General features: G+C 70.7%; 53 protein-coding genes and 4 pseudogenes (1 of these 57 only partly in view). 33 read left to right on the top strand and 24 right to left on the bottom strand.

The window, feature by feature from the left end:
- Positions 1-245: 245 nt before the first annotated feature.
- A complete protein-coding gene (locus tag AC27LF_RS14685; protein WP_487227800.1) occupies positions 246-893 on the top strand; it encodes a GlxA family transcriptional regulator in 648 nt (215 codons plus the stop codon).
- A 128-nt stretch (positions 894-1021) separates the two neighbouring features.
- Positions 1022-1456 carry a hypothetical protein gene (locus AC27LF_RS14680; protein ID WP_479659656.1) on the top strand — a complete coding sequence of 145 codons (435 nt, stop codon included), beginning with the start codon at positions 1022-1024 and terminating at the stop codon, positions 1454-1456.
- A gap of 328 nt (positions 1457-1784) precedes the next feature.
- Here the strand turns inward: AC27LF_RS14680 and AC27LF_RS14675 are convergent, their stop codons facing one another.
- Both AC27LF_RS14675 and AC27LF_RS14670 read right to left on the bottom strand, forming a co-directional pair.
- Complete coding sequence (locus tag AC27LF_RS14675; RefSeq protein WP_479659584.1) at positions 1785-3215, bottom strand: DHA2 family efflux MFS transporter permease subunit; 1431 nt, start codon at positions 3213-3215, stop codon at positions 1785-1787.
- Positions 3199-3369: a hypothetical protein gene (locus AC27LF_RS14670; protein WP_479659585.1), complete on the bottom strand. Its 171-nt coding sequence runs from the start codon at positions 3367-3369 to the stop codon at positions 3199-3201. The genes AC27LF_RS14675 and AC27LF_RS14670 overlap by 17 nt, the downstream gene beginning before the upstream one ends.
- A 498-nt stretch (positions 3370-3867) precedes the next feature.
- Between AC27LF_RS14670 and AC27LF_RS14665 the strand changes: the two genes are divergently transcribed.
- Together AC27LF_RS14665 and AC27LF_RS14660 are read left to right on the top strand one after the other, a co-directional pair.
- Positions 3868-4290, top strand: a complete 423-nt coding sequence (locus tag AC27LF_RS14665) for a helix-turn-helix transcriptional regulator (RefSeq protein WP_479659586.1) — start codon at positions 3868-3870, stop codon at positions 4288-4290.
- A 163-nt stretch (positions 4291-4453) separates the two neighbouring features.
- Positions 4454-5986 (top strand): ISL3 family transposase, encoded by a 1533-nt coding sequence (locus AC27LF_RS14660; protein ID WP_479659587.1) that lies wholly within the window; start codon positions 4454-4456, stop codon positions 5984-5986.
- Positions 5987-6181: 195 nt separating this feature from the next.
- Here the strand turns inward: AC27LF_RS14660 and AC27LF_RS14655 are convergent, their stop codons facing one another.
- The gene (locus tag AC27LF_RS14655) at positions 6182-7807 is read right to left on the bottom strand and encodes an SDR family NAD(P)-dependent oxidoreductase (RefSeq protein WP_479659588.1); all 1626 of its coding nucleotides are present in this window, start codon (positions 7805-7807) and stop codon (positions 6182-6184) included.
- 99 nt (positions 7808-7906) lie between these two features.
- Between AC27LF_RS14655 and AC27LF_RS14650 the strand changes: the two genes are divergently transcribed.
- The 4 genes from AC27LF_RS14650 to AC27LF_RS14635 all read left to right on the top strand — a co-directional run bounded on the left by AC27LF_RS14650 (position 7907) and on the right by AC27LF_RS14635 (position 10206).
- Positions 7907-8494, top strand: a complete 588-nt coding sequence (locus AC27LF_RS14650; RefSeq protein ID WP_479659589.1) for a TetR/AcrR family transcriptional regulator — start codon at positions 7907-7909, stop codon at positions 8492-8494.
- A gap of 277 nt (positions 8495-8771) precedes the next feature.
- A complete protein-coding gene (locus AC27LF_RS14645; protein ID WP_479659590.1) occupies positions 8772-8891 on the top strand; it encodes a transposase domain-containing protein in 120 nt (39 codons plus the stop codon).
- Between the two features lie 8 nt (positions 8892-8899).
- Positions 8900-9316, top strand: coding sequence for a transposase domain-containing protein (locus AC27LF_RS14640; RefSeq protein ID WP_487227801.1), 417 nt, complete (start codon positions 8900-8902; stop codon positions 9314-9316).
- Positions 9202-10206 carry a transposase gene (locus AC27LF_RS14635; RefSeq protein WP_479659591.1) on the top strand — a complete coding sequence of 335 codons (1005 nt, stop codon included), beginning with the start codon at positions 9202-9204 and terminating at the stop codon, positions 10204-10206. The genes AC27LF_RS14640 and AC27LF_RS14635 overlap by 115 nt, the downstream gene beginning before the upstream one ends.
- Here the strand turns inward: AC27LF_RS14635 and AC27LF_RS14630 are convergent.
- Together AC27LF_RS14630 and AC27LF_RS14625 are read right to left on the bottom strand one after the other, a co-directional pair.
- Positions 10203-10415: an NAD(P)H-binding protein gene (locus tag AC27LF_RS14630; RefSeq protein WP_487227799.1), complete on the bottom strand. Its 213-nt coding sequence runs from the start codon at positions 10413-10415 to the stop codon at positions 10203-10205. The two genes, AC27LF_RS14635 and AC27LF_RS14630, sit on opposite strands and share 4 nt — an antisense overlap.
- 28 nt (positions 10416-10443) lie before the next feature.
- The gene (locus AC27LF_RS14625; RefSeq protein WP_479659593.1) at positions 10444-11091 is read right to left on the bottom strand and encodes an FMN-dependent NADH-azoreductase; all 648 of its coding nucleotides are present in this window, start codon (positions 11089-11091) and stop codon (positions 10444-10446) included.
- Positions 11092-11242: 151 nt separating this feature from the next.
- Here AC27LF_RS14625 and AC27LF_RS14620 point away from each other — a divergent pair, with 151 nt between their 5' ends.
- Positions 11243-11656, top strand: a complete 414-nt coding sequence (locus tag AC27LF_RS14620; RefSeq protein WP_479659594.1) for a winged helix-turn-helix transcriptional regulator — start codon at positions 11243-11245, stop codon at positions 11654-11656.
- A gap of 24 nt (positions 11657-11680) precedes the next feature.
- On the opposite strand, the gene AC27LF_RS14615 is transcribed toward AC27LF_RS14620, so the two are convergent.
- Positions 11681-11836 carry a hypothetical protein gene (locus tag AC27LF_RS14615; RefSeq protein WP_479659595.1) on the bottom strand — a complete coding sequence of 52 codons (156 nt, stop codon included), beginning with the start codon at positions 11834-11836 and terminating at the stop codon, positions 11681-11683.
- Positions 11833-12468, bottom strand: coding sequence for a DsbA family oxidoreductase (locus AC27LF_RS14610; protein WP_479664359.1), 636 nt, complete (start codon positions 12466-12468; stop codon positions 11833-11835). Before AC27LF_RS14610 ends, AC27LF_RS14615 begins: the two co-directional genes overlap by 4 nt.
- Before the next feature lie 179 nt (positions 12469-12647).
- Here AC27LF_RS14610 and AC27LF_RS14605 point away from each other — a divergent pair.
- Both AC27LF_RS14605 and AC27LF_RS14600 read left to right on the top strand, forming a co-directional pair.
- Positions 12648-12800: pseudogene (locus tag AC27LF_RS14605) on the top strand (IS701 family transposase); the annotation flags it as partial.
- A gap of 496 nt (positions 12801-13296) precedes the next feature.
- Positions 13297-14364, top strand: a pseudogene (locus AC27LF_RS14600) (NF041680 family putative transposase); the annotation flags it as partial.
- A 13-nt stretch (positions 14365-14377) separates the two neighbouring features.
- Here the strand turns inward: AC27LF_RS14600 and AC27LF_RS14595 are convergent.
- Together AC27LF_RS14595 and AC27LF_RS14590 are read right to left on the bottom strand one after the other, a co-directional pair.
- Positions 14378-15724, bottom strand: a complete 1347-nt coding sequence (locus AC27LF_RS14595; RefSeq protein ID WP_479659597.1) for an ISL3 family transposase — start codon at positions 15722-15724, stop codon at positions 14378-14380.
- A 105-nt stretch (positions 15725-15829) separates the two neighbouring features.
- Positions 15830-16411: pseudogene (locus AC27LF_RS14590) on the bottom strand (ADP-ribosylglycohydrolase family protein); the annotation flags it as partial.
- 179 nt (positions 16412-16590) lie between these two features.
- Here AC27LF_RS14590 and AC27LF_RS14585 point away from each other — a divergent pair.
- Positions 16591-17709, top strand: a complete 1119-nt coding sequence (locus tag AC27LF_RS14585) for a glycerate kinase (RefSeq protein ID WP_479659652.1) — start codon at positions 16591-16593, stop codon at positions 17707-17709.
- A 156-nt stretch (positions 17710-17865) separates the two neighbouring features.
- Here AC27LF_RS14585 and pssA read toward each other — a convergent pair whose 3' ends face one another.
- From pssA to AC27LF_RS14535, 10 genes are all read right to left on the bottom strand, one after another.
- The gene (pssA, locus tag AC27LF_RS14580; RefSeq protein ID WP_388722556.1) at positions 17866-18720 is read right to left on the bottom strand and encodes a CDP-diacylglycerol--serine O-phosphatidyltransferase; all 855 of its coding nucleotides are present in this window, start codon (positions 18718-18720) and stop codon (positions 17866-17868) included.
- Positions 18707-19363, bottom strand: coding sequence for a phosphatidylserine decarboxylase (locus AC27LF_RS14575; RefSeq protein ID WP_479659598.1), 657 nt, complete (start codon positions 19361-19363; stop codon positions 18707-18709). The genes pssA and AC27LF_RS14575 overlap by 14 nt, the downstream gene beginning before the upstream one ends.
- A gap of 170 nt (positions 19364-19533) precedes the next feature.
- Positions 19534-20808 carry an acyl-CoA dehydrogenase family protein gene (locus tag AC27LF_RS14570; protein ID WP_479659599.1) on the bottom strand — a complete coding sequence of 425 codons (1275 nt, stop codon included), beginning with the start codon at positions 20806-20808 and terminating at the stop codon, positions 19534-19536.
- A complete protein-coding gene (locus AC27LF_RS14565; RefSeq protein WP_479659600.1) occupies positions 20808-21332 on the bottom strand; it encodes a MaoC family dehydratase in 525 nt (174 codons plus the stop codon). The genes AC27LF_RS14570 and AC27LF_RS14565 overlap by 1 nt, the downstream gene beginning before the upstream one ends.
- Positions 21333-21337: 5 nt before the next feature.
- A complete protein-coding gene (locus AC27LF_RS14560) occupies positions 21338-22297 on the bottom strand; it encodes an HpcH/HpaI aldolase/citrate lyase family protein (RefSeq protein WP_479659602.1) in 960 nt (319 codons plus the stop codon).
- Positions 22294-24339 (bottom strand): protein meaA, encoded by a 2046-nt coding sequence (locus AC27LF_RS14555; RefSeq protein WP_479659603.1) that lies wholly within the window; start codon positions 24337-24339, stop codon positions 22294-22296. Before AC27LF_RS14555 ends, AC27LF_RS14560 begins: the two co-directional genes overlap by 4 nt.
- A 9-nt stretch (positions 24340-24348) precedes the next feature.
- Positions 24349-25686 (bottom strand): crotonyl-CoA carboxylase/reductase, encoded by a 1338-nt coding sequence (gene ccrA, locus AC27LF_RS14550; protein ID WP_479659653.1) that lies wholly within the window; start codon positions 25684-25686, stop codon positions 24349-24351.
- Positions 25687-26155: 469 nt separating this feature from the next.
- Complete coding sequence (locus tag AC27LF_RS14545; RefSeq protein WP_479659604.1) at positions 26156-26977, bottom strand: TetR family transcriptional regulator; 822 nt, start codon at positions 26975-26977, stop codon at positions 26156-26158.
- A gap of 154 nt (positions 26978-27131) precedes the next feature.
- Positions 27132-28946 carry a 3-hydroxyacyl-CoA dehydrogenase family protein gene (locus AC27LF_RS14540; protein WP_479659605.1) on the bottom strand — a complete coding sequence of 605 codons (1815 nt, stop codon included), beginning with the start codon at positions 28944-28946 and terminating at the stop codon, positions 27132-27134.
- 635 nt (positions 28947-29581) lie between these two features.
- Positions 29582-30760, bottom strand: a complete 1179-nt coding sequence (locus AC27LF_RS14535) for a helix-turn-helix domain-containing protein (protein ID WP_479659606.1) — start codon at positions 30758-30760, stop codon at positions 29582-29584.
- A 209-nt stretch (positions 30761-30969) separates the two neighbouring features.
- Between AC27LF_RS14535 and AC27LF_RS14530 the strand changes: the two genes are divergently transcribed.
- From AC27LF_RS14530 to AC27LF_RS14480, 11 genes are all read left to right on the top strand, one after another.
- Complete coding sequence (locus AC27LF_RS14530; RefSeq protein WP_479659654.1) at positions 30970-31392, top strand: ATP-binding protein; 423 nt, start codon at positions 30970-30972, stop codon at positions 31390-31392.
- A gap of 21 nt (positions 31393-31413) precedes the next feature.
- Positions 31414-31752 carry a hypothetical protein gene (locus AC27LF_RS14525; RefSeq protein ID WP_479659607.1) on the top strand — a complete coding sequence of 113 codons (339 nt, stop codon included), beginning with the start codon at positions 31414-31416 and terminating at the stop codon, positions 31750-31752.
- A gap of 195 nt (positions 31753-31947) precedes the next feature.
- Complete coding sequence (locus tag AC27LF_RS14520; RefSeq protein ID WP_479659608.1) at positions 31948-32088, top strand: hypothetical protein; 141 nt, start codon at positions 31948-31950, stop codon at positions 32086-32088.
- Positions 32085-33293: a methyltransferase domain-containing protein gene (locus AC27LF_RS14515; RefSeq protein WP_479659609.1), complete on the top strand. Its 1209-nt coding sequence runs from the start codon at positions 32085-32087 to the stop codon at positions 33291-33293. Before AC27LF_RS14520 ends, AC27LF_RS14515 begins: the two co-directional genes overlap by 4 nt.
- 460 nt (positions 33294-33753) lie before the next feature.
- The gene (locus AC27LF_RS14510) at positions 33754-34047 is read left to right on the top strand and encodes a hypothetical protein (protein WP_479659610.1); all 294 of its coding nucleotides are present in this window, start codon (positions 33754-33756) and stop codon (positions 34045-34047) included.
- 73 nt (positions 34048-34120) lie between these two features.
- Positions 34121-34780, top strand: a complete 660-nt coding sequence (locus AC27LF_RS14505) for a JmjC domain-containing protein (RefSeq protein ID WP_479659611.1) — start codon at positions 34121-34123, stop codon at positions 34778-34780.
- A 152-nt stretch (positions 34781-34932) separates the two neighbouring features.
- Positions 34933-35910 (top strand): radical SAM protein, encoded by a 978-nt coding sequence (locus AC27LF_RS14500; protein ID WP_479659612.1) that lies wholly within the window; start codon positions 34933-34935, stop codon positions 35908-35910.
- A gap of 1 nt (position 35911) precedes the next feature.
- The gene (locus tag AC27LF_RS14495) at positions 35912-36700 is read left to right on the top strand and encodes a hypothetical protein (protein WP_479659613.1); all 789 of its coding nucleotides are present in this window, start codon (positions 35912-35914) and stop codon (positions 36698-36700) included.
- Positions 36701-36729: 29 nt separating this feature from the next.
- Complete coding sequence (locus AC27LF_RS14490; protein WP_479659614.1) at positions 36730-37782, top strand: endonuclease/exonuclease/phosphatase family protein; 1053 nt, start codon at positions 36730-36732, stop codon at positions 37780-37782.
- Positions 37779-38639, top strand: a complete 861-nt coding sequence (locus AC27LF_RS14485) for a hypothetical protein (RefSeq protein WP_479659615.1) — start codon at positions 37779-37781, stop codon at positions 38637-38639. The genes AC27LF_RS14490 and AC27LF_RS14485 overlap by 4 nt, the downstream gene beginning before the upstream one ends.
- A gap of 177 nt (positions 38640-38816) precedes the next feature.
- On the top strand, positions 38817-39392 hold the full coding sequence (locus AC27LF_RS14480) for an adenylosuccinate lyase (protein ID WP_479659616.1): 576 nt from the start codon (positions 38817-38819) through the stop codon (positions 39390-39392).
- A 10-nt stretch (positions 39393-39402) separates the two neighbouring features.
- Here AC27LF_RS14480 and AC27LF_RS14475 read toward each other — a convergent pair.
- The 4 genes and pseudogenes from AC27LF_RS14475 to AC27LF_RS14460 all read right to left on the bottom strand — a co-directional run.
- Positions 39403-39900 (bottom strand): annotated as a pseudogene (locus AC27LF_RS14475) (GNAT family N-acetyltransferase); the annotation flags it as partial.
- A 20-nt stretch (positions 39901-39920) separates the two neighbouring features.
- On the bottom strand, positions 39921-40319 hold the full coding sequence (locus tag AC27LF_RS14470) for a RidA family protein (RefSeq protein ID WP_479659617.1): 399 nt from the start codon (positions 40317-40319) through the stop codon (positions 39921-39923).
- 61 nt (positions 40320-40380) lie between these two features.
- On the bottom strand, positions 40381-41979 hold the full coding sequence (locus tag AC27LF_RS14465) for an alpha/beta hydrolase (protein ID WP_479659618.1): 1599 nt from the start codon (positions 41977-41979) through the stop codon (positions 40381-40383).
- A gap of 136 nt (positions 41980-42115) precedes the next feature.
- The gene (locus tag AC27LF_RS14460) at positions 42116-43177 is read right to left on the bottom strand and encodes an Rv2578c family radical SAM protein (protein ID WP_479659619.1); all 1062 of its coding nucleotides are present in this window, start codon (positions 43175-43177) and stop codon (positions 42116-42118) included.
- Positions 43178-43334: 157 nt separating this feature from the next.
- Here AC27LF_RS14460 and AC27LF_RS14455 point away from each other — a divergent pair, with 157 nt between their 5' ends.
- The 4 genes from AC27LF_RS14455 to AC27LF_RS14440 all read left to right on the top strand — a co-directional run bounded on the left by AC27LF_RS14455 (position 43335) and on the right by AC27LF_RS14440 (position 49833).
- On the top strand, positions 43335-43778 hold the full coding sequence (locus AC27LF_RS14455; RefSeq protein ID WP_479659620.1) for an SRPBCC family protein: 444 nt from the start codon (positions 43335-43337) through the stop codon (positions 43776-43778).
- Positions 43779-43929: 151 nt separating this feature from the next.
- The gene (locus tag AC27LF_RS14450; RefSeq protein WP_479659621.1) at positions 43930-46320 is read left to right on the top strand and encodes an MFS transporter; all 2391 of its coding nucleotides are present in this window, start codon (positions 43930-43932) and stop codon (positions 46318-46320) included.
- A 178-nt stretch (positions 46321-46498) separates the two neighbouring features.
- Positions 46499-48958, top strand: a complete 2460-nt coding sequence (locus AC27LF_RS14445) for a SpoIIE family protein phosphatase (RefSeq protein WP_479659622.1) — start codon at positions 46499-46501, stop codon at positions 48956-48958.
- A gap of 149 nt (positions 48959-49107) precedes the next feature.
- The gene (locus tag AC27LF_RS14440; protein WP_479659623.1) at positions 49108-49833 is read left to right on the top strand and encodes a class I SAM-dependent methyltransferase; all 726 of its coding nucleotides are present in this window, start codon (positions 49108-49110) and stop codon (positions 49831-49833) included.
- A gap of 212 nt (positions 49834-50045) precedes the next feature.
- Here the strand turns inward: AC27LF_RS14440 and AC27LF_RS14435 are convergent, their stop codons facing one another.
- Positions 50046-50315, bottom strand: a complete 270-nt coding sequence (locus AC27LF_RS14435) for a hypothetical protein (protein WP_479659624.1) — start codon at positions 50313-50315, stop codon at positions 50046-50048.
- A gap of 185 nt (positions 50316-50500) precedes the next feature.
- Here AC27LF_RS14435 and AC27LF_RS14430 point away from each other — a divergent pair, with 185 nt between their 5' ends.
- From AC27LF_RS14430 to AC27LF_RS14405, 6 genes are all read left to right on the top strand, one after another.
- Positions 50501-51334, top strand: coding sequence for a M55 family metallopeptidase (locus AC27LF_RS14430; protein WP_479659625.1), 834 nt, complete (start codon positions 50501-50503; stop codon positions 51332-51334).
- Positions 51327-52631, top strand: a complete 1305-nt coding sequence (locus AC27LF_RS14425; RefSeq protein ID WP_479659626.1) for a M20/M25/M40 family metallo-hydrolase — start codon at positions 51327-51329, stop codon at positions 52629-52631. The genes AC27LF_RS14430 and AC27LF_RS14425 overlap by 8 nt, the downstream gene beginning before the upstream one ends.
- 3 nt (positions 52632-52634) lie before the next feature.
- Complete coding sequence (locus AC27LF_RS14420) at positions 52635-54599, top strand: LpqB family beta-propeller domain-containing protein (RefSeq protein WP_479659627.1); 1965 nt, start codon at positions 52635-52637, stop codon at positions 54597-54599.
- Complete coding sequence (locus AC27LF_RS14415) at positions 54596-55519, top strand: S66 peptidase family protein (protein ID WP_479659628.1); 924 nt, start codon at positions 54596-54598, stop codon at positions 55517-55519. Before AC27LF_RS14420 ends, AC27LF_RS14415 begins: the two co-directional genes overlap by 4 nt.
- 40 nt (positions 55520-55559) lie before the next feature.
- Complete coding sequence (locus AC27LF_RS14410; protein WP_479659629.1) at positions 55560-56111, top strand: GNAT family N-acetyltransferase; 552 nt, start codon at positions 55560-55562, stop codon at positions 56109-56111.
- 101 nt (positions 56112-56212) lie between these two features.
- Positions 56213-56613, top strand: the 5' portion of a protein-coding gene (locus tag AC27LF_RS14405; protein ID WP_479659630.1) for an arginase family protein. It continues 499 nt past the right edge of the window; only the first 401 of its 900 coding nucleotides appear in the window; its start codon is at positions 56213-56215; the stop codon falls past the right edge of the window.

Below are 56613 nucleotides of genomic sequence, written 5' to 3'. Positions count from 1 at the left end.
GTCTACGGTGGTCGGGTGAGCGATGCGAGGAACGGGTGCACGGGGCGGGTGGTCGTGCTGGTGCTGCCCGAGGTGAATCTGCTGGATCTCGGTGGTCCGGTGCAGGTCTTCGATGCCGCCGCCCATCTGGGCGGCGGTTACCGGCTGGAGTATGCCGCTGAGACGGAGGGCCTGCGCTCTGCTCAGGGGCTGCTGCTGGCCGGGCTTTCGCCTCTGCCGACGACGCGGACGGGGCCGGGGGATCTGTGGTGTGCAGCGGTGCTGCCGTCCTGGGGGAGGCGGGGCTGCTGGACGGCCGGGCATGTACCACCCACTGGTCGCTCACCGCGGCCATGCGCGCGCGGTATCCGAGGGCCCGGGTGCGCGAGGCCGCGCTGTACGTGCATGACGGGAGGGTCAGCACGAGCGCGGGTATCTCTTCGGGGATCGATCTTGCGCTGTCTCTCGTCGAGCGTGACCGGGGTCCGGAACTGGCAGCAGGTGTCGCGCGTGAGCTGGTGCTGTATCTGCGCCGGGACGGCGGCTCGGCACAGATCAGCCCGTTCCTGCGCTACCGCGACCATGTCCAGCCAGCGGTGCACCGGGTGCAGGACCACCTCGCCCAGAACCTGGAGGCGGTTCTGACCCTGAATGAACTCGCGGTCATCGCCCGTCTGTCCCCGCGCGGCCTGAGCCGGGCCTTCACCACGGCCACCGGTATCACCCCGCTCGCCTACCAGCGGCGCTTGCGTCTGGAACGGGCCCGCACACTGCTGGCCGGCACCGATCTGACGGTGGAGGCGGTCGCCGCCCGCTGTGGCTTCCGCGACGCGCGGCACCTGCGCCGTCTGGTTGTCGATGCCTTCGGAGTCCCGCCCTCGCGATTGCGCACACCACTGCGGCCGACCGGCTGACGAGCGCGACCGCATCTGACGAAGGGCCGTATCCCGGTCCTTCACGTCCTTTGTTGCTGTCTTCTTCCTGTTCGTGGGCCATCGGTGCGCAGCGCTGCCGACATGTGCCCGGATTGATGAGGTATGTCTTGTCCGAGGTGAGCAAGGGCCGCCGGACGGCGCGCCGTGCCGGCTGGGTTCTGATGAGCGCGGCACTGTCCATGGCGTCGTTCGCAGGGATCGCCTTCGCCGGGGTGAACGCGTCCATGACGGACAGCTTCACCGCCGCCCCTGGGGAATCAGCTGCCCGGTCCTGGCCGGCTGCCCGGGAGGTGCCCCAGGGCCGCATCACGGTGGCGGTGGCGGTCAGCAACGAGGGCTCCGTGGCCACGGATGTCATGGCGCCCTATCAGGTGTTCGCCGAGTCGGGGAAGTTCTTCGTCTACACCGTTGCCGCCGAGCGCCGTGTGTCCCCGTTGTCCGGCGGAGCACACCTGCTGCCCGACCACACACTGGCCGAGTGGGAGGACGGCACGGTGCCGGAACCCGATGTCGTGGTCGTGCCCGTGAGGGTCCCCGGGTGATGAGGTCGCCGCGCAGGCTGCCGGTGTCGACCAGTTCCGCGCGCAGGGGGCGGGTGGCGTAGGGCGCGGCCGCGACCAGTGGGGCGTGCTGGTCCACTGCCAGTACAGGGCGGCTTTGCCGCAGTGGGCGCGGACCGCGATCAGGTCCATGGTGAGGGCCTCGTAGCCGACTTCGCGCGGAGCGTCGAGGCTGGCGGGGAGGAGCTCGAGCCCCGGTCGGGTGTCATGCGCGGACGGCGCACGCGTGCGGCCGTCGGGGTCCACAGTCGCCAGGCGGCCGAGCCGCTGAGCAACGAGGTAGGCGAGACGAGTTGTGGTGAGCTGGGTGTCAGTGGCCGGCATCGGCGGCCTCCTCGAGCTTGGACGCGTTGGCGCGGCGGCGGGCTTGGTGTTCAGTGCGGGCGAGCAGGATGGTGGGGACAGCGGCGGCGATCGTGATCGCGAGCACCCAGAGGAACGCGGTCCCGAATCCGCTGGCCTGCCCGGCGGGCGTTGGGTGGTGGCGAAGTTGGCCGTCGAGGATGACGGTGAGCACGGCGGTGCCGATCGCGCCGCCAACGCGTTGAAGGACGTTGAGTTGCGGGGTGGCGTCGGGGATCTTGTCCGGTGGCAGGGCGCGGTAGGAGGCGGTCATTGCCGGGATGATCGACAGGCCGAACCCGACGCCTCTGACGACCATGACGAGGCACAGCAGGGTGTAGGGGGTGGTGGCGGTCAGGAACACGAACGGGATGGTCGAGACCGCCAAGATGGCGGCGCCCGTGAAGGCGGTGATCCCGGCGCCGTAGCGGTCGGTGAGCGGTGCCGCGAGCAGTGCGCCGAGGCCGGTCGGTGCGAGCAAGAGCCCGGCGAGGATCACGTCCTCGCCGCGGACGGTCTGGAAGTACAGAGGCATGAGGATCATCCCGCCGTAATTCGCGGCGCCGAGTGCGAACGTGGCGACCGACGCGGCGGTGAACGCTCGGCTGGCGTACAGCCGGAGGTCGAGCAGCGGCCGCTTCGCCCGTAGGGCGTGCACGACGAAGCCGAACAGGGCGGCCAATCCGACCAGCAGCGCAACGATGGCAGCCGTGTCCAGCCCAGCCGCGGCGCCGATCTCTGCCAGGCCGTAGGTGATGCCCACGATCCCTGCGGATGCCAGGATCAGGCCGATCACATCCAGCCGTCGCGCGTCGCCTCCCTTTCCCTGGGGCAGGAGCCGCAGAGCGAGCACGCCACCGACGACGCCGAAGGGGACGTTGAGCCAGAAGATCGCCCGCCAGTCGATGCCTTGGATGAGCAGACCGCCGATGGTGGGTCCGAGCGTCGGGGTGAGCACGATCGGCACCGCGATCAGGCTCATCACTCGCCCCATCTGCGCCTTGGAGGACTGCGCGGTCCAGATCATCGTGCCGACCGGCATGATCGCCCCACCGCCGACGCCTTGCAGTGCCCGGGAGGCGATCAGCATTCCCACGCTCTGCGAGCACGCGCACAACACCGACCCGAGGGTGAACACCGCCAGCGCGGCGACATACAGCCGAGCGGCGCCGAACCGGCGGGCCGCCCAGCCTGTCACGGGGATGACCGCCGCGAGCGCGAGGAGGTAGGCGGTCACCACCCACTGCACCGTCCCCAGTCCGGCGCGCAAGTCGACCGAGAGGGTGTGCACGGCGACGTTGACGATCGTCGAATCCAGAAATGACAGCGATGCGCCGATCATCACCACCCCCACCGATCGGCGTAGAGCAGGCGAGAGCGGCTCAGTGGAGAGGGTCATGGAGACCCCCAACCGTGGTCGTCCTGCCTGCGCCGTTCGGGCCGAGTACCCCCAGCACCATTCCGGCTGGCACCCGCAGGCTCACCCCGGCCACCGCTTCGGTCGGTCCGTACCGCTTCACCAGGCCTTCGGCCTCGATCATCACGTCGTTCATCAGCCACACACTCCTCAGTTAGGCACCCCTAAGTTAAGCTGGCCGCTGTGCGCGCAGAGGCCAATCGATACCCCAAACCGGCCAACCTAGTGGGGCGGACCGCGAGCGGTTCGCCGGAGAAGTCCCGGCCAACGGGCACCACGGGCTCGGCACGCGCAGGAGCGACTTCGACGACGGTGGAGCCGACGGCCTCGCCCATCCTGTGCATCGACCGCGACGCCGCCCAGGACCACGAACTGCTGCATCTGCACTCGCACCCTGAACCGATGCTCACATGGAGTTCGACCGCGACGCTGATGGGTACCGTCGCCCGTCGTGACTGGCTGATCCCGCCCGGCTACGGGCTCTGGGTGCCCGGCGGCATCGAGCACGCCGGCGCCGTGCTGCACGCGGGCGAAATGTTGACCATCACCTTCGCCGCCGACCGCTGCCCCAATCACCTGGACCGAGCCCACCTGCATCACCGTCGGGTCGCTGCTGGGCGAGATCATCACGCACTTGCACCACATCGCGCCCGACGACCACAGCCGTCCGGCCGCCGAGGCGCTCATGTTCGAGCTGCTCACCCCGCTGCCCGCGCATCACATCCACGTCACGATGCCCGTCGACTCGCGAGCCCGCGCGATCGCCGAACAGCTCATCGCCCACCCGGCCGACCAGCGCGAACTCACAGCCTGGGCCGATCACGTCCATGCCAGCGTCCGCACCCTGTCTCGGCTGTTCCGCGCCGAGACCGGGCTCAACTTCGCCACCTGGCGCGCTCAGGTCCGCATCCGCGCCGCCATCCCGATGCTGGCCGACGGCGTATCAGTCAACGCCACCGCCCGAGCAGTCGGCTACCGTAAACCCAGCGCGTTCATCGCCGCGTTCCGCCGGGTCACCGGCCAAACTCCCGGCACCTACCTGCCCCAACTGCGGTAGGCCTGTCGCAGTGGGAACGCCCGAGGTGACCATGCCGAGCCAGCGATCGCCGGGGGCGATGATCGAGCAGCGCTCCCGCACCCAGGTGGGGTCTGTGTAGCGAACGGCTCTGGCCCGTAGTCGGTGGTGACGTTGAGTAGCCGTCCTTGATCATGATCTTGTGATGGATGTCAACTCCCTTGTGGAGACGGTGTTTTCCGGGCTGTCGGCCCTGGTCGTCGAGGACGTGGCGGACAGCGGTGACTCGGTGGTGGTCGCGGCCCGCACTCGGGATGTGGCGGTGCCGTGTCCGGTGTGCGGGACGCCGACGGCGGAGGTGCACGGGTACCACCGCCGGGCGGTGCGGGACGTGCCGGTCGACGGCCGCGAGGTCGTGGTACGCCTGTGCGTACGGCGGTTGGTCTGTCCGGTTCTGGGCTGTGGGCGACAGACCTTCCGTGAGCACATTCCCGGACTGCTGGAGCGCCATCAGCGCCGCACGGTGCGGCTGGCTGGGCAGATATCGCAGGTGACGCAGGCGTTGTGCGGCCGGGTGACGGCACGCCTGGCCGGCCTGCTGGCCCTGCCCGTCTCCCGCAGTACCGCGCTGCGCCATCTGCTGCGCCTACCGGTCCCTCAGCAGGCGATCCCGCGGGTGATCGGCGTGGACGATTTCGCGCTGCGCCGTCGCCACCGCTACGCCACGATCATCACGGATGCCGAGACGGGCCGACGCCTCGCGGCCCTGCCCGACCGCGAGGCCGCGACGTTGGAGTCCTGGCTGCGGACCCATCCCGGCGCAGAGGTCGTATGCCGGGACGGCTCAGCGACCTACGCCGAGGCCGTCCGTCGCGCCCTGCCGGATGCGGTGCAGGTCAGCGACCGGTGGCACCTCTGGCGCAATCTCTGCGACAAGGTCCAGCTCGCGGTCCGCGCACACGCCGGATGTTGGGCCACCGTCAACCCGCCCCGCCCCGGCGGAGTACGCGAGCAGACCACTCGCGAACGCTGGGACAAGGTCCATGATCTCCTCGGCCAGGGCGTCGGCCTGCTCGACTGCTCCCGCCGTCTGAACCTGGCCCTGAACACCGTCAAACGCTACGCCCGCATGCGTGAACCCCAGGTGTTGCGAATTGCCCCCGCCTACCGCCCAACCCTCGTCGACCCCTACCGCGAGCACCTGCGCCGGCGCCGTGCCCAGGAACCGGCCGTCCCGGTCACCCACCTCCTCGAAGAGATCGGGGAGTTGGGCTATACGGGCAGCGCCAACCTGCTGGTCCGCTACCTCAACCAGGGCCGCGCCGAAGGCGACCGCCCCGTCACCACCCCACGTCACGCCAGCCGCCTCCTGCTCACCGACCCTGAAAACCGGCGCCCGAAGGAAACAACCCTGCTGGAGAAGATCACCGCGGCCTGCCCAGAGATGACCGCACTCGCCGATCTCATACGCGGCTTCGCAACCCTGCTGAAACCGGCCGCGGGCAACGACGCGAAACTCACCGCCTGGATCACGGCCGTCCGCGCCGTCAACCTGCCCCACCTGCGCAGCTTCACCAACGGCCTCGAAATCGACCGGCCCGCCGTGAACGCCGGCCTCACCTTGCCCTACCACAACGGCCGCACCGAAGGCGTCAACACCCGCACCAAGAGGATCACGCGACAGATGCACGGACGAGCCGGATTCGACCTCCTCCGCCACCGCATCCTCCTGCCCTGACCGCTACCCGGCGTTACCACCGACTACGGGCCAGCGCCAGGGAGTTGACATCCATCGCAAGATCATGATCAAGGACGGCTACTCAACGTCACCGCCGACTACGGGCCAGAGCCAGTGACCGTACAGTCCCCAATCTGACGCAGGCGAACATCACGACTGGCATCCCTGGCCCCAGGGCGGATGAGCGGCGCCGTGTCAGCGGACGGTGAGGCCGCCGTCGACGTCGAGGATGGCGCCGGTGGTCCAGGTGGCGGAGGCCAGATAGGTGGCTGCGGCCGCGATGTCGGATGCGGTGCCCAGGCGTCCCAGGGGGTAGGACTGTTCGATCTGCCGGTCGTGGGAGTCACGCTGCTCGGCGCTCATGGGCTCAAGGTAGGAGCGTTCATAGGTGGGGGTGCGGACGGCGCCGGGGGCGATGGCGTTGACGCGTACGCCTTGGGGGCCGAGTTCGTTGGCCAGGGCCAGGGTCAGGGAGTTGAGGGCCCCCCGGGTGGCGGAGTAGGCGGCCGAGGGGCGGCCGGCGACCATCTTGTGGGCCCAGTAGCTACTGATGTTGATGATGTTCCCTTCGGCTGTCAGGAGGGCGGGCAGCAGCTGCTGGCTCAGCAACAGGGGTACCTCGACGTTGAGGCGCCACATTGTGTGCATCGCGTCGGTGGTGGTGTCGGCGAGCGAGGCGAAGTGTGCGGTTCCGACGCTGTTGACCAGGGTGTCAACCCGGTCGGTCAGGTTGCGGATCCGGTCGGCGATCTCGGCCGGGGCGCCGGGTGTGGCCAGGTCGGCGGAGACGGTGTGCACGGTGGTGCCGTGCTGGAGGAGGTTCTTGCGGGCCCTTTCGAGTTTGTCGTGGTCGCGGGCGACGAGGACCAGGTCGGCCCCGCTCCGGGCGAAGGTGTCGGCGATGGCGAGCCCCAGGCCCTCGCTGCCGCCGGTGACGACGGCGAGCGGGGCGGTGGTTCGGCGGGTGGGCATTTTGGTGTTCCTTGGCTGGTGGTCGGTGGAGATGCTCAGCACGCTGTGGTGGCGCAGCTCGCGGAGCTGGCTGGTGCGTGCGGACTCGATGCTGGTGAGGGCGTCGCTGCCCAGAGGCAGGCGCAGTGGCGGTTCGGGCAGATCCGCGAGGGCGATGAGGGCCCGGGCCGTGCGAGCGGGATCCCCGGTCTGGGCTCCTGCGGCACCGGCCGAGCGGGCCAGTGCCTCGTGAACGGGGGCGTAGTCGGGGATGGCTGCCTGCGCGGGAAGCCGCCCGGCCCAGGCGGCGCGGAAGTCGGTGCGGGTGGCGCCGGGTTCGACGATGGTCGTGTGAATCCCCAGCGGGGCGAGTTCGGCGGCCAGCGAGACGGAGAGCCCTTCCAGCGCGTGCTTGCTGGCGGTGTACGCGCCCATGCCGGGCGAGCCGATCTGTCCTGCCAGTGAGCTGATCTGCAGCACCCGGCCCGCCCTCGCTCTACGCAGATGCGGCAGGGCGGCCCGCAGGACGTTCACGGCGGCGAAGAAGTTCACCTCGAACTGAGCGCGAAGGCCGGCGTCGTCCAGTTCCTCCAACGGGCCCGCCAAGGCGTAGCCCGCGTTGTTGACCACCACGTCCAGCCGGCCGCACTCGGTCACAGCGCTGTCCAGCGCTCGTTGCAGCGCGACGGCGTCGGTGATGTCCGCATCCAGGGCGTGCAGGCGCCCGGGATGTGCGGCGGCAAGGCGCCGTAGCTCCTGCGGGCGGCGCGTTGGGGCGATCACACGCTCGCGGGCCGCGAGGACCGCACCGACCAGGGCGCGCCCCAGCCCGCCCGCGGCGCCGGTGACCAGCCATACACGGGAATCCACACTCCCACCTCCATCACCCAGAAGCGGACAAGACATGTCCGGTTATTCGAGAGTAGGTAAACGGACAAGTCTTGTCCACTTGTGGGTACGATAGGAGTCATGAGCGCCCAGAAACCGACAGCAGCAGCGCCGGTGCGTGCCGACGCACAGCGCAATGCAGAGCGGGTCCTGGCGGCGGCCCGCCGCGCCGTGGCCGCTCATGGGCTGGAGGTGAGTTTCCACGAGATCGCGCGGGAGGCGGGTGTGGGCGTGGGCACCGTCTACCGGCGTTACCCCGAGCGCGAGCAGCTCATGGCAGCCGTGCTAGGAGACATCCTCGGCGAACTGACCGCCACTGCCCGCCGGGCCCTGGAAGCCGAGGGCGCGTGGGACGGCTTCGTTCTGCTGTTTGGCGACCTGACCCTGCGCAGCGCGCAGAACGCGGGCCTGTCGAGCTCCCTCGGTCAGCACGGCGGCCCGGCGATCGCCGCGCAGCGCCGCCAGCTCCTGGACCTCGCCCGGCTCGTGGTCGAGCGTGCCCAGGGTGCCGGATCCCTGCGGCGCGACCTGACCTGGCAGGACGTGCTGCAGTTGACGCAGGCCGCCACGGCGTCCGGCTGCGCCCTGGGGCTTGAGCCGGACCCTGCCCGCAGCCGCCAGGCGACGCTCGCCGTCCTCCTCGACGGGCTGCGGACGGATACTCGGTGACGGACCGGCGAGGGCACCGTGAGGTGCTCACAGGCTAAAGCCCAAGGCCATGAAGTTAGGGGTCGGGTCGGTGGTTGCAAGTGGTGTCTGATCTGGGGAATGCCGGACGCGAGAAGCGGAGCCCCGGTAGAACTGGCTGGTCCGCCAAGACAAGCCGTTCACAGCACCGGAGGCTCCGCTGTCGGGTCAGTGTGTCATCAGCCGCGAGATCGCGGTAGCCGATGGTCGTTTCGCTCCGGGGCATCTGGGCGAGCTGACGCAGATCGTCCCGTTCGAGATGGTCGACGCCGCCCTGGCCGAGTGCGGGGCCGTCCAGCAGCGGTTGCGGAAACTCCCGGCCCGGGTGGTCGTCTACCTCCTCCTGGCTGCCGCTCTGTTCGAGATCTGGGGGAGTTGACCCAGATCGTGGACTTCGCGCTGGTGGATGCGGTGCTGGAGGAGACTGGTCGGCGCGAGAAGCGCGTGCGGCTGCTGCCTTCGCGGGTGGTGGTGTACTTCGTGCTCGCTCTCGCGCTGTTCGAACACTGCTCGTACCGCACGGTGTGGTCCAAGATGACCGCCGCGCTGACCCCGCTGGCCCTGGTGCGTCCTGCGACCTCCTCGCTGACGCGGGCCAGGCGGAGGGTGGGGGCCGCACCTCTGCGGCGTCTGTTCGAGACGCTCGCTGGGCCCGTCGCCCGCCCCGGGCAGGCCGGGGCCTTCGCACGGTGGCCGTCGACGGTACCCTGCTGCACACCCCCGATGATGAGTCGGTCACCTGGCTCTACCCCAAGCGGGCCGGGGAGAGTCTGGAGTTCGGCTACCCGCTGCTGCGGCTGCTGACCCTGGTCGCGTGCGGCACCCGCGCGCTCATGGCCACCGCCTTCGGGCCGGAGTCCGAGGGCGAACTCCCCTACGCCAAGCGGCTTCTGACCGCCCTGGACAAGACAATGCTCCTGCTGGCCGACGCGGCATTCGACGGCAACGAGTTCCTTGATGCCGTCCATCAGAGCGGGGCGCGGTACCTGGTGCATTCCGGGGCCCGCCGTGTCCCCACCCCTGCCGAGCACCTGGGCGACGGCTCCTACATCGCCCGCATCGGCTACGGCGTCCTGCGGGTGCTGCTGCCGGTGCGCGTGATCGAGGCGACTCTCACCCTCACCTTGGCCGATGGCACCGTCCGCATCGAGCAGTGGCGGCTGATCACCAACCTGCTCGACCCCGTCCGTTTCCCGGCCGCCGAACTCGTTGATCTCTATCACCGCAGGTGGCAGGCAGAGACGACGTATTTCTCGATCAAGGCCACCATGCTCGACGGCCGCGTCCTGCGCTCCCGCAGCATCGATGGCCTCGACCAGGAGGTCTACGCCCTGCTCACCGCCTACCAGGCTCTGATCCGCGCCGGCGACGACGCCCTGACCGGACGGCCGGAAGTACCCATGGACCGGATCAGTTTCACCGTCCTGCTGACCGCCGCAACCTGCACCGTCACCGCCGGCCATGGAATCTTCCCTGGCACCCTCATAGACCTGGTCGGCTCGACCGGCCACGCCGCCCTGGGCGACCTCCTGCCCGCCCACCGCCGGCAACGGGTGAAGGCCCGTACTCGCAAGAACCCCACCAGCAGGTACGGCCCGAACGCCGGACAACACCCCCAGAAGTCCCAGAACTACACCGTCCACGCCGCCATCGCATTCTTCGAGCACGGCCTCAGCAACCGCTCACGGCGCTAACGCAACGGTGTTGACTTCAGGTCGGATTGGCGAAGGAGCCGGACAAGTCGGATGCGCTTGGTGGCTGCGACTTGCGAGTCACCCGCCGCCGGCTGAACCGAGTCTGGGTCGCGCACGAGTGCTCGGACGCGGTGGCCACGCTGAGCGGCCTGTTCGAGGACGTGTACACCGGTGCGGCCGCTGCCACCAAGGACGATCAGAGCAGCCACGAGGGTTACTCCGCGGTCGGTTCGGGGTTCAGGCGGCGGTCGTGCCGTCGGCGATCGTGGCGGCGAGTTCGCGGGCACGGTGGTGGGCGCTGGCCATGGATGCCTCGTGCCTCGGCAGCAGGGCGGCCAGGGCCGGGGCGTGGGGCACCATCGTCAGTTCGGGAATGACGGTGGTGACGTCGAGGCCGAGCATGTCCTCACGGCCGAGCACGGCCTTGAGGGTGGGCACGACGTAGTCCAGGCCGTGCTTGGGTGCGCCGGGACCGTATCCGCCGCCGCGCGCCGAAATCACCACGGCTGGACGACCGGCAGCCGGCGAGGGAGCCTCGAAGTCCATGGTGCGGCCGAAGACCATGATCTGGTCCAGCCACGCCTTGAACACCGACGGCATCGTCAGGTTGTACATCGGGACTGTGAAGAGATAGGCGCTCGCGCCGAGGAACTCTTCGATCAACGCGTCCTGCATCGCGGCCGCCTCGGCCTCCTCGGGCGTGTACCGAGCGGGGGCGGTGGCGCGGGCGGTGATGCCGGCCGCGGAAAGATGGGGCACGGGCGAAGCGGCCAGGTCGCGGTGAACGACGTCGCCGCTCCAGCCGTCGAGGAAGGACTGCGCGACCTGGCGCGAGACCGATGCCTCGCCGAGCGAGGAGGAGTCGATGTGAAGCAGGTACGACATGGGGTGGGTCCTTTCGGAGTGGTTGCGAGCCTGCTCCAGCGATCCGAGAGCGGGCCCGCACGAGGGGCTGTGGTCGTGGATTGGCGTGTGGTCGCCCCGAGGGCGTTACATACTGGTAGTGCGGTTACACACCGGATGAGAGGTTGTTGAGATGGCGTCAGCGCGACAGATCGCAGGTCCGTGCCAGACATGGCCGGAGGACAGCGGGTTCATCCGTGAGGTGCTCGACCGCATCGGCGACAAGTGGACCGTGCTGATCATCAGCACCCTGAACACCGGTCCGTTGCGGTACTCCGACTTGCAGGCGAGCATCTCGGGGATCTCCCAGCGGATGCTGACCCAGACGCTCAAGCACCTCGAGCGCGATGGGCTGATCACCCGGACCGCGTACCCCGAGGTCCCTCCAAGGGTGGAGTACGAGCTCACCAAGCTGGGCCGGTCGCTGATGGAAGCGGTCATGGCGATGGCCGGCTGGGCCGCCGCCCACCACCGCGAGATCGCCGCCAACCGGGCGGCCAGCGAGCTGACCGGAGTCGGCCGAGGCAAGGCCGCAGTCAGCGCGTAGACGCACCGCGGCGACGGTGGTGGCTCACCGCTCCGCAGCGCTCGGCGCGTCGTGCGCGGCCGTCTCGTCGGGAGCCTCGGCGCGGCCTGTCTCGTCGATGTGGCGGACTCCGGTGTCGGGCTCGCACCACCCGCCGGCAGGGGCCGCGACGATCTGGAGGCCACCCTTCGGCTCGCTCATGACACACGCTCGCTCGAAACGGGCCCGGCCACCTGCTTCAGCAGCTGGCCGTAGACCGGAACCTCCTGGGCACCCGGGGCAGCGACCCGCCGGTCGAGGACGACGAACGGCACGCCGGTCGCGCCCAGCTCCGCACCTTCGGTTCGGTCGGCGCGTACGCGGTCGGCGTACTCACCGCTCGCGAGGATCGCGTGCACTCGCCGGCCGTCCAGCCCGACCGACTCGGCGACCCCGGCCAGGGCGTCAGGGGCGTAAGGGTTGAGGGCGCCGGCGAAGAAGCCGTCCTGGACAGTCGAGAAGAACTCGAACCCCAGCCCCTCGTTGTTGGCGTACTGCACCACGCGGTGCAGGTCGAAGGTGTTGGCACTGAGACGGTCCAGCGTGAACTCGAGGCCCTCCCTGCGGGCGATCGCCTGGATCCGGCGCTCTGCCGCCATGAAATGGGCGGCGGTTCCGCCGTGGGTACGAATGAAGGCTTCCTCGATCGTCTCCGGCTGCTTCGGCGCGGCCGGGTTCAGCTCGAAGGACCGCATCACGACCTTGAACCGATCCGCGTCCGGGCGGTGCTCGATCGCGGTCCGGAGCCGGTGCTTAGCGACATAGCACCACGGGCAAGCCAGGTCGGACCACATCTCGATGACGACCTGCGCCCCCTCGGGGTGCGTTACCTGCTCAACCATCTTCCTTCTTCACCTCACTAGTAGTGCGTAACACCATCATGAGTGAGTAAGGGAGAGCTTACAAAAGGCACTTTCAAGTGCGTGGGCACCGCCCGGCAGGCACTACACCCTCATCTGCGAAGAGCCCGAGGGTGATCACCGAGTCTGCCGCCGCGCAGTGGAACCTCGAACTGGACGATCTCTTCCTGACCATCGGGCACCGCTTCGGCCGAGTCGAGCTTCGCCGCCGCATGCGGGACTACGTGCGCGGGCTGCTCGCGCCGGTGGCCCGCAAGAACAGCTGGGTGCGCCACGAGGCGCCATGTGACCGAGTGGAGGTGCGAGACCCTGCGCCACGAGGCGCTGTGATCCGCGTGCGGGTGTGAGACCCGCACCGTCGCCCCGTCGCAGCGGGACGACAGAAGCAGGGGGCAGTCGGGCCCGGCGAGTCGGCCGAGTCTGGTGGAGAGCAGCCCCGACAACGACGGGACGCACCGGAACTACCGGACGGTGCGGGTCCGGCAAGCGAGACGGGAAGGTGGACGCGAGGAACCAGCGGTGTAAAGCCCCTCAAGACCTCCACCAGCTCAAACCCGGTGGATCTGGGCTGGATCGCGGTGCACACTGCCCGTACGGGCAGGAACTCCTGGATCGGATTGATCTTGCCGGTCGGGAGGCCACGGTGAAGGACTGCGGCGTAACCGTGGCGATGCCGCAGGGGCAAAGCTGGCCGCCTCACCCGACGAGCGGATCACAGTGAACGTGGGAACCACCTCGAAGCTTTCGTCTCAGTGCACCTTCGTCGAGCTCTCCTTGGCGGTCGAGCATCGGCGCGGGCACGGTGCGCTGTACGCGGACCTGGACCGTGGCTGGCTGGAGCCGACACGGTTGCGTCGCGCGCTGGCGGGCCTGCCGCTGCCGAAGGCGGCCGACGGGCGGATCGTGCTCGCCGTGGACGTGTCGCACTGGCTGCGACCCGACGCTCCCACCAGCGGCGACCGGCTGTTCTGTCATGTCTATGGACGCGGTGACCGCAGCTCGGACCAGCTGGTGCCCGGCTGGCCCTACTCCTTCGTCGCGGCCCTGGAGTCCGGCCGCACCTCCTGGGTCGCTCTCCTGGACGCGGTCCGTCTGGGCCCGGCCGACGACGCGACGACCGTCACTGACTCCCAACTCCGCGATGTCGTCGAGCGGTTGACGAATGCAGGCCACTGGGAGCCGGGCGATCCGGACATCCTGATCGTGATGGACTCCGGCTACGACGTCGCCTACCTGACCCACGCTCTCGCCGATCTGCCCGTCGTGCTGGTCGGGCGCCTGCGCTCTGACCGGGTCATGCTCCGCGACCCCGGCCCCGCCCGGTCGGGCCGCCGGGGCGGGCGTCCTCGCCGGCACGGCGGCGTCCTCACGTTCAAGAAGCCCGACAGCTGGCACGAGCCCGACGTCACGACCGCCACGGACACCACCCGCTACGGCACAGCCACCGCAACGGCCTGGGACCGGATGCATCCCCGGCTCACCCACCGCGGCCCCTGGCTGAACCACACCAAGGAAGAACTCCCCGTCCTGCACGGCACGTTGATCCTCCTGAAGGTCGAGCGGCTGCCCGGTGACCGCGACCCGAAACCGGTCTGGCTGTGGTGCTCGGCCACCGCCGCCACACCGGCGGACCTGGACCGCTGGTGGCAGGCCTTCCTCCGCCGCTTCGACCTGGAGCACACCTTCCGGCTGATGAAACAGACCCTGGGCTGGACCGCCCCGAAGGTCAGGAACCCCGACACGGCCGACCTGTGGACCTGGCTGATCATCACCGCCCACACCCAGCTCCGCCTTGCCCGGCCCCTTGCCGAGGACCTCCGTCGCCCATGGCGGGTCTTCGAATTTAGGCGGGGTGGAGGTGTCCGCGGGCTCGGCGGGTAGTCACGCAGCGTGTGCGTAGGCGCTGGTTGGCGGGATTGCGGAAGCCGTGGGCGGCGCGGGTGACGAGTTTGATCACGCGGTTGATGCCTTCACTCTTGGCGTTGCTGTGGCCGGTGGCGATGAACGCGGCGATCTCGGGCCACCAGCGGTCCACCGTGGTGGCCAGCTGGCGGGTTTCGGGGATCTCGGAGTCGGCGCACCAGGTCAGGAACTTCCACCGCAGGTGGCCGATGCGGTGGTGGTCGGCGCCGGTGCGGGCGCAGGCGAGCAGGTCCCGTAGCCGTTCCTTGGCGATCCAGGCGGTCAGCAGGGTCATGCCGATGCTCCCGGCGTCGATGAGCGCGTTCCACATCGTGCTGAACTGGGCGTCGGTGAGGTCTTCCCGGTTACGCAGCAGTCGGCGCCGTGCTTTCCACTCCGGGTCGCAGGCCCGGCCGCGCCGACCGCGCAGGGTGGCGGTGGTCCGTCTGCGGACGGTGTTGAGCATCTTGTTGGCGAGCTGGACCACGTGGAAATGGTCGACCACGACCGTGGCGTGCGGCAGCCCGGTGCGGATCGCGGCGCGGTAGCCGGGGGACATGTCGATCGCGACGCAGCGGATCTGCCGGCGCCATTCCAGCGGGGTGGTGGCCAGCCAGGCCAGCACGTCCGAAGGAGCGCGTCCCTCGACCTGCCCGAGCAGGCCCTGGACACCGAAAGCGTCCACGAAGCCGGTGTGCCAGCGGTCGGCGGCCGGTTCCCACCTGCCGGTGTCCGCATTCTGGCACCATTGCATGCGTCCCCGGCGGGTCTCGTCGATCCCGAGGACCTCGACCGGTTTGAGGGCCGCAGCCGTCACCTCCTGCCCGGCCGTGCGGAAGGCGTCCATCACCGTGGGCCAGGACAGGCCCAGGTCCCGGGCCGCCTGGACGACCGTGGAACCGGCATCGCGCACCCGCCGCCCGGCCGCACTCCGCAGCCGCTCGGTGATCCTCGCCCCGGCCGGGACCTGGCTCACCTGCTCGGTGAAGCTCCGGCGCGGGCAGGCCGGCTCGGTGCAGTACCAGCGGCGATTGCGCCACACCAGTTCCAGCCCCCGCTCGCCGAAGGGCAGATCTCGCGGGCGGGTCTGCACGAAGCCCTTGACGCGTACGGCGAACACCCCGCAGGAGGGGCAGGCCCGCGCGGCCTCGTCCGCGGTGGTCAGGTGCACCCGCCGGGTGCCGTCCGCGAGCCGCTCGACCTTTTGAACGGCCAGGCCGTCCAGGTCCAGCAGCAACGTCGTGGTCGGCGCTCGGCAAAACTGAGCACCGACAGGTATGAGGACCAAGGCAGAGAGAATCCCCCGGATGTTCATCCACAACGAGCAGCACGCCCGCGACGTCCTCATCGAGTACGCCGCGCACTACAACACCGGTATCCCACATCGGTCTTGCACCCCGTTGCCGGTGTGCGACAGCACGGCGTCCCGGCGGGCCAGCGCGGCGGCCCGGCGCGGGGCGCCCGGATGGGTCCAGCCGTGGATGTCGGCGCGGATCAGCGCGCCGATCCACTCCTGGTACGGGTTGTCGTACGTCGCCGTCAGCGGCGGCTTCAGCCCGTCCGTGAGATTGCGGTAGGCCGCCCGTTCCGCGGTGAACGTCTGCAGATACGGCAGCCTGAGCAGCCACACCTCGCCGACCTGCTCGGTGCTGAAGCCGAAGCCGTGGGTCTCCAGCAGGTGCAGGCCGAGGATCGCGTAGTCGACGTCGTCGTCGCGGCAGCTGCCGTGCACCCGGCCGCGCACACAGCTCGGCCACTCCGGGCGCAGCGCGGCGCGGTCGCGCTCGTCGGCGGGCTCGGGGAGGTAGTCGGTGAGCGGCAGGGCGTCCGCCCGCCGCAGATAGCCGTCGATGCGGTCGCGCGTCCACAGATCGCCGCGCTCGACCGGCTTGCCGAGCATGTTGCCCGCGATCCGGCCCAGCCAGCCACCGAGGACACGGTCGGCGAGTCGGGGTTCGCTGCGCACAGGGGTCATGGCATCGGTCTACCCGATTCCGGCCTGCCGCCACGCGGCGTTCGGGGCACGGCAGGGGGCATGACGGCCCGGCCGTCCGCCCGTTAAGGTCGCAGCGGCGCGACCGGTCCCGACGTGCGCGGGGCCCGGAGAGCAAGGGGTGGAAAGTGGCGGACGCTGCAGTGCACGGGACCCGGCGGGTGCTCGTCGCCGCGGACAAGTTCAAGGGCTCGCTGACGGCCGCACAGGTCGCCGAGCGGGTGACGGCCGGGCTGCGCCGGGTCGTGCCGGATCTTGAGGTGGAGGCGCTGCCCGTGGCCGACGGCGGCGACGGGACGGTGGCCGCGGCGGTCGCGGCCGGTTTCCAGCGGCGGCAGGCACGGGTCGCCGGGCCGCTCGGTGAGCCGGTGACGGCGGCGTTCGCGCTGCGCGGCGACACCGCGGTCGTGGAGATGGCGGAGGCCAGCGGCCTGCAACGGCTGCCGGCCGGCGTGTTCGCGCCGCTCACGGCATCCACGTACGGCTCGGGTGAGCTGCTGCGGGCCGCGCTGGACGCGGGCGCGCGGACGATCGTGTTCGGCGTGGGCGGCAGCGCGACGACCGACGGCGGGGCCGGGATGCTGTCCGCGCTGGGCGCGCGGTTCCTGGACGGGGACGGCGAACCGGTGGCGCCGGGCGGCGGCGGGCTGGCCGAGCTGGCGCGGGCCGAGCTGTCCGGCCTCGACCCGAGGCTCGCCGAGGTCGAGCTGGTGCTCGCCAGTGACGTGGACAATCCGCTGACCGGCCCGAAGGGCGCCCCCGCCGTGTACGGGCCGCAAAAAGGGGCGTCGCCGGACGACGTGGCCGCGCTGGACGCCGCGCTGGCGCACTACGCGAAGGTGCTGGAGGCCGCGGTCGGACCGCGGGCGGCCGGGCGCGCGGCGGCACCGGGGGCGGGCGCCGCGGGCGGCATCGGGTACGGGGCGCTGCTCCTGGGGGCGCGGTTCCGTCCCGGTATCGAGGTCATGCTGGACGTGCTGGGTTTCGCACCCGCGCTGGACCGGGCCACGCTGGTGATCACCGGCGAGGGTTCCCTGGACGAGCAGACCCTGCACGGCAAGGCACCGGCCGGGGTCGCCGCGGCGGCCCACGCGGCGGGCAAGGAGGTGGTCGCGGTGTGCGGCCGGCTGGCGTTGTCGCCGCGGGCGCTGGGTCTGGCAGGGATCCGGCGGGCGTACGCGTTGACGGAGGTCGAGCCGGACGTGTCCCGGTGCATGGCGGACGCGGGCCCGCTCCTGGAACACCTCGCCACCCGCATCGCGCACGACTTCCTGCTCTGAGACACCGGCACCTCGAAACATCGCGGCATCACGGCGTCACGACACCGCGGCGTCACGACGTCAGCACCCCGGGCGTCACGACGTCACGACATCGCGGCATCCATGGCAAAGGGGCCCCGAACCGGTCGGTTCGGGGCCCCTCCTCGTCCGCTACGGCTACGGCAGCTGGGCCGCCCGTGCCTCGCGCCGGTTGTCCCGGAAGTTGTTCACCCGGCGGGCCGTGGCGAACAGCGGGATCACCGCGCCCATGACGAGCTGGAGCGCGCAGCCGGTCTGCAGCAGCAGCTGGCCGCTGGGGGCGTCGAACGCCCAGGCGGCCAGCAGGCCCATCGACAGCACGATCCAGGACAGCATCGCCACCGCGAGACGGCCCCGCGGCTTCGGGTACTCGACCCGGCTCACCATCAGCCAGGCCGTGCCCAGGATGGCGAGGAGCGTCGCCACGAAGGGCAGCTCAAGCAGCACGATGGAGACGACCGTCAGCGCGCCGAACGGGCTCGGCATGCCTTGGAACAGTCCGTTCGGCGGCGTCACACAGGAGAAGCGGGCCAGCCGCAGCACCACGGCGAGCAGCACGACGATCGCGCCTAGCGCCGCCATCCGCTGGTGCGCGTCGTCCGCGACCATGCCGTACACGAGGACGAAGTAGGCGGGTGCCAGGCCGAAGCTGATCAGGTCGGAGAGGTTGTCCAGCTCCGCGCCCATCGGGGAGCTGCGGAGCTTGCGTGCCACCAGGCCGTCGAACAGGTCGAAGACGGCGGCGCACAGCATCAGGATGACCGCCGTGGCCGCGCTGTGGCGGGCCATGCCGGTCTCCTGGCTGCCGGTGAGGTGCGGGATCAGGATGCCGGTGGTGGTGAAGTACACCGCCATGAAGCCGCACGTGGCGTTGCCGAGGGTGAGGGTGTCCGCTATCGAGAGGCGCAGCGAGAGGGGCATCTCCTCCTCTTCGTCGGCCTCGTCGGCCTCGGGCACCCAGCCCGTCTGTGTCTCTGGATCAATCACGGTCAATGCGAGTCACCCCAGCCACGGTCTTCTGGCCGACCTCGACCGCGACCTCCACGCCCTCGGGCAGATAGAGGTCGACACGCGAGCCGAAGCGGATCAGACCGATCCGGTCGCCCTGCTCCAGCTTCGTACCCTGCGGGACGTAGGGCACGATGCGGCGGGCCACCGCGCCGGCGATCTGGATCATTTCGATGTCGCCGAGTTCGGTGTCGAAATGCCAGACTACGCGCTCGTTGTTCTCGCTCTCCTTGTTGAACGCGGGAACGAAGCCTCCGGGGACGTGCTCGACCGAGGTGACCGTGCCGGAGAGCGGCGCGCGGTTCACATGGACGTTGAGCGGGCTCATGAAGATCGCGACACGGGTGCGTCCGTCCTTCCACGGCATGATGCTCTGCACCACACCGTCGGCGGGCGAGACGACCCGGCCCGTGGCGATCTCACGTTCGGGGTCGCGGAAGAACCACAGCATGCCCGCCGCGAGCGCGGTGGCGGGCACGGCCACGGCCCTGGCGGCGCCGGAGCGGCGGGCGCGGGCCAGGCTGAGGGCTGCGGTGGCGACGGTCGGGAGAAGCCACGGCGATGCTCCGCGCGCGAGGCGTACGCCGACCAGGCTGTCTCGGGGTGCAGAGGTTTGGCTGTGGGGCATGGATGACCTTCGTAGCGGATGATGCCGCGCTTCGATCGGGGGACGGCGGCTTTCCGGGATCGTACCGGTCGCGGGCCACAACTGGGCAAGCCAGGAAGCCGAGTCGGCGGCCGAAGACCGCTGACGGGGTGTGACCTTCTTCTCGAAGAAAACACCCCGTACTCGGACAATCAACCCTGGAATCGATACGCTTCGAGCAGCCTGCGGCCGATGATCATTTTCTGGATTTCGGCGGTGCCCTCACCGATCAGCAGCATCGGGGCCTCCCGGTAGAGCCGTTCGATCTCGTACTCCTTGGAGAAGCCGTAGCCGCCGTGGATGCGGAAGGCGTCCTCCACGACCTCCTTGCAGTACTCGGACGCGAGGTACTTGGCCATCCCCGCCTCCAGGTCGTTTCGTTCGCCCGAATCCTTTTTGCGGGCCGCGTTGACCATCATGGCATGCGCGGCCTCGACCTTCGTGGCCATCTCCGCCAGCTTGAACTGGATGGCCTGGTGCTGCGCGATCGGCTTGCCGAAGGTGTGCCGCTGCTGGGCGTAGGCGATGGCGAGTTCGAAGGCGCGCTGGGCGACGCCGGAGCCCCGCGCGGCCACGTTGACGCGGCCCACCTCCACCCCGTCCATCATTTGGTAAAAACCTCGGCCGGTGACACCGCCCAGCACCCGATCGGCCGGAAGCCGCAGCCCGTCCATGATCATTTCGGTGGTGTCGACGCCCTTGTATCCCATCTTGTCGATCTTGCCGGGGATGGTCAGGCCGGGGCGGACCTCGCCGAAGCCGGGCTCCTTCTCCACGAGGAACGTCGTCATCGACCTGTGCGGGGCGGCGGCCGTCCGCGAAGCGGCGTCCTGCGACGGGGAGTGTCCTTCGTCACCGGTGTCGCTGCTGTCACTCTTGTCGCCGTTGTCGCTGCTGTCACTGCGCACCAGGACGGCCACCAGGGACGACGTGCCGCCGTTGGTCAGCCACATCTTCTGGCCGGTCAGGACGTACTCGTCGCCGTCCCTGACCGCCTTGGACGTGATCGCCGACACATCGGAGCCGAGGCCCGGCTCCGACATCGAGAAGGCACCCCGGACGTCGCCGGCCGCCATCCTCGGCAGGAAGTGCTCCCGCTGCTCCTGTGTGCCGTGCTGCTTGAGCAGGTACGCCACGATGAAGTGCGTGTTGATGATGCCGGACACCGACATCCAGCCGCGGGCGATCTCCTCCACGCACAGGGCGTACGTCAGCAGCGACTCGCCGAGGCCCCCGTACTCCTCGGGGATCATCAGACCGAACAGGCCCAGCTCCTTGAGGCCGTCCACGATCTGCTGCGGGTACTCGTCACGGTGCTCAAGCTCCGTGGCGACCGGAAGGATCTCCTTGTCCACGAAGTCACGGACCGTGGAGACGATCTCCTGCTGGATGTCCGTCAGACCGGCGGTCTGGGCGAGGCGCGTCATCACTTCTCCGTCTTCTGCGCGGCAGCGTCCGGCTCGGGGCGGCCCGGCTGCTCTCCGCCGCGCTCCTTGAGATACGTCCCGGTGGGCACCATCACCTTGCGCCGGAAGACGCACACGAGGGTGCCGTCCTGCTTGTAGCCCCTGGTCTCGACGTGCACGATGCCCCGGTCGTCCCTCGACCTGGACAGCCGCTTGTCGAGCACGGTCGTCTCGCCGTAGACCGTGTCGCCGTGGAAGGTCGGCGCCACATGCCGCAGCGACTCGATCTCCAGGTTGGCGATCGCCTTGCCGGACACGTCCGGCACGGACATGCCGAGCAGCAGGGAGTAGATGTAGTTGCCCACGACGACGTTCTTGCCGAAGTCCGTCGTCTTCTCCGCGTAGTTGGCGTCCATGTGGAGCGGGTGGTGGTTCATCGTGAGCAGACAGAAGAGGTGGTCGTCGTACTCGGTGACCGTCTTGCCCGGCCAGTGCTTGTAGACCGCGCCGACCTCGAACTCCTCGTAGGTCCGTCCGAACTGCATCGCCGTCAGGCCCCCGGGATCTCGAAGGTGCTGGTGCGCCGCAGCCCCGCGGCCCGGCCCTTGCCGGCGACGACCAGCGCCATCTTCCGGCTGGCCTCGTCGATCATCTCGTCGCCGAGCATCGCGGAGCCCTTCTTGCCGCCCGCCTCGGACGTGTAGTAGTCGTACGCGTCCAGGATCAGCTCGGCGTGGTCGTAGTCCTCCTGGGAGGGCGAGAAGACCTCGTTGGCGGCGTCGACCTGGCCGGGGTGCAGCACCCACTTGCCGTCGAAGCCGAGGGCGGCGGCGCGGCCGGCCACCTCGCGGAAGCCGTCCACGTTGCGGATCTGCAGATAGGGGCCGTCGATCGCCTGGAGGTCGTGGGCCCGGGCCGCCATCAGGATCCTCATCAGGATGTAGTGGTAGGCGTCCGCCGGATAGCCGGGCGGCTGCTCGCCGACGACCAGGGACTTCATGTTGATCGACGCCATGAAGTCGGCCGGACCGAAGATGATGGTCTCGGTGCGCGCGCTGGCCGCGGCGATCTCGTTGACGTGGTTGAGCCCCTGCGCGTTCTCGATCTGCGCCTCGATGCCGATCCGGCCCACCTCGAAGCCCATCGCCTTCTCGATCTGGGTGAGCAGCAGGTCGAGCGCCACCACCTGCTCGGCGTTCTGCACCTTGGGCAGCATGATGCAGTCCAGGTTCGGCCCCGCGCCCTCGACCACCGTGACGACGTCCCGGTACGTCCACTCGGTCGTCCAGTCGTTGACCCGCACCACCCGCGTCTTGCCCGTCCAGTCGCCCTCGTTGAGGTACTTGACGATGGTGTGCCGCGCCTCGGGCTTGGCCAGCGGCGCGCACGCGTCCTCCAGGTCCAGGAAGACCTGGTCGGCCGGGAGACCCTGGGCCTTCTCCAGGAAGCGGGGGTTGCTTCCCGGCACGGCCAGGCAGGAGCGCCGCGGACGAAGACGGTTGACTGTCATGCGGGGACCTCCAGGGGTTCGAGCTTGTTCGCTTTGCGGATCTCGTCGACGATACGGCCGATGATCCCGGTGATGTCGAAGTCCTTCGGGGTGAAGACCGCGGCCACTCCAGCGGCCCTGAGCCGTTCGGCGTCACCGTTCGGGATGATCCCGCCGACGATCACCGGGATGTCGGCGGCACCGGCCTCGCGCAGCCGCTCCAGCACGTCCGGCACCAGCCGGGCGTGCGAGCCGGACAGGACGGACAGGCCGACCGCGTGCACGTCCTCGGCGAGCGCCGCGTCCACGATCTGCCCGGGGGTGAGCCGGATGCCCTGGTAGACCACCTCGAACCCGGCGTCCCTCGCGCGCACGGCGATCTGCTCGGCGCCGTTGGAATGCCCGTCAAGGCCGGGCTTGCCGACGAGGAAGCGCAGCTTGCCGGTGCCCAGGTCGCGGGCGGTGGCGGCCACCCTGGCGCGGACGCCGGCCAGCGCCGAGCCCTCCTCGGCGGCCACCGCCACCGGTGCGGCCGCGACCCCGGTGGGCGCCCGGTACTCGCCGAACACCTCGCGCAGGGCCCCGGCCCACTCGCCGGTCGTCACGCCCGCGCGGGCGCACTCCAAGGTGGCCTCCATGAGGTTGTCGGTGCCCTTGGCCGCCGCCTTCAGCCGCTCCAGCGCCTTGCACGGGCGCGGGTGGTTGAACGGCGGCTGGTACCGGGTGTCGCGCCAGCGCCGCAGGGCGTCGACCACCCGGGCCTCGATCGCCGGGTCGACCGTCTGGACCGCGGTGTCCAGGTCGGCCGTGAGCGGGCTCGGCTCGGTGGTCTCGAAGACGTTGACGCCGACGATCTTCTCCTCGCCGGACTCGATACGGGCCCGGCGCTCGGCGTGGGACGCCACGAGCCGCGACTTGAGATAGCCGGACTCGACGGCGGCCAGCGCGCCGCCCATCTCCTGAATGTGCTCGATCTCCGCGAGGGACTCCTCGACGAGCCGGGCGACCTCGGCCTCGACGACGTGCGAGCCCTCGAAGATGTCGTCGTACTCCAGCAGGTCGCTCTCGTGCGCGAGGACCTGCTGGATGCGCAGCGACCACTGCTGGTCCCAGGGCCGGGGCAGGCCCAGCGCCTCGTTCCAGGCCGGCAGCTGCACGGCACGCGCGCGTGCGTCCTTGGACAGGGTCACCGCCAGCATTTCGAGCACGATCCGCTGGACGTTGTTCTCGGGCTGCGCCTCGGTCAGGCCCAGGGAGTTGACCTGGACGCCGTAGCGGAAGCGCCGCTGCTTGGGGTCCTGGATGCCGTACCGCTCACGGGTGATGCGGTCCCAGATCCGGCCGAAGGCCCGCATCTTGCACATCTCCTCGATGAAGCGGACGCCCGCGTTCACGAAGAAGGAGATACGGGCCACCACGTCGCCCATGCGCTCCTCGGGCACCTGCCCACGGGCGCGCACGGCGTCGAGCACGGCGATCGCGGTGCACATGGCGTACGCGATCTCCTGCACCGGCGTGGCCCCGGCCTCCTGAAGGTGGTAGCTGCAGATGTTGATCGGGTTCCACTTCGGGATGTGCGCGACCGTGTACGCGATCATGTCCGTCGTCAGCCGGAGCGAGGGCCCCGGCGGGAAGACATGCGTCCCGCGGGACAGATACTCCTTGACGATGTCGTTCTGGGTCGTGCCCTGGAGGCTGCTGATGTCCGCGCCCTGCTCCTCGGCGACGACCTGGTAGAGCGCCAGCAGCCACATGGCGGTGGCGTTGATCGTCATCGAGGTGTTCATCCGCTCCAGGGGGATGTCCTCAAAGAGGCGGCGCATGTCGCCGAGGTGCGCCACCGGCACGCCGACCCGGCCGACCTCACCGCGGGCGAGGACGTGGTCGGGGTCGTAGCCGGTCTGCGTCGGCAGGTCGAACGCGACGGACAGACCGGTCTGCCCCTTGGCGAGGTTGCGCCGGTACAGCTCGTTGGACGCCTCGGCCGTGGAGTGGCCGGCATAGGTCCGCATGAGCCACGGCCGGTCCCGTTCCTTCGGTGTCTGCGGCTGACGCTCGCTCATATGCGCCCCTCACACGTTGCGGAAGCGGTTGATGGCGTGGATGTGTTGGGCGCGTAGTTCCTGGTCGCGTATGCCCAGGCCCTCTTCGGGGGCGAGGCAGAGGACGCCGACCTTGCCCTGGTGGATGTTGCGGTGCACGTCGTGGGCGGCCTGTCCGGTGTCCTGGAGGGAGTAGACGCGGGAGAGGGTGGGGTGGATCTTGGCTTTGGCGACGAGCCGGTTGGCTTCCCATGCTTCGCGGTAGTTGGCGAAGTGTGAGCCGATGATGCGTTTCAGGGACATCCACAGGTAGCGGTTGTCGTATTCGTGGGTGTAGCCGGAGGTGGAGGCGCAGGTGACGACGGTGCCGCCTTTGCGGGTGACGTAGACGGAGGCGCCGAAGGTGTCGCGGCCGGGGTGTTCGAAGACGATGTCGACGTCTTCGCCGCCGGTGAGTTCGCGGATGCGGGTGCCGAGGCGTTTCCATTCGCGGGGGTTCTGGGTGTGTTCGTCCTTCCAGAAGCGGTAGTTCTCGGCGGTGCGGTCGATGATGGCTTCGGCGCCCATGGCGCGGCAGATGGCGGCTTTGTGGGGGGAGGAGACGACGCAGACGGGGGTGGCGCCGCCGGCGAGGGCGAACTGGGTGGCGTAGGAGCCGAGTCCGCCGCTGGCGCCCCAGATGAGGACGTTGTCGCCTTGTTTCATGGCGGCGCCGTTGCGGGAGACGAGTTGGCGGTAGGCGGTGGAGTTGACCAGGCCGGGGGCTGCGGCTTCCTCCCAGCTGAGGTGTCGTGGTTTGGGCATGAGCTGGTTGGATTTGACCAGGGCGATCTCGGCGAGGCCGCCGAAGTTGGTCTCGAAGCCCCAGATGCGTTGTTCGGGGTCGAGCATGGTGTCGTTGTGGCCGTCGGAGGATTCGAGTTCGACGGAGAGGCAGTGGGCGACGACTTCGTCGCCGGGTTTCCAGGCGTTGACGCCGGGGCCGGTGCGCAGGACGACGCCGGCGAGGTCGGAGCCGATGATGTGGTAGGGGAGGTCGTGGCGGGCGCTGAGGGGGGAGAGGCGGCCGTAGCGTTCCAGGAAGGCGAAGGTGGGCAGGGGTTCGAAGATCGAGGTCCATACGGAGTTGTAGTTGACGGAGGAGGCCATGACGGCCACCAGGGCTTCGCCGGGTCCCAGGTCGGGGGTGGGGACCTCGTCCAGGTGGAGGGACTTGCGTGGGTCCTTGTCGCGGGTGGCGAGCCCGTCGAACATGTCCGTCTCGTCCTTGTGCACGGTGATCGCGCGGTACGACTCGGGCAGCGGCAGGGCGGCGAAGTCGGCCGGCGTGGCGTCCGACGACTGGATCGCGGCCAGGATGTCCTTCACGGTCACGGTGTTGCCTCCTGCGGTGAACGCCCTGAGGGCGGGGCGCTGAGGGATGCGTCGGTGTGCTGCTGCGGATGGGGTGAAGAGGTGCCGTCGGTCCGGCGGGGTGGTGCTTCGGCAGCGCTTTGTGGCGCGGGAGGTTGCCTGTGACGCAGGCGTCCGGGCGCGCGAGCCGGGGGCTCTGCGGGGACAGCCGGCGTGCGTACGGTCGTCGCACTCCGGCCGCCCGGACATCTTCACCGTATGACACCGCGTGTCAGACGACAAGGCACTGAGTGCCAGAACATGCTCTCAAATGAAATCTTTACCTAACAGATGAGCGATGATCGATCGAACCGGTCGTGAAGCCCGCTCGACCTGGGTCATGTGGGGCAGCCGACCTGGGGCATGTGGGGCAGCCACATATGGCGGCCGCACATGGCAGAACGGCCACCCTGCGGGTGGCCGTTCTGCTGGGGGACGCCGTGGGTCAGCGGTCCTTGAGCGCCTGCTCGATGGTGCGCATGACCTCGTCCAGCGGGGCATCGGTGCGGGCCACCGTCACCAGGACCTCCCCCGGTGCGGACAGGGCCGCGGGAGCGATGGCGGAGGCGGGCCGGGACGCCGTGCCGCGGCCGGCCCCGATCCCGGTGCCGAACGTCTTCCGGACGATCGCGAAGGCGTGGTCCAGCTGGGCCTCGACATCGCCCTGGCCCTCGGCCCGCAGCCAGCGCCTGAGCACATGGTTGTGGGCGGTGACCACAGCGGACGCGGCGACCTCCGCCAGCAGCGGGTCGTCGTTGGCGTCGTCGTCGTGCGCATGCTCGTCGAAGTGGCCGAGGAGATAGCGGGTGAACAGGCGCTCGTAGCGGGCCACCGACGCGATCTCCGCCTCGCGCAGGGTGGGCACCTCGCGGGTGAGCCGGTAGCGGGCGACCGAGATCTCCGGCTGCGCCGCGTACATCCGCATGACCTCCTTGATGCCGCGGCACACGGTGTCGAGCGGATGCTCGTGCGCGGGGGCCGCGTTGAGCACGGCCTCCGCCCGGACCAGCGTGTCGTCGTGATCGGGGAAGATCGCCTCTTCCTTGGAGCGGAAGTGCCGGAAGAAGGTACGGCGGGCGACCCCGGCCGCGGCCGCGATCTCGTCGACGGTGGTCGCCTCGTACCCCTTGGTCGCGAACAACTCCATCGCTGCGGCCGCCAGTTCCCGGCGCATCTTGAGCCGCTGGGCGGCGGCACGGGAGCCGGCGGCACGCTCCGGAGCGTCGGGCGTGGCTGGTGTACGTGCGGACTTGGCGGGCTGGGACATGCCCCGAACGTACTGCATGTGCGCAGCTTGGCGCGCATGACCGGGTTTTCCCCGGCCCCCGGCGGGCGGGGGTGGTACGGCCGGGCCGAGCAGTCCGCCCCAGGCGCCGGCCCCGGCGGTGCCGCCGCGCCCGGTGAACCCGTCGCCGGGATGCTCAGCGGCGGGCATACTCGCGGAAGCCGCGGCCGGTCTTGCGGCCGAGGCAGCCCGCGGCCACCAGATGCTCCAGCAGCGGGGCCGGGGCCAGCCCCGGGTCGCGGAACTCGCGGTGCAGCACCTTCTCGATCGCCAGGGAGACATCGAGCCCGACCACGTCCAGCAGCTCGAAGGGCCCCATCGGATAGCCGCCGCCCAGCCTCATCGCCGCGTCGATGTCGTCCAGGGACGCGTAGTGCTCCTGCACCATCTTGATCGCGTTGTTGAGGTACGGGAACAGCAGGGCGTTGACGATGAAGCCGGCCCGGTCGCCGCAGTCCACCGGGTGCTTCCTGACGGTGGCGCAGACCTCGCGGGCCGTCGCGTGGACGTCGTCCGCCGTGAGCACGGTGCGCACCACCTCGACCAGCTTCATGGCCGGCGCCGGGTTGAAGAAGTGCATCCCGATCACGTCCTGCGGGCGCGAGGTGGCGCGGGCGCAGGCGATCACGGGCAGTGACGAGGTCGTGGTGGCGAGGACCGCACCCGGCCTGCAGACCTTGTCCAGCGTCGCGAACAGCTGCCGCTTGACCTCCAGGTCCTCGGCGACCGCCTCGATCGCCAGGTCGACGTCGGCGAAGGCGTCGCAGGAGCCGGCCGGGGTGATCCGGTCCAGGGTCCGGGCCGCGGCCTCGGCCGTCAGCCGTCCCTTGTCGACGGAACGGGAGAGCGAGGCGCCGATCCGGGCTCTGGCGGCCTGTGCCTTCTCCTCGCCGCGGGCGGCGAGGACCACGTCGTACCCGGCCTTGGCGAACACCTCGGCGATGCCCGAGGCCATGGTCCCCGAACCGGCGACGCCGACCGAGCGGACCGGGCGGCCCGGGGTGAGGAAGGCGCCCTCCAGCGGGGTCAGCGCGTCCCGCACCACCGTGGCACTGCCCGGGGCCTCGTACGTGTAGAAGCCGCGGCCCGACTTGCGGCCGGTCAGCCCCGCCTCGCTGAGCTGCTTCAGGATCGGCGCGGGGGCGTGCAGCCGGTCCCGGGAGGCGGCGTACATGGCTTCCAGGACGGTGCGCGCGGTGTCGACGCCGATGAGGTCGAGCAGGGCGAGCGGGCCCATCGGCAGGCCGCAGCCGAGCCGCATCGCGGCGTCGATGTCCTCGCGCGAGGCGTACTTCGCCTCGTACATCGCGGCCGCCTGGTTGAGGTAGCCGAACAGCAGGCCGTCCGCGACGAACCCCGGACGGTCGCCGACCGCGACCGGCTCCTTGCCCAGTTCGACCGCGAGGTCCGTGACCGCGGCGACGGCCTGCGGCGCCGTCAGCACGGACGAGACGACCTCGACGAGCCGCATCGCGGGCGCCGGATTGAAGAAGTGCAGGCCGAGCACGCGCTCCGGGCGGGCCGAGTCGGCGGCCAGCCGGGTCACCGACAGCGCGTTGGTGCCCGTCGCCAGGATCGTCTGCGGCCGCACGATGCCGTCCAGTTCGCGCAAGACCTGCTGCTTGATCTCGTACGACTCCGGGACCACCTCGATGACGAGGTCCGCGTCGGCCGCGGCCCGCAGGTCGGTGAAGGTGCGGACCCGGGCGAGGGCGTCGGCCCGCTCCGGCTCGGTCAGCCGCCCGCGCAGCACGGCGCGCGCGGTGGCGGCCTCCAGGGCGGCGCGGGCGCCGGCGGTGGCGGCCTCGCTGACGTCGATGCCGATGACATGGCGGCCGGCCTTCGCAAGGACCTCGGCGATGCCGGTGCCCATGGTGCCCAGGCCGACGACGGCGATGGTGCCAAGCGGGGACAGAGGGGACGGAGAGGTGCCGGACAGGGGAGTGGCCATCGCGGGACTCCAGAGAGGAAGGGGTGACGACAGGGGACCCGCCCCGGAGCGCGCACCGGGTGCGGAAGGGAGGGCGGGTGATGCCGGGCTGCGGGCGTACTCGCCCGGTGCCGTCGCCGCGGGCGCGCACGCCCGGGGGAGCGGCTGAGACCGACCGGCTCTGTCCCGAAGCCGGGTCGTACTGCGGTACACGGGGTACCGGACCGACCGACGCCCACGACGGCTGCGTCACCAAACCGTCGCGAGCGGGCGCGAGTGGGTCACTCGCTCGTCTGAGCCTAACCGGTGAGTAACGAGCACGCCAGCCCCCGGTCGAAGACGGTGACCGTGGAGGCCGCGTCCACTGCATTCCAGGACGCGGTGACCAAGTTCGACACGGACGGCGGCTGCCTCGAAGAGGCGCCGGGGACGTGCCCGGACCAGATGAAGGCGCTCATGGAACCCACGCGCATTCCAAGGGCGCCACGGCCATCGGGACGAAGCGGCCCGACGTTCTCGGCTCCGCCCATGATCTGTTGGATCGGCTCGATGGGAACCCCATCGGCCAAGGGCTGAGGACTGCGAGTGTTGATGCCTGATCGGTTCTGGCGGAAAGCAGTAGCGGCCCACACAAGCGGTAGGGCGCGCTACTGGATCTACGTGGCTAAACCGGTGCGCTTGGCCATCAGTATCAGATCCGGGCGTGTGCGCTGGTGCATGACGAACAAGACGCGGAGCACTTCGCGGCTCATCGGATGGATCTCCGCCATCTGCGGCGACACCTTGAACGCCTGCTTCAGCGCGTCTTCTGCGCCATCGAGGTCTTTCGTAGCCAGACGAGCCCGGGACAAGTCGATGAAGAACCGCCCGACCCGGTTGGGCTTCAGCCCGGCCGGAGGCTGATCGGCGAGCGGCGTCGCCATCTCAACGGCCTTGTTCGGCTGGTCCAGTTCGATGTGCGCTGCTAGCTCGTACAGAGCGGTGTTGCCCTCCCCGAATGTCAGATTGTGCACTAGCTGATCGGCCGTGAGCTGAGAAGCCAGCTGCTTGGCATGTCGCAGGTGTGTTTCCGTAGCGTTCTTGTCCCGATGGCGGGAGGCAAGCACCACTCCGCGCAAGTGCAACGAGCCCAGCACGATCATCGACTCGGGGCCGTTGGTTCGAGCACCCTCGAAGTGGCTGATCGCGCGCTCGACGATCGCGAGGCCGTCGTCGTACTGTCCGGCGCTCTGGTAGGTGCCGGCCTCGTTCCAAGCTGCTGCGGCTTCCGCCGCAGGGTTCCATGTGCGCTGTGCTGCCCACTGCTGCCGCGAGACGATCATGTCCGCGAGGTCGGGCTGGGCAAGGCGATGCGCGACGGCGTACGCGCAGCCGTAGAGGTCGGACACCTGTCCCCAGGCGACCGCGTCGCCGTCGGAATCCAGTGCCGTCGCGGTCGCCTGCCCGAGCAGTTTGGGCAGATCCCGGAGGAGTTCGAGGTACTTCGTGTCTGCCCGGAGCCGCGCGGCTCGCTTCAGACCGGCGGCCAGTTCGTCCTGCTGCGGCGTGTCCTCTTTCGGAAGAGTGTGTCGGCGAACGGCTCCGCGAAGCTCGTTCAAAAGATCGGCCTGCTCGGACGGATCGCTGAATGGCTGTCCGTAGATCCGGGCCGTGGTGACGTGCAGGGCCTTGGCCGCACCCGCGACGATTACCGGCGTGGCAGGGCGGATACCGGTCTCGACCTTGCTCAGATACGAAACGGTGATCCCCATCTGGCGCGCGAGTTTGGCCTGACCCACGCCGCGCGCTTTGCGTAGGACGCCGATGTTCTCGCCGGCGGTGGGCGTGCTCTCCATAGGCTCACTCTTCCATGTCAAGGGCCGCGCAGCATCAACTGAACCTTGGCGGCGACCCATTGTGCAAGGTTTGTGTGAACTGATCTTGGTTGAGCCGCAGTTGACTGGTTACACACGGCAAACGACGGACGATGACGACGGTCGGCGAGCTGAGGACTGGCATGGCGAAGACGGCGGTATGTGCTGGGGGAGACGACTCCGTGAGCACCATGATGGCGATACCGAATGCGACCGGTGCCCCCGGCTACACGTCGGACCTGCCTTGCAACCCAAAGTCTGTGCAGCCTGCTCGGCGCCTCGTTGCTGAGGTTTTGCGCACCTGGGGAGTACCGGACAGTGCCGACGTTGCGGAGCTGGTTGTCTCGGAGCTGCTGACCAACAGCATCAACCACACCGCGTGCGCCTGGGCGAAGGTCGTCGTCGAGCTGCGACAGGGATCCATCGTCCGGATCGGAGTCGCCGACGGATCCCACGCCTCACCCCACCTCAGAACCACAGCCGAGACGGCTGAGCGCGGACGAGGGCTGTTCCTGGTCGATGCGGTGTGCTGGCGGTGGGGCTACGACCTACACGGCTGGGGCAAGGTCACCTGGGCTGAGGTACAGGTGCCGGCCGCAGACAAGAGCAGGTAGCACCGCCAACAGGAGTCCTGGATGTCCCTCACTGCTCTGCCCATACCCAGGTGGCAGCCGCTCACCTCTGAACAACTTGGCGCATTCCTTGAGAAGGTGCGCGACGGGGAGCCACTGGACTTGGCGGCCATCTTCGATGCCCTGGACCAGGTTCTCGGAGAACAACGCCCGGAAGCTGATGCCCTGAACGTGATCAGCGAAGGGGTATCTGGCGGCTACTGGCAGGCCCTGGGGCTCGCACGGCGAATGGCGTGGACGACCTGTGACCTCGCAGAGCGCCTGCTTGCCGTTGAAGGCATCTGGGCTGGCACGTCAACCAGTGGGAGTTGTACCGCATGTTCGGCGACGCCCGCCTCTTGATGGAGGTGGAACAGATTCCACGCACCGGCCCCGAGCGTGGACGGGACCGGCTCAGGCATGCCGCGCTCGGCGCGCGGCCCTCACAGGACCGCGCAAAGCACCCGGTGAGGCTCAGCGTCCCCCACTGGGCCGAAGCGGCTTCGATGGGTCCGTACGACCAGACGATCCACAGTTCAAGACCAGAGGAGGACCAGCGTGCGTGCTCGGTGGATTTTGGAAGCCGCAGACGGCGGTAACCCCCAGGACGACAGCGACTCCGGCAACAAGCACGGCGGAGGCGGCTCCGACGAGGGCGGCAACACCAACGACGGACAGGGACCGGCGGACGGACGATGAGTCAGATCGCACAGGCCGCGGGCCCGGAGCGGTTGGCAGCCGAACTCATGGCGAAGAAAGTGCTGACGTCGGACTGGCTGGCAGCGTTCCACGCCGTACCCCGTGACCGGTTCGTCCCGGACGCCATCTGGCCTGGCCACGCCGGCCAGAACCGCCAGGACGACCGGGTCCTGCGCGCGGAGACGCCGGATCTGTGGTGGGACGCGGTCTACCGTGACGCGCCCATCACGACGCAGTGGGACGACGGGGCTTACACGGGCCTCAACAGGGGGCGCATCGCCTCCTCGTCTAGTTCCATGCCGACCATGGTCTTCTCGATGCTCGACGCCCTCGACGTGCGCTCGGGGCATCGTGTCCTGGAGATCGGCACCGGCACCGGGTGGAACGCGGCGTTGCTGTCCCACCGTGTCGGCGACGAGAATGTGGTGACCGTCGAGGTCGACAAGGCGCTTGCCGCCGAAGCACGCGCCCGCCTCAACGCCGCCGGCTACACTCCCTGCGTCGTCGTCGGCGATGGCACGATCGGCTACGGCAAGGCATCCCCCTACGACAGGATTATCGCGACGGCCTCCGTCCAGGTGATCCCGTCCCAGTGGATCGGTCAGGCCCACCCCGGCGGGATCATCGTGGCCCCATGGGGCCCCACCTATGGTGGCGAGGGCGTCGTACGACTCGTGATCGACGAAACCGGCCGCGCGGAAGGCCGCTTCGTCGGCTCCTCCGCGTTTATGCGGATGCGTCAGCAACGTAGACGCTTGCCGGTTACCGAACGCTTCGTCGACCCGCAGACCTGGCCCGCCGAGGCGGACCTGTCGACCACGGGCCTGTCACCGGACGACGTTGGTGACTGGATCGTCATGTTCGCGATCGGTGTCCAGGTCCCGGACCTCTTCCTGCGCATCACCTACGGCGAGGAGGGGGCCTACCGGATGTGGCTCTTCGACACGGGCGTCACGAGCTGGGCCACTGCCGACTATCTGAAGTCCCGGACCACGTTCCAGATCGCTCAGGCCGGGCCGCGGAGACTGTGGGACGAGCTGGAGGCCGCCTACTCGTGGTGGGAAGCCCAGGACAAGCCCTCGTTCGAACGATTTGGTCTCACAACTCGCGGAGGACCCGTCTGCAAGGTGTGGCTGGACGCTCCTGACAAGCCCGTCCCCACTCCCTCCGTGCAGGGGCCGAGTCCGGACAGTGATGGATCGTGACGGCCAGACCACCGTGATCAGTTGTGCGTCATGCGTTGGGGCTGCCTGCTGGTCCGGAGGCCCCAATGGAAGACCAGAAGGAGGGGCTGAGCATCTACGGTGTGCTCTCATTCGGTGCGCTGACGGCCGAGCTGCATGCTGCGGAGGCCGCCTGACGCATGCAACGAGGTGTGCCGGTCACACGCGCGTTCCGCGCGACGAACCGGAACACCGCCTGCGCCGTATTCCCCGCTACGCCATCGTGGCCGAACCGGGTCCGACCGACGGCGAGTGACCGGCTCGTCCGGCATGGCCACTCCGCGAGGTGCCGGCGCAGCTCCTCCTGGCAGTGCAACCAGCAGCAGCCCCCGGCTTCCGCCCGGTACCAGGACCATCCCGGCCCAGGTCCGCAGGCGGTGCAGACCGCGCACAACCAAGTGCGCCGGACCAATCCCACCTACTGATACACGAGGAGACGTACGTGGACGTTGCCACCTCTCCGCTTGTTCGGCAGCAGACCCAGTCACTGCTCGGCGAACTGGCCCAGGTGCTGAATCGGCACCCGGTGGGCGGAGCCTTCCGCCTGCTGTACGCCCCTGCGGACCTGGACCTCCCCGAGGACACCGTGCTCGTCCAGACGGTCAACGGTGACCGGGGAGTCATCGAACTTCAGCCGCGGCAGATAGCCGACCTGGGGCAGGACGACCTGCTGCACATGACCCAGGTCCTCGATCCGTCCGACACCGCCCTCAGCACCCACGCCGAGCAGTTGTAGGCCCATTCCTGCGACGCCACCCGGCGACCCGACGGCAGCACAGGCCACTGGTACTGGTAGAGGACTCGGGATCATGCGCGTGACAGAGGTGTACTCGCCGTACAGCACGGCAAGCTCCTTTCTGGGGGTGCTGGGGTGGGCGGCGATGCCCCGAATCTGGACAGCGCCCGGGCAGCCCAGTCACCTGAAGGCGTTCGACGCCGCGTGGATCGAACAGATCCCCGTGCCGGTGGCTGACAGCACGATGCCGGGCCAGACCGTCGCCCTGATCGACGGCACAGATTTCCACCGCACCGACGACCCGGGCAGGGCTGCTCGGGGGTACCGGGACCGGCCGCGGACTCGGGTGTACGAGAGCCTGGACGTCCGTAGCGACGGCTGGCACAGCCTGGTCTCGCTCCACCTGGCGGGGATGCTGCGGCGGCAGGTGATCTGCACGGCGTACGAGTCGCAGGCCGGCGACCGCAATCTCGGTGCGCACGATGACGCCTGGCTTGGCCTGATCGTGCAGATGCGGGGTGCGAAGTCATGGCGGGTCTGGCCGGCCCGGGGCAGCGACCCCACGGAGTTCGTCATGCGCTCCGGTGACGTGCTGATCCTGCCCAAGGGCATGACACACCAGGTCAGCACGCCCCTGGTCCCAGGTCACTCGTTGCACCTGCTCTTCGCGCTCACCGAGAAGCCGATCGGCACATCGCGGTCAGCTCAACTGATCTCGGCCAGTACCCCGTAGACATCTGCGCTGGTAGCCGGGATGCCGTCCAGCCTGGGGTGCCGGCGCAGGAAAGGCGCTGGGGTCGTTCCCTCGCAGACCCCAGCCTCGGCCCACACGGGCCCATACCGAACAGCCACGCTCGCACCCTCGAATCCACCATCGGAGGAGCCATGACCGACCTTGGGATGCCCACTGTGCCGAAGCAGACGCACAGGGACCTCGGCGGAGGCGTCGGGTACGCGTTCAACGGCCAGCACTTCAATGCCCCGGCAGACGCCGACATCGCAACCATCGCGGGGATGCTCACCGCGCCGCTCTCGACGATCGTGCAGGTCACCAAACGCTGCGACTTCGACTGCTCATTCTGCTCCGAGGTTCTGCAGATGCCGGACCCGACGCTCGACCAGCTCGACACCATCCGGCAGAACCTCAACGGCGTCGCACGCGTCTTCCTGTCCGGCGGCGAGCCGCTGATGCGCAAGGACTTCAGCGAAGTCGTGGACATCTTCCACGGTCATCACATCGTGGCCGTGCCCACGAACGCCACACACGCCCTGGACCACGCGCGGAACATCGCTGGGAAGATCGCGTACGCCAACGTGGGATTCGAGGGTCCCCGCGCCGCCTTCAAGCGTGTGCGCGGCGACTACGACAAGACCATGGCCGGCGTTCGCGTCCTACAGGAAGCGGGCATCCCCCTCGCCATGTCGGCCGTGGTCTACCGCTCCACCCTGTCGGTGCTCCCGTACACCGTGCAGATCGCCGACGTCCTCGACGCGACGAAGGTGAAGCTGATTCTGCCCCTGCGCAAGGGCAACGCCCTGAACCTCGCCGACCACGAGTTCATCACCACCGACGAGGCCGAGACCACCTTCGCGCGGCTCAAAGAGCAGCGGGCCGAGATGCAGTGGTCTCCCGCGCTGCGTCTGACGGCGTGGACCCCGGAGAACGAGGGCCACATGATCGTCGTCGAGCCGAACGGCACGGCGCGCGCATGGCCGGTCTACGACGCGCCGGACCTGTGGGAGACCCTGGGCAACGTCCTGGAGGAGCCCATCACCGAGATGTGGAAGCGGTACCGCTTCAAGGAGAACCACGTCTCCAAGTACGTCGGCCGGTCCATCCACGCCGTGACGCAGGGGGCGTGACGTGCAGGAACTGACGAACCTCGCATGGCCTGAGACCCCGTTCGGCTCGGTGACGCGCCCGGTGCAGAAACTGGCAACGTGGCTGACCGGGCTGTCCCTGATCTGGGGGGAAGCCGACGGTGACATCGCCCTTATGGGCTCCGCCGCGGTGTTCATGAAGGTGCACCGCACCCGTTCCCTTGAGGTCTCCGCGCCCCTCGCGAACTTCGGCTATCGGGTCCTGGTCCCGGACGCCGTGACCGATACGACGGCCATCGCCAGGCAGGTCGACATCCTGCTCGTGCAGGCCCGCAGGAAGGCGCAGATCATCGCCTGGCACAACGGGGCTGATGACTTGTACGTCTTGCAGCAGCTCCCCCGGGCCGAGGGTGAACCGCGGTACCCGGGGGTGGCTGGGGTCGCTGACGCCTGGCAAGAGCGCACCCGCCGGGACCCGTCCACCGCTCGGTGCGTGGACACCAGCCACGACCTCGGCCCGGCCGGACTCATCAGCGACACTGCCGCGGTCCACGACCTGGTGCCGTTCCATCAGTTCGCCGGCACCCACCAGCAGGCCAGAACACAGGAAGCGTGCGAGGCCCTGGCCGGGAAGCGGAACGAGGGCGTCTGTCGTGATGCCCTCGCCTGCAACGTCCTTTCCTCTGCCCTCACCACCGCTCTTCTCGGCGGCAAGCACGCCCGGCGACTGCACTGGGAGGGCGAGCTGAGCGTCGAGGACGTCCTCCGCCAGGTGGCATGGGAGGCCGCTCCGTCTCTCCTGGGCGGCGTGCCGGCCGGCGCACTCAAGTGAACCCCCATACGCAGATCGAGAGGAGCCCAGTGACCGCGCACTCGACGTACGACGAACCCGTCGTGACGGTCGTATCCCTCAACCTGGAGCGGGACGGCGGAGAGAACACCCCGGACGGGGACCTGCCGCAGCGGTGGGTGGACGCCCACGAGACCCTTCGACGTCGCCGCCCCGACGTGGTGCTGAGGCAGGAGGCCAAGTACAGCCACCTGGAGGACGAACGGCGCCTCAAGGCCGCCGAGGAACTGCTCGACATGAAGGGTTACCTGTCGTCCAACGGCGCCGGCCGGAACCCGACCGCTCTGTTCGTCCGGCAGGAGACTTTCCCCTTCAGCGAGCGCGTGCACTACAACCCGGTGTTCTGGCGAATCCCGCCGACCATCGTCTCCGCGCGCTTCGCCGACGCCCCTGATGCTGAACTGCTGCTCATGTCGTGGCACGCAGCGTTCAACAGCCCCAAGGGCCGGGAGCGGGAGGCCGACGAGATCACGGCGTTCGTCGACCGGATGAAGCAGCGCGGCGGTTTCATCGGCGGCGGCGACTGCAACGAGTACCCGATCCCGCACGGTGAGACCGTTCCGCCCATCGACTGGTCGAAGGTCACCGACCACGCGCACAAGCACCACCGCACCACCCTGGCCCCGGACGGATCCCGGATCAGCTGCACGTACCTCGACCGGGCCCTGCTGACCTGCGGGCTGCACGACGCAGCCCGCTACGCCGCCTACGAACGCGGGCAGACCAGCGCTCTGGCGGCGACGGCGGGGCATGCCCAACCCGACCAGGGCGGCCCCCGGCGCATCGATCGCGTCTACTCGGACGGGCGGATCACGCGCGCGGTGCTGGCCGTCAACGTCCTGACGATGGAGGGAACGAGCGACCACTGGGGCGTAGAGGTCGTGTACTCCCGCCGTGGCCTCGGCGAGGCACTGCGCCGCGAGCACGAACCGCTCCCGCCGGTCCAGGCCGCCCTCGCACCAGCAGCCTCACCGAACGCGGCTCCGGGAACGGCAGCCGCCCAGCACGGTCCGGTCGGACCCCGTCGGTGGGGCCCGACCGGACACCAGGAAGACACCGCATGATCATCAAGAGCAGCATGCCCACCGCCCGAGCGCTGGCGCCCCCGCCGCTGCGCTCCGGGACCGTCCGCATCGCCTCCATCGATGTGGAGTGGACGAAGAACTACCGCATCAAGAACGGGCAACGGCCCTTCTGCTACAGCGTGGCATGGCTCGACCTGCCCGTCGGCCGGACTCCGGACCTGGACGGAGCGCCCTTCGAGTGGTCCAGCGTGTACGTGGACGAGCCAGGCGAGATGGACACCCTGATCCGGCACGCCGCGGTATGCGTCACCTCGGCCGCTGAGACGGCCACCATCATCACCGGTCACCAGTTCTGCGCCGACCTGTCCGTCCTGCAGGCCAACGCCCCCGCGGACGCGGTTCCGGCCCTGGAAGCTGCCCGGGAGCAGTGGCGGCAGCGTCGAGACGCCGACCCGGACACCAGCCACTACGTGGACACCCGGTACGACGCCGGGCACCTACTCGCCGGCGTGTCCCGCCGCCTGGTCGACGTGTGCACCGAACTCGGGCTCGACGTCACCCAGCCCGAATTGCTCAACAAGTCCATGCCGGCCTGGCACCGTCTGTGGGTCGAGGACGGCGACGCTGAGGGTCGGGAGCGCGTCAGCGTCCTGAACCTGCGGCACTCCGTCTCCACGGCCTACGTTGCCGCGCTGACCGCTGGCCTAGCCCAGCGGCCGGACACCGGCCTGAACGTCAACCGAGCCATCGCCGAGGGCGCCAAGGGCGCGTGGGACTGGCTCGAAACACCCACCTTCACCGCCCTCCTGGAGGAACCTTGTCCATCTGCGACTGCCGCGTTATCGCCGTCGAAGGCACCCAGGCCACTGGCAAGACGACGTACGTCCATGTGCTGACCGCCCACCTGCGCGAGCAGGGCGCCAACGTCACCTGCACCGCAAGGGGCGCGGGGAACTGCGTCCCATCACGACGCTGCCGCAGCCGGACGAGGAGACGTCATGCCCGCTCACAGCGGAACGCCTGGTTCGCCATGTGGGCTTCCGGCGCCGCACGGCGCCCCTAGTCTGGGACGCGTGGACGAAGAGTTGCGATCACTCACCGAGCGCTTACGGCAGGAGTCACACGGGGCGGCCGGGTACCAGCGGCTGGTCGCGACGGACGACCCCGACGAACTGGCGGAGGTGCTGGTCGCGGCCGGTCAGCCGCTGTGGGCCAGGGAACTGGCCGCGTTCCGGCTGGGTGTGGCGGGCGACCGGCGGGCCTTCGAAGCCCTCGTGCTGCTGCTCAACCACCGCGACCCGCCGCGCTGTGCCTCCGCCGCCCACGCCCTCGCCCGGCTCGGCGACCCGCGCACGGCCCGCGCCGCCGCCGCCCTCGCCACCAACGAACTGCGCGTCGCCTACGCCCTGCACCCGGTCCGGCTCCTGGTCGAGCTGCGCGCCCCCGAGTCCGTGCCCGCGCTGATCACCACCCTTCAGCGGCGGCTGCGCCCGCATGACCCCTACCGCCGGGTGGCCCTCGCCTGTGTGCAGGGCCTGGGCGAGCTGGGCGATGCGCGGGCCAGGACCGTCCTCACCGAGGCCCTGGCCCGCCCGGCGCTCGCCGAGTCCGCGGCACACGCCCTGGCCCGGATCCCCCCGGCCCGATGACGCCCGCCCAGCCGCCCAGCCCCCGCGCATACCGCACCTCAGCCACCGACACGCCGTCCACGTCGAAGGGCTCCTCGGCGCCGTCGGCCCGGAACCCGGCCCGCTCGTAGAAGCGCCGGGCGCGCGCGTTCTCCTTCAGCACCCACAGGAGCATCCGCGGGTGGCCCGCGACCGCGCGCCGCCGGACCGACTCCGCGAGCAGCGCCCGCCCGATGCCGCCGCCCACACGTCCGGGGTCGACGTACAGCGCGTACAACTCGGCGTCGGCGGTGCACCCGTCGCCGTCCCGGTAGGGCCCGTGCGCCGCCCAGCCGACGATCTCGCCGTCCAGTTCGGCGACCAGGTCGAGCACCGGGCCCGACCCATCACCGAAGCGCGCGCGCCGCTGTTCGGCGTCCGTCTTCACGCTGAGCGCGTCGAGGTATGTCTGCGGCAGGAGACCGCGGTAGGCGCTCTGCCAGCCACGGACGCGGATCTCTGAGACGCGCTCGCAGTCGGTCGGTGTCATGGGGCGTAGCAGGAGGGGGGTCACTCGGGTATCACCGCGTATGCCTCTATCTCCATCAGGAACTCCGGGCGTACCAGCGCGGACACCTGTACGGCGGAGGCCGCGGGGAGGCGGTCGTCGGGTATGTGGGCCGCGCGGGCCGTGCGGATCGCGGGCATGTTGGCCATGTCCGTGACGAAGTAGGTGAGTTTGACGACGTCGCCGAAGTCCGCCCCGGCGGCGGCGAGACAGCGCCCCAGGTTCTCGAAGACCTGGCGGGCCTGGGCCACCGGGTCGCCCGCGCCGACGAGCGCGCCGTCCCCGTCCAGCGGGAGCTGGCCGGAGACGGCGACGAAGCGGCCGGTGGCGGCCACGACATGGGTGTACTGGGCGGCGGGCGCGACCCCGTCGGGGGCGGTAATCCTGATCGGCTCACTCATGCGTCCATGGTGGACCACGGGTGTGACAACGCCCCCGCGGGCAGCGGGGACCGCGCGCCGCTCAGCGGCGGAAGCCCAGCAGACCGTGCAGGGTCGAGCCGCGGGACGCGGTGGACGCCTCCCTGGTGCGCAGCGGCTTGGGATCGGGCGTCCGCTCGCACACCGCGTCGGCGGCGCCGTCGCCGCGCGGGACCGTGCCGTCGGTCAGATAGCGGGCCAGGTGCTCGTCCAGGCAGGCGTTCCCGCTGAGCGTGACGCCGTGGTTCCCGCCGCCCTGCTCGACCACCAGACTGGAGCCGGCCAGCAGACGGTGGACCGTGACACCGCCCGCGTAGGGGGTGGCCGCGTCGTCGGTCGCCTGGAACAGCAGCGCCGGCGGCAGCTCACCGTTGGCGATGTTCACCGGCCGCCGGGTGCCGGTGGGCCAGAAGGCGCACGACGCGTTGTACCAGGTGTTGTTCCAGGCCATGAACGGGGACTTCTCGTGGACCGCCCAGGTGTCACGGTGCCAGCGGTTCCAGTCGCGCGGCCAGGAGGCGTCACGGCACTGCACCGCCGAGTAGACGCTGAAGCCGTTGTCGCCCGCCGCGTCGACGGCACCGAAGTCGTCGTACGCCTCGACCAGCGGGCCGGTCTTCTTGTCGTGCACGTACGCCGCGAACGCCTCGGCGAGATGGGGCCAGTAGCCGTTGAAGTAGCCGCCCGGCATGAAGGTGTCCTCCAGTTCGGCGGCGCCGACCCTGCCGCCCGCCGGCCGCGCGGCCAGCGCCGTCCGCATCGCGTACCACTCGGCCGCGACCGCCTCCGGGTCCGTGCCGAGCCGGTAGGCGGAGTCGTGCCGGGCGATCCAGGCCATCAGGGCGCGGTGGCGGTCGTCGAAGGCGTGGTCCTGGCGGAGGTTGTCCTCGTACCAGACGCCGGTCGGGTCCACGATCGAGTCCAGCACCAGACGGCGCACCCGCTGCGGATACAGCTTCGCGTAGACCGCGCCCAGGTAGGTGCCGTACGAGTAGCCGAGGTAGCTGACCCGCCGCGCGCCGAGGGCCTGCCGGATCGCGTCCAGGTCCCGCGCGGCGCTCACGGTGTCCATGTGCGGCAGCACGTCCGCGTACTTCCTGCCGCAGTCCGCGGCGAAGGCCCGCGCGCGGGCCAGGTTGGCCTGCTCGATCGCGGGCGTGCTCGGCACCGAGTCGGGCCGCACCGCGGCGAAGTGGCCGGGCCGGCAGTCGAGGGCGGGGCTGCTCCTGCCGACGCCGCGCGGGTCGAACCCGATGACGTCGTACTGGGCCGCCACCTTTCTGGGCAGCGCGGAGGCGACGTAACCGGCGAGCGTCAGACCGCTGCCGCCGGGGCCGCCCGGGTTGACCAGCAGCGGGCCCTGGGAGGTCTTCGCGGTGTGCGGGATCCGGGAGAGCGCGAGCGTGATCTGCTTCCCCTGCGGGTGCGCGTGGTCGAGCGGCACCTTGAGGGACGCGCACTGGAGCGCCGGGTAGTCGGTGGTGCCGCACTTCTTCCAGGCGGGCTTCCCGACCGGGGCGGCGGGGACGGCCCGGGCGCCCGTGGCGGTGTGCCGCGGGCTCGCGCCGGCGGGGACGGCCGTGAGTGATCCGGCCACGACGACGGCGGCGGCAGCGCACAGCACGGCAGCGCGTGTTCTCATTGCGTCCTTCCGGGACAAAGAGGTCGGATCCGCGAGGGTCGCGGTCCTCGCCGCATCGTCCCGAAGGGGGCGCCCGGAAGAACCTGCTGTGGCGATAATTGACCCGATTGGGCCCGCGGGATGCGCTCGAACGCGCTCAGATCAGCGTGAGTTGCACCGGCCCGGCCGGTTCCGCGCCGTGGGCCGGCGCGGGCTCCGGCTCCGGCGGCCGGATGCGGCGCGGCATCCCCGCGCGCGTGGGACCGATGCCGTACTCCCGGGCCAGCTCGTGCACCTGACGGGTGATCCGGCGCTGGTACCACTTCGGTGCGTAGGCGCCCTCCGCGTACAGCCGCTCGTAGCGGCGCACCAGGTGCGGGTGGTGCCGGCCGAGCCAGGCCATGAACCACTCGCGGGCCCCGGGCCGCAGGTGCAGCACCAGCGGGGTGACGGAGGTCGCACCGGCGGCCGCGATCGCCCGCACGGTGTCCCGCAGCTGGGCCGGGTGGTCGCTCAGGAACGGGATCACCGGGGCCATCAGCACACCGCAGCCGATGCCGTGCTCGCCGAGGGTCCGCACCACGTCCAGGCGGCGTTCGGGCGCGGGCGTGCCCGGCTCCACGGTGCGCCACAGGCCGGGGTCGGTGAAGCCGACGGAGACGGAGATGCCGACGTCCGTCACCTCCGACGCCTGCTTGAGCAGATCCAGGTCGCGCAGGATCAGCGTGCCCTTGGTGAGGATCGAGAAGGGGTTCGCGTGGTCGCGCAGCGCGGCGATCACGCCCGGCATCAGGCGGTAGCGACCCTCGGCGCGCTGGTAGCAGTCGACGTTCGTGCCCATCGCGATGTGCTCACCCCGCCAGCGCGCGGAGCCGAGTTGGCGGCGCAGCAGGTCGGGCGCGTTCACCTTGACCACGATCTGGGTGTCGAAGCCGATCCCCGTGTCGAGGTCCAGATAGCTGTGGGTCTTGCGGGCGAAGCAGTACACGCACGCGTGCGAGCAGCCGCGGTAGGGGTTCACCGTCCATTCGAAGGGCATGCGCGAGGCGCCGGGCACCCGGTTGATGATCGAGCGGGCCCGGATCTCGTGGAAGGTGATTCCGCGGAACTCGGGCGTGTCGAAGGTACGGGTGGTCACCGCGTCCGCGCCGAACAGGGCCGCGTCGGCCCGGCCGTGCGTCGGCCGGTCCGGCTCCACTGTGAGGTTCTCCCAGCGCATCACGCCTCCTCGGTAGCGCTGACCCAAGAATAGAACACCCGTTCGCATGATCGTGCAAGGGCCGTTTCCGATCGCTTCCCGCATCCCGATTTGGCGGCCGGCAACCGGGGTGGTTGGCTTGCCCCAACCCCGAGAACAGAAGTCCTGGAGGAAGTCGATGGCGCAGGTCGAGGCCACTACGGAGCGGGTCGTCGCGGCGGACGCGGAGAAGGTGTTCGACGCCCTCGCCGACTACACCGGCACGCGCGCGAGGGTGCTGCCCGAGCAGTTCAGCGAGTACGAGGTGCGCGAGGGCGGCGACGGGCAGGGCACCGTCGTCCACTGGAAGCTCCAGGCCACCAGCAAGCGCGTCCGCGACTGCCTCCTGGAGGTCACCGAGCCCACCGACGGCGAGCTGGTCGAGAAGGACCGCAACTCCTCCATGGTCACCGTCTGGCGGGTCACCCCGGCGGGCGAGGGCCGCTCCCGTGTCGTCGTCACCAGCACCTGGACCGGGGCCGGCGGCATCGGCGGCTTCTTCGAGAGGACCTTCGCGCCCAAGGGGCTCGGCCGGATCTACGACGCGCTGCTCGCCAAGTTCGCCGCCGAAGTCGAGAAGTAGTCCAAGACGCCGGTGGCGAAGGGGCGTTGGCCCCCTCACCGGTTCGAGTGGATCTCCGCGACGCCCGGCATGAATCCGTAACTCGTCGCGCTTGCTCGTAGTTGTCGCCTTGCGCGGTACATATGCGGCAGCGCGACGAGGGGAGCGATACGTGGGCGGGACGACTCTGGTGGAGCACGAGCCGGTGGTGGCACCTGCCGAGGTGCCGCTGCCGCCGCCCGCCCCCGCCCCCGAACTGAGCCGCAGGGGCGTCCGGCTGGTCTTCCTGGGGCTGATGCTCGCCCTGCTCCTCGCCGCGCTGGAGCAGATGATCGTCGCCACCGCGCTGCCCAAGATCGTCGGCGAGCTGCACGGCCTGGACAAGATGTCCTGGGCGATCACCGCGTATCTGCTCACGTCCACCGTGGGACTGCCGATCTACGGCAAGCTCGGCGACCTCTTCGGCCGCAAGGCCGTCTTCCAGTTCGCCATCCTGGTCTTCGTCATCGGCTCCGCGCTGGCCGGACGGGCGCAGAGCATGGACCAGCTGATCGCCTTCCGGGCCGTCCAGGGCATCGGCGCCGGCGGGCTGATGATCGGCGTGCAGGCGATCATCGCGGACATCGTGCCGCCCCGGGAGCGCGGCCGGTTCATGGGTCTGATCGGCGCCGCCTTCGGCCTCGCCTCCGTCGCGGGACCGCTGCTCGGCGGCTACTTCACCGACCACCTGTCCTGGCGCTGGTGCTTCTACATCAACGTGCCCTTCGGCCTGGTCACCCTGGCCGTCATCAGCGTCGTGCTGAAACTCCCCAAGCAGCGCGTGCGCGCCCGGCTCGACGTGCTCGGCGCGCTGCTGCTGGCCCTCGCCTCCACCTGCCTGGTGCTGCTGACCAGTTGGGGCGGCACCGAGTACGACTGGGGCTCGCGCCAGATCCTCGGCCTCGGCGCGGGCGCCGCGGTGGCCACCGTCCTGTTCCTGGTCGCCGAGCACCACGCCGCCGAACCCCTCATCCCGCTACGGCTGTTCCGGGACTCGGTGTTCAACATCACCGGGCTCGTCGGCCTCGTCGTCGGCATCGCCCTGTTCGGCGCCGCCAGCTATCTGCCGACCTTCCTGCAGATGGTCGACGGGGCCACCGCGACCGAGTCGGGCCTTTTGATGCTGCCCATGATGGGCGGCATCGTCGGCGCCTCCATCGTCTCCGGACAGCTCATCAGCCACACCGGCCGCTACAAGCTCTATCCCGTCCTCGGCGGCGCCCTCTCGGTGGCCGGGATGTGGCTGCTGTCCCGGCTGGAGATCGACACGCCCCGGCTGCACTACAGCATCTGGATGGCCGTCCTCGGCGCCGGCATCGGCATGGTGATGCCCGTCCTCATCCTGGCCGTGCAGAACTCCGTGCGCCCCGCCGACCTCGGCACCGCGACCAGCGCCAACAACTACTTCCGGCAGATCGGCGGCAGCGTCGGCGCCGCCGTCTTCGGCACCCTCTTCGCGGGCCGGCTCACCGACGCCCTGAGCGAACGCCTCCCCGCGCGGGCCGGCACCCGGCTGCCGGACGCCGAGTCGATCACCCCGCAGGTGGTCCACGCGCTGCCCCCGGCACTGCGCGACGCCTACATCCGCGCCTATGCCGACGCGATGCCCCGGATCTTCCTCTACCTCGTCCCGGTGCTCGTGCTCGGCCTGCTCATCGCCTTCTTCCTCAAGGAGAAACCGCTGGTGTCCCACAACGCCCCCGCCACCGACCAGGAGACCGCACAGGTGCACGCCACCATCCCGCAGGCACGTTCGTCCCACGCCGCGGGCATCCCCGTGTGCGGCACGGTGCAGCACCCCGACGGCACCGTGGTGCCCCGCGCGGCCCTCACCCTCATCGACGTGGCCGGCCAGCAGATCGGGCGGGGCGCGAGCGGCAACGACGGGCGGTACGCGCTGTCCACGCCGGGCTCCGGCGCATACGTCCTGATCGCCGCCGCGGGCGGCCACCAGCCGCAGGCCGTCTCCGTGACCGTCGGCGAGCGGCCGGTCGAACTGGACGTCGTCCTCGGCGGCGCGGGCCGCCTGGCCGGCTCCGTGCTCACCGCGGACGGCGCCCCGGTGCGGGACGCCACGGTCACGCTGACCAACGCGCACGGCGAGGTGGTCGCCACCACCCGCAGCGGACGCGAGGGCGGCTATGTCATCACCGAACTGGTCGCGGGCGAGTACACCCTCGCCGCCAGCGCGCCCGCCTTCCGGCCCGCCGCGCTCCCGGTCAGCGTGCAGGCGGCCCGGGAGACCCGGCAGGACGTCGAACTGGCGGGCGGCGCCGTGCTGCGCGGCACCGTGCGGGCCAGCGGCGGACGGCCCGTCGAGGACGCCCGGGTGACCCTCCTCGACGCGGCCGGCAACGTGGTGGACACGCTCACCACCGGCCCCGACGGAACGTTCCGGTTCGTCGACCTCTCCTCCGGCGAGTACACCGTCATCGCGGCCGGCTACCCGCCGGTGGCCACCGTCCTCCAGGTCGCCGGCGGCGGACGCACCGAGCGCGACCTCCAGCTCGGCCACGAAGACTGACCCGGCGCCCGGGGGGCGCGAACCCACTCGTGCGCCCCCCGGGGCGCGCGTCCCGTGCGCCGGAGCGATCAAGCGGCGCCAATTCCGGCGTTGGCACACATCGCGACGGGGCGGCGCCGTACGGTGGGGACGGGCGGCACAGATCTTTGCGGAGCCGTGGGGAGAGGGGGCCTGAGCCATGGACCGTGGCACCGAGCGGGACGCACCTCCCAGCCGCGGGGCTGGTGACGGCGCGGCGGGCCGTATCCCGCTGGCCGTGGTCGTCGTCGACCGCGACGGCCTCGTGTCCCACTGGAGCACGGGCGCGCGACGGCTCTTCGGCGCCGCCAAGGAGGAGGCCATCGGCCGCTCCGTGCTCGACCTGCTGCCCGTCTCGGGAGCGCTCCCCGACGACGACGAGATCACCCCGTACGGCGCGTACGCCGACCACGACGGCGTCGGCCCCGGCCTGGAGTCCTCGCTCGACGGGCGGCTGAACTACCCCGCCGCGGGCCGCGCGCGCCTCAGTGCGCCGGAGCGCGACCGCGACCGCGTCGACGTGCTGTGGTGGGCCTACCCGCTGGTCGGCCCGGGCAGCGAGCGGCTGCTGGTGCTGGCCGCCGACGCGGACCGGCTGGGCCCGGACGGCGGGGCCGGGGCGGCGGCCTTCGAACGGATAGCCCCCGGCTTCGCCCTGCACACCGACTTCCCCGGCGCCGACGAACTGGCCCGCCGGCTGCCCGAGATCCTGCCCAGCATGAGCGTCCAGGAGAGCGCCCGCATCGTCGCTCAGGTCCTCGAACTGGGCTACCCCGTCCTGGAGTTCAGCCAGAACAACCGGGTGCCGGTGACCCCCGACTGGGGCGTGGCCCGGCGGACCGAGCGCCTGGCGCGGCGGGCCCGTGCGGACCGGGCCGCCGCGCAGGGCCTGCCCGTACCGGCGGAACTCGCGGCCGAGGACGGCGAGGACGGCGAGGACCTGGAGTACGCCGCGGTCCGTGAACGCCTCGAATTCCTCAACGAGGTCAGCGGGCGCATCGGCACCTCCCTCGATCTGTCCCGGACCATCACGGAGGTCAGCAGGGCCGTCGTGCCCCGCTTCACCGATGTCGCCGGCACCTATCTGCGTGAACAGGTCGTCGCCGGTGAGGGCTTCCCCGAGGGCGTGCCCGACACCACCACCATGTGGCACCGGGTGGCGGTCGAGCACACCGACGAACCCGGCCGCTGGGACGATGTCGTACCGGTCGGCGAGGCCATGCCGTTCCCGGCGCACACCCCGTTCTTCCAGTGCATGACCACCGGCGAACCCGTCCTCGTGCCGCGCATCAGCGAGGAGATGGGGCACGCGATCGCCTCGCAGTTCGAAAAACGCGACATCCGGCCCCTCATCAACAACCGCTCCATGCTGGTGGTGCCGCTGAAGGCGCGCAACGTCGTCCTCGGCTTCATGATCCTGCTGCGCCACCCCGAGCGCGCCGAGTTCAACGACATGGACCGGGTCACCGGAGCCGAACTCGCCGCCCGCGCGGGCCTCGTGCTGGACAACGCGCGCATGTACACCTACCAGGAGAGCGTCGCCGAGACCCTCCAGGACAGCATGCTGCCGCACATCCCGCCGCGCATGGCGGGCTGCGACATCGCCACCCGGTATCTGCCCGGCACCCTGCTGGGCCGGGTCGGCGGCGACTGGTTCGACTGCGTCAAGCTGCCCGGCGCCCGCACCGCGCTCGTCGTCGGCGACGTCATGGGTCATGGCCTCAACTCGGCCGCGATGATGGGGCAGTTGCGTACCGCCGTGCAGACCATGGCCGCCCTCGACCTGCCGCCCGCCCAGTTGCTGCGCAACCTCGACGACCTCGCCCAACGGCTCGGCGACACCTACCTCGCGACCTGTCTGTACGCCGTCTACGACCCGATCGAGGGCGAGCTGCTGATCGCCAACGCGGGCCATATCCCGCCGGTCCTGGTGCGCGCGGACGGCCGCAGCGAACTGCTCGACCTGCCGACCGGCGCCCCCATCGGCGTCGGCGGTGTGCCCTTCGAAGCGGTGCGGGTCCGGGTGGCGTCCGGGGACCGGCTGGTGATGTGCACCGACGGCCTCGTGGAGGTGCGCGGCGAGGACATCGGCGTGGGCCTCGCGACGCTCTGCGAGTCCGCGGCCCATCCGGCGGCGTCCATGGACGACGCCTGCGACACGATCATCCGCGCCCTGAACACGCGCGGCGGACGCAAGGACGACGTGGCCCTGCTGATGGCCCGGTTGGGCGGCATCGCGCCCGAGGACGTCGCCGAGTGGCGGCTCGCCCTGGCGCCCGCCGAGGTCGGCCGGGCCCGCGCCGCGGTCCGCGAGCGACTGCACGCATGGGGCCTGGCCCGGCTCGCCGACAGCGCGGAGCTGATGGTCAGCGAGCTGGTCACCAATGCCGTACGGCACTCGCACGGCCGCCCGGTCCAGCTGCGGCTGGTGCGTGGCGCCACGCTGCTGTGCGAGGTGGACGACGACGATCACACCCTGCCGACCCTGCTGAGCGCCGGACCCGACGACGAGGCGGGGCGCGGGCTGCGCGTGGTGAGCACGCTGGCCCGGGAGTGGGGCACGAGCCGTACGACCGCCGGGAAGACGGTCTGGTTCGAACTGACCTCACGGCGCGGCTGACCGCCCGCTCGCGGGGGCGCGCGACGGCGTACGGGAACGGTGGGCGTGGTGAAGGAGCGCGCCGGGCGCTTGTCGCCGGGACCCGCACGCGATAGACCGTACGGGCCCGTCACACATGGCGGACGAGCGTCGTACCTGGGGAGTTGGGCATGAGCGTGACGAGTCGGTACCGGGCGGCCTGGGAGGGTTTCTGGCGCGAGGCGCCCGACGAGCCGGGCGCGGTGTTCTGGGACGCCGATGCCGAGCTGACGGCCAAGGTCCATCTGGCCCTGTGGAAACCGCATCTGACGGATCCCGCCCTGCCGCTGATAGACCTGGGCTGCGGCAACGGCACCCAGTCCCGGTTCCTCGCCGACCGCTTTCCGCGGGTGCTGGGCGTGGACGTCGCCGAGGCGGCCCTGGCGCACGCCCGGCACGCCGACCCCACCGGCCGGGCGGAGTACCGGATGCTGGACGCCGCCGACAAGGGCGACGCCGAGGCGCTGCACGGGGAACTCGGCGACGCGAACGTCTACATGCGGGGCGTGCTGCACCAGGCCGAACCGGACGACCGCGGGCCGCTGGCGGACGGGCTCGCGACCCTCGTGGGGGAGCGCGGCCGGGTCTTCCTGGTCGAGCCGTCCGAGGCCGCCGGCGCGGTCCTGCGGGGCCTGGCCCAGGGTCCGGCGGGCCCGCCCCCGAAGCTCGCCCCCGTCTTCCGTCACGGGATAGCGCCCGGCGCGGTGGCCGACGACGCGGTGTCCGCGTATCTGCGCGCGGCCGGCCTCGCCGTCCTGGCGGGCGGCGAACTGCCACTCGTGACGACGGAGTCCGCTCCGGACGGCACCCGCATCGAGCTGCCGTCCCAGTGGCTGGTGGCCGCAGCGCCCGCCTGACGCTCCCGAGCGCCGGCCGGCTCTGTCCGCGGGCGCGTCGTGCCTGGCCGCGCAGTTCCTAGCGCCGCTACGGGGGCGGTGCCTGTCCCTGGCGGGTGGGCATCTGGCCGTCTGCCCGGGGTCCTCGCGGCCGGGCCGCCGGGGTGTCTGTCCTGGTGCGGCCGCGGGTGCGTCGTGGCCGGTCGCGCAGTTCTCCGCGCCCCTTTGGGGTGCTACAGCAAAGGATCGTCTGTCATGCGGCCGGGGTGCTCCGCGAGGGATGCCTGGGTGAGCAGGAAGCGGGCCAGGTCGCGGGCCTCGTCCGCGGTCAGCGCCGCCCAGGTGCCCGGCTCGCCGTCCCGGTCCTGCCCCACGTCCAGCGTGACCCGGCTGATCGGCTTCTCCGGTGAGGCCAGCCGCAGGCACTTCACCGCGATCCGCCGGCCGCAGGACGTCACGAAGGACGCGCCTTCGGCCGTGCCCGGCCGCTCCTGACCTGTCATCACTCCCACGCCCTTCCCGGCCCGTCGTCGTTGTCCGTCGTTGTCCGTCGTTGTCGGCGGTTCCCCGCCGTTACCCGACGGGGTATGGACGACAGCGCCGGCCGGGGCCGGAATGTTCCCGAGCGGGCGGAGCATTCCGGCTCGATCGTGGCCGGTCGGCCCGGCAGCGCGTAACGTGGCGCGGCATGAAGATCCTCATCAGTGCGGACATGGAGGGCGCGACCGGCGTCACCTGGCCGGCCGACGTGCTGCCGGGGACGCCGCAGTGGGAGCGGTGCCGGTCGATGTTCACCTCCGACGTCGACGCCGCGGTCCGCGGCTTCCTGGACGGCGGAGCCGACGAGGTCCTCGTCAACGAGGCCCACTGGACCATGCGCAACCTGCTCCTGGAGCGGCTGGACGAGCGGGCGCAGATGCTCACCGGGCGGCACAAGTCCCTGTCCATGGTGGAGGGCGTGCAGCACGGCGACGTGGACGGCATCGCCTTCGTCGGCTACCACGCGGGCGCCGGCATGGAGGGGGTCCTCGCCCACACCTATCTCGCCAACTCCATCACCGGGGTGTGGCTGAACGGCGTACGGGCCAGCGAAGGACTCCTCAACGCCCATGTCGTCGCCGAGTACGGGGTGCCCGTGGTCCTCGTCACCGGGGACGACGTGGCCTGCGAGGACGCGCTCGGCTACGCGCCGCAGGCGCTCAAGGTCGCGGTGAAGGACCATGTGTCGCGCTACGCGGCCGTGTGCCGCACGCCGGCCAGGACCGCCGCCGACATCCACACCGCCGCCAAGGAGGCCGCCGCGCTGGCGGTGCGCCACGAACCGGTCCAGGCGGGCCCGTTCACCATCGCCCTGGAGTTCGACGCGGAGCACCTGGCGCAGGCCGCCACCGTCGTGCCGGGCGTCGAGCGGACCGGCGAGCGCAAGGTCGCGTACACCAGCGGCACCATGTACGAGGGGATCCGCAGCTTCAAGGCGGTCACCACCATCGCCTCGGCCGCCGTGGAGGAGCAGTATGGCTGACGAGCGCGCACTGGACGAGGTCGTCCGGTTCACCTCCGAGCTGATCCGGATCGACACCACCAACCGCGGCGGCGGCGACTGCCGGGAGCGGCCCGCCGCCGAGTACGCGGCCGAGCGACTGGCGGGCGCGGGCCTCGAACCCGCCCTGCTCGAACGCACCCCGGGCCGGACGAACGTCGTCGCCCGCGTCGAGGGCACCGACCCGTCGGCGCCGGCCCTGCTGCTCCACGGCCATCTGGACGTCGTCCCGGCACAGGCCGGCGAGTGGAGCGTGCACCCCTTCTCCGGCGAGATCCGCGACGGGGTCGTCTGGGGCCGGGGCGCCGTCGACATGAAGAACATGGACGCGATGATCCTCGCCGTGGTGCGGTCCTGGGCACGCGAGGGCGTACGCCCCCGGCGCGATGTCGTCATCGCCTTCACCGCCGACGAGGAGGCCAGCGCCGAGGACGGCTCCGGGTTCCTCGCCGACCGGCACGCCCACCTCTTCGAGGGGTGCACCGAGGGCGTCAGCGAGTCGGGCGCGTACACCTTCCACGACGGCGCCGGACGCCAGATCTACCCGATCGCCGCCGGTGAGCGCGGCACGGGCTGGCTGCGGCTCACCGCGCGCGGCCGGGCGGGGCACGGCTCCAAGGTCAACCGGGAGAACGCGGTGACCCGGCTGGCCGCCGCCGTCACCAGGATCGGCGGGCACGAGTGGCCGCTGCGGCTCACCCCGACCGTGCGCGCCGCCCTGACCGAACTCGCCGCCCTGTACGGCGTCGAGGCGGACCTGGACGACGTGGACGGGCTGCTGCTGAAGCTCGGCCCGGCCGCCAAGGTGGTCGAGGCGACCGTCCGCAACAGCGCCAACCCGACCATGCTGGAGGCCGGTTACAAGGTCAACGTGATCCCGGGCGAGGCCGTCGCCTTCGTCGACGGGCGGTATCTTCCGGACGGCGAGGACGAGTTCCGCGCCACCCTCGACCGGCTGACCGGACCTGACGTCGACTGGGAGTACCACCACCGGGAGGTCGCCCTGCAGGCGCCGGTCGACTCGCCGACGTTCGCCCTGATGCGGGCCGCCGTCCAGGAGTTCGCGCCCGAGGGGCATGTCGTGCCGTTCTGCATGTCGGGCGGCACGGACGCCAAGCAGTTCTCCCGGCTCGGCATCACCGGCTACGGCTTCACCCCGCTCAGGCTCCCCGAGGGCTACGACTACCAGGCCATGTTCCACGGGGTCGACGAGCGGGTGCCGATCGAGGCCCTGCACTTCGGCGTCCGCGTCCTCGACCGCTTCCTGCGGACGGCCTAGACGATGGGGGATCGCATGCGGACCATGGCGTACGGCTCCTGGCCCTCGCCCATCGACGCGGCCCTGGCCGCCGCGCACGACGGCCACCCCGAGTGGCTGGGCCTGGTCGGCGACGAGATCTGGTGGACCGAACCGCGGCCGGAAGAGGGCGGACGCCGGACACTGGTGCGGCGCGGTGCCGAGGGAGCGCAGGAGTCGCTGCTGCCCGCGCCGTGGAACGTGCGCAGCCGCGTCATCGAGTACGGCGGTCACCCCTGGGCCGGTGCGGTGCGCGAGGGCCGGCCGTTCGTCGTGTTCGTGCACTTCGCCGACCAGCGGCTGTACCGCTACGAGCCGGGCGGCGCACCCCGCCCGCTCACACCCCTCTCGCCGGTCGGCGGCGGACTGCGCTGGGCCGAGCCGCGGCTCGACCTGGAACGCGGCGAAGTGTGGTGCGTGCTGGAGGAGTTCACCGGCGAAGGACCCGGCGACCTGCGGCGCGTCGCGGCCGCCGTACCGCTGGACGGCTCCGCAGCCGAGGACCGCGGCGCCGTGCGCGAACTCACCGCCGAACGGCACCGGTTCGTCACCGGGCCCCGGCTCTCGCCGGACGGCCGGCGCGCCGCCTGGCTCGCCTGGGACCATCCGCGCATGCCCTGGGACGGGACGGAGCTGATCGTCGCCGACGTCACGGCCGACGGCACCCTGCGCGGGGCGCGTACGGTCGCCGGGGGACCGGCGGAGTCCGTCGCCCAGGTCGACTGGGCGGCCGACGGAAGCCTGCTGTACGCGAGCGACCGCAGCGGCTGGTGGAACCTGTACCGCGACGGCACCCCGCTGTGCCCGCGCGAGGAGGAGTTCGGCGGGCCGCTGTGGAAGCTCGGGCACCGCTGGTTCGCCCCGCTGGACAGCGGACTGATCGCGGTCGTGCACGGCCGCGGCGCCAAGGCCCTCGGCACCCTCGACCCGGAGACCGGCGAGCTGGCCGACGCGGCCGGACCCTGGTCCGAGTTCGAGCCGACGCTCGCGGCGCACGGCGACCGGGTCGTCGCCGTCGGCGCCGGCCCGCACCGCGGGTACGAGGTCGTCGAACTGGACACCGGCACCGGCCGGGCCCGGGTGATCGGCGCCCGGCACACCGACCCGGTCGAGGCGGCCCTGTACCCCGAGCCACGGGTGCGCACCTTCACCGGCCCCGGCGGACGCGAGGTGCACGCCCATGTCTACCCGCCCCACCACCCCGGCGTCAGGGCACCGGACGGCGAGCTCGCGCCCTATGTGGTGTGGGCGCACGGCGGGCCCACCAGCCGCGCCCCGCTGGTGCTTGACCTGGAGATCGCCTACTTCACCTCCCGGGGCATCGGGGTCGCCGAGGTCAACTACGGCGGCTCCACCGGGTACGGCCGCGAGTACCGGGACCGGCTGCGCGAGCAGTGGGGCGTCGTCGACGTCGAGGACTGCGCCGCCGTCGCCCTGGCCCTCGCCGAGGAGGGCACCGCCGACCGGGGCCGGCTCGCGATCCGCGGCGGCAGCGCCGGCGGCTGGACCAGTGCCGCCTCCCTGACCAGCACGGACATCTACGCGTGCGGCACCATCGTCTACCCGATCCTCGACCTCACCGGCTGGGGCACGGGAGAGACCCACGACTTCGAGTCGCGGTACCTGGAGGGCCTGGTCGGGCCGCTCGCCGAGGTCCCCGAACGGTACGCGGAGCGGTCGCCGGCCGAGCACGCCGACCGGATCACCGCGCCGTTCCTGCTGCTGCAGGGCCTGGACGACGTGATCTGCCCGCCCGTGCAGTGCGAACGCTTCCTCGCCCGGATCGCCGGGCGCGGGGTGCCGCACGCCTACATCGCCTTCGAGGGGGAGGGGCACGGCTTCCGCAGGGCCGAGACACTGGTGCGCGCACTGGAGGCCGAACTCTCCCTGTACGCCCAGGTGTTCGGGCTGGATGTGGCCGGTGTCACAAAGCTGGAGCTGATGACGTGAGAGCACTCGTACGGCCGCCGCGGCTGGTGCCCGGGGCGCGGGTCGCGGTGGTCGCGCCGAGCGGCCCGGTGGCCGAGGACCGCCTGGCGGCTGGCCTCGACATCCTGCGCGGCTGGGACCTCGACCCGGTCGTGCAGCCCCATGCCCTGGACCGGCACGGCCGGCTGGGCTATCTGGCGGGCACGGACGCCGACCGGGCCGCCGACCTCCAGCGGGCCTGGTGCGATCCGGACGTCGCCGCCGTGCTGTGCGCCCGCGGCGGCTACGGCGCACAGCGCATGGTCGACCTGCTGGACTGGGAGGCGCTGCGGGCGGCAGGCCCCAAGGTGCTCGTCGGCTTCAGCGACGTCACCGCGCTGCACCGGGCCTTCGCCGCCCGGCTCGGCCTGGTCACGCTGTACGGGCCCGCGGCGGCGGGAGTCGACTTCGTCAAGAACACACGGACCCAGGAGCATCTGCGGGCCACCCTGTTCGCCCCGGAGACCGTCCGCACGATCGCCTCGGGCCGGCCCGCGCTGGTGCCGGGCCGGGCCCGCGGGGTCACCCTCGGCGGCTGCCTGAGCCTGCTCGCCGCCGACGTCGGCACACCCCTGGCCCCACCGGTCGCGCGGGGCGGTCTGCTGCTTCTGGAGGACGTCGGCGAGGCGCCGTACCGCGTCGACCGGCTGCTGACCCAGCTGGTGCGCGCCGGACGGCTGGACGGCGTGGCCGGGATCGGCCTCGGATCGTGGGCCGACTGCGGCCCGTACGAGGACCTGCGGGCGGTGTTCGCCGACCGCCTCGGCCCCCTCGGCGTACCCGTCCTCGAAGAGATCGGGTTCGGCCACTGCGACGCGGCGCTGACCGTGCCGTTCGGTGTGCCGGCCGCGTTGGACGCGACAGCGGGCACCCTGACCCTCGACGAGCCGGCCCTGCGCTGACCGCGGCGGCCGGGCCACCGTGGGGGCGTAGGGTGGCGGAATGCCGCACAGCCAGTCGCGCTATCTCGCCGAGGGTCCCCGGGTGGGCATACGGCACTTCACCCACGGGGACGGCCCGGAGTTCACCGCCCGGGCCCGGCAGAGCAAGGACCTGCACCACCCGTGGCTGTTCCCGCCGCTCACCGACGCCGCCTACGCCGGGTACGCGGGCCGGCTGATCGAGGACCCGACGAAGGCCGGCTTCCTGGTCTGCGAGAAGGACGACGGGGGCATCGCCGGGTTCATCAACATCAACAACATCGTCGGGGGCGGCTTCCAGTGCGGCGCCCTCGGCTACGGCGCCTTCGCGCACGCGGCCGGGCGCGGGCTGATGAGCGAGGGCCTTGACCTGGTGATCGGGTACGCGTTCGGGCCGCTGCGGCTGCACCGGCTGGAGATCAACGTCCAGCCGGGCAACGCCCCCTCCATAGCCCTCGCCCGTCGCGCCGGATTCCGCCTGGAGGGCTTCTCCCCGGACATGATCTTCATCGACGGGGCCTGGCGTGACCACGAACGCTGGGCGATCACCGCCGAGACACGGGCCGCCGGCTGATCTTCACGGTGTCCGGCCGGCCCTGCCCGGCGCACCGCGGGCCCGTCCCCTCACCCCAAACCGATGGACGGGCGGCTGCCACAGCGGCGAGGATCGACCGCATGCGGAATCTCGTGGTGCTCGACGCCCCCTCCAACCTGGGCCTGCGCCCACCGGCCCCCTCTACCCTGCCCGGCTGCTACAAGCTCGCCGGCGCCCTGCGCGAACAGGGCATCGTGCACCGGCTCGGCGCCGTTGAGGGCGGTGTCGTGGTCCCGCCGCGCTACGACCGCGGCGACTGGCGGGAGGGCGACGGCGTCTTCAACGCGGCGGCCCTCGCCGGGTACACCGTCAAGCTCGCCGACCGCGTCGAACGGCACGTCCGCGCCGGTGACTTCCCCGTCGTCCTCGGCGGTGACTGCTCCATCCAGCTCGGCGCCTGCCTCGCGCTGCGCCGTCTCGGCCGGTACGGGCTGGTCGCCGTCGACGCTTCTGCTGACTTCCGGCACCCCGGCAACTCCGA

The organism is Streptomyces diversicolor (assembly GCF_057537855.1).
Note: the sequence above shows the minus strand (reverse complement) of the source record. Positions and strands in the feature narration are given on the sequence as shown.

Coding starts and splice junctions, on each gene's coding strand:
- AC27LF_RS14675 (WP_479659584.1), bottom strand. CDS start 3,215: ATGACCCTCTCCACTGAGCCGCTCTCGCCTGCTCTACGCCGATCGGTG.
- AC27LF_RS14670 (WP_479659585.1), bottom strand. CDS start 3,369: ATGAACGACGTGATGATCGAGGCCGAAGGCCTGGTGAAGCGGTACGGA.
- AC27LF_RS14660 (WP_479659587.1), top strand. CDS start 4,454: ATGGATGTCAACTCCCTTGTGGAGACGGTGTTTTCCGGGCTGTCGGCC.
- AC27LF_RS14650 (WP_479659589.1), top strand. CDS start 7,907: ATGAGCGCCCAGAAACCGACAGCAGCAGCGCCGGTGCGTGCCGACGCA.
- AC27LF_RS14645 (WP_479659590.1), top strand. CDS start 8,772: ATGGTCGACGCCGCCCTGGCCGAGTGCGGGGCCGTCCAGCAGCGGTTG.
- AC27LF_RS14625 (WP_479659593.1), bottom strand. CDS start 11,091: ATGTCGTACCTGCTTCACATCGACTCCTCCTCGCTCGGCGAGGCATCG.
- AC27LF_RS14620 (WP_479659594.1), top strand. CDS start 11,243: ATGGCGTCAGCGCGACAGATCGCAGGTCCGTGCCAGACATGGCCGGAG.
- AC27LF_RS14615 (WP_479659595.1), bottom strand. CDS start 11,836: ATGAGCGAGCCGAAGGGTGGCCTCCAGATCGTCGCGGCCCCTGCCGGC.
- AC27LF_RS14610 (WP_479664359.1), bottom strand. CDS start 12,468: ATGTGGTCCGACCTGGCTTGCCCGTGGTGCTATGTCGCTAAGCACCGG.
- AC27LF_RS14575 (WP_479659598.1), bottom strand. CDS start 19,363: ATGCCCCACAGCCAAACCTCTGCACCCCGAGACAGCCTGGTCGGCGTA.
- AC27LF_RS14570 (WP_479659599.1), bottom strand. CDS start 20,808: ATGACGCGCCTCGCCCAGACCGCCGGTCTGACGGACATCCAGCAGGAG.
- AC27LF_RS14565 (WP_479659600.1), bottom strand. CDS start 21,332: ATGCAGTTCGGACGGACCTACGAGGAGTTCGAGGTCGGCGCGGTCTAC.
- AC27LF_RS14560 (WP_479659602.1), bottom strand. CDS start 22,297: ATGACAGTCAACCGTCTTCGTCCGCGGCGCTCCTGCCTGGCCGTGCCG.
- AC27LF_RS14555 (WP_479659603.1), bottom strand. CDS start 24,339: ATGAGCGAGCGTCAGCCGCAGACACCGAAGGAACGGGACCGGCCGTGG.
- AC27LF_RS14545 (WP_479659604.1), bottom strand. CDS start 26,977: ATGTCCCAGCCCGCCAAGTCCGCACGTACACCAGCCACGCCCGACGCT.
- AC27LF_RS14540 (WP_479659605.1), bottom strand. CDS start 28,946: ATGGCCACTCCCCTGTCCGGCACCTCTCCGTCCCCTCTGTCCCCGCTT.
- AC27LF_RS14535 (WP_479659606.1), bottom strand. CDS start 30,760: ATGGAGAGCACGCCCACCGCCGGCGAGAACATCGGCGTCCTACGCAAA.
- AC27LF_RS14530 (WP_479659654.1), top strand. CDS start 30,970: ATGATGGCGATACCGAATGCGACCGGTGCCCCCGGCTACACGTCGGAC.
- AC27LF_RS14525 (WP_479659607.1), top strand. CDS start 31,414: ATGTCCCTCACTGCTCTGCCCATACCCAGGTGGCAGCCGCTCACCTCT.
- AC27LF_RS14515 (WP_479659609.1), top strand. CDS start 32,085: ATGAGTCAGATCGCACAGGCCGCGGGCCCGGAGCGGTTGGCAGCCGAA.
- AC27LF_RS14505 (WP_479659611.1), top strand. CDS start 34,121: ATGCGCGTGACAGAGGTGTACTCGCCGTACAGCACGGCAAGCTCCTTT.
- AC27LF_RS14500 (WP_479659612.1), top strand. CDS start 34,933: ATGACCGACCTTGGGATGCCCACTGTGCCGAAGCAGACGCACAGGGAC.
- AC27LF_RS14485 (WP_479659615.1), top strand. CDS start 37,779: ATGATCATCAAGAGCAGCATGCCCACCGCCCGAGCGCTGGCGCCCCCG.
- AC27LF_RS14470 (WP_479659617.1), bottom strand. CDS start 40,319: ATGAGTGAGCCGATCAGGATTACCGCCCCCGACGGGGTCGCGCCCGCC.
- AC27LF_RS14465 (WP_479659618.1), bottom strand. CDS start 41,979: ATGAGAACACGCGCTGCCGTGCTGTGCGCTGCCGCCGCCGTCGTCGTG.
- AC27LF_RS14460 (WP_479659619.1), bottom strand. CDS start 43,177: ATGCGCTGGGAGAACCTCACAGTGGAGCCGGACCGGCCGACGCACGGC.
- AC27LF_RS14455 (WP_479659620.1), top strand. CDS start 43,335: ATGGCGCAGGTCGAGGCCACTACGGAGCGGGTCGTCGCGGCGGACGCG.
- AC27LF_RS14445 (WP_479659622.1), top strand. CDS start 46,499: ATGGACCGTGGCACCGAGCGGGACGCACCTCCCAGCCGCGGGGCTGGT.
- AC27LF_RS14440 (WP_479659623.1), top strand. CDS start 49,108: ATGAGCGTGACGAGTCGGTACCGGGCGGCCTGGGAGGGTTTCTGGCGC.
- AC27LF_RS14435 (WP_479659624.1), bottom strand. CDS start 50,315: ATGACAGGTCAGGAGCGGCCGGGCACGGCCGAAGGCGCGTCCTTCGTG.
- AC27LF_RS14430 (WP_479659625.1), top strand. CDS start 50,501: ATGAAGATCCTCATCAGTGCGGACATGGAGGGCGCGACCGGCGTCACC.
- AC27LF_RS14425 (WP_479659626.1), top strand. CDS start 51,327: ATGGCTGACGAGCGCGCACTGGACGAGGTCGTCCGGTTCACCTCCGAG.
- AC27LF_RS14420 (WP_479659627.1), top strand. CDS start 52,635: ATGGGGGATCGCATGCGGACCATGGCGTACGGCTCCTGGCCCTCGCCC.
- AC27LF_RS14410 (WP_479659629.1), top strand. CDS start 55,560: ATGCCGCACAGCCAGTCGCGCTATCTCGCCGAGGGTCCCCGGGTGGGC.